This window comes from Pseudophaeobacter sp. EL27 (assembly GCF_900313025.1).
In the GTDB taxonomy this organism is placed as follows: domain Bacteria; phylum Pseudomonadota; class Alphaproteobacteria; order Rhodobacterales; family Rhodobacteraceae; genus Pseudophaeobacter.
Genome location: NZ_OMPQ01000008.1, coordinates 115344 through 171912 on the forward strand (window position 1 = coordinate 115344; position 56569 = coordinate 171912).

Consider the following 56569-nt stretch of genomic DNA (forward strand, 5'->3'; position numbering starts at 1 on the left):
GAAATTTCTTAACAGGTTTGGCCAGGGGCCAAGCGCGCTTACAGGATCTTGATGTCGGCGGCTTTGATGTCGTCGAGGAAGGTGGCCAGACCCTTGTCGGTCAGCGGGTGGTTGGCCAGCGACTTGATCACGGCGGGGGGGGCGGTGATCACATCGGCACCGATCAGGGCGCTGTCGAGGATATGGTTTGCCGAGCGGATCGAGGCGGCCAGGATTTCGGTGTCAAACCCATAGTTGTCATAGATCTGACGGATGTCGTTGATCAGCTCCATGCCGTCGAGGTTGATATCGTCCAGACGGCCAATGAAGGGCGAGATGAAAGTTGCACCGGCCTTTGCGGCGATCAGCGCCTGATTGGCGGAGAAGCAGAGTGTGACATTGACCATATGGCCTTCGGCGGACAGGGTTTTGCAGGCCTTCAGCCCATCCCAGGTCAGCGGCACTTTGACGGCGATGTTTTCGGCGATTTCGACCAGCTTGCGGCCCTCGGCAATCATCGTCTCGGCGTCGGTGGCGGTGACTTCGGCGGAAACCGGGCCAGTGACCATGGCGCAGATCTCTTTGGTGACCTCAATAATGTCGCGACCGGATTTCTTGATCAGCGAGGGGTTGGTGGTCACACCATCGACCATGCCAAGGTCGTTGAGCTCGGCGATGGCGTCGATTTCGGCGGTATCTACAAAGAATTTCATCGGCGGGGATCCTTTTGGGAAAGTTTGGCCTTGATTGCGCTAGCCTTTAGCGCATGGCGCGGGCATTAAAAAGCCCCGAGGTTTGGAGGCGGCACAGGTGAGCGGGCAGGAATTTTTCCATCAAGGCGACAGGGTGGCGGTTTTGACCGCGCAACCTCTTGATCGGCTTTTGGATTATCGCGCTCCCGAGGGTGGCTGTTTTCGCGGCGCCTATGTCGAGGTGCCGCTGGGGCCGCGCAAAGTTCTGGGGGTGATCTGGGGGCCGGGCGGCGGTGATTTTGATTCGGCCAAGCTGCGCTCTGTGATGCGGGTGCTGGATGTGGCACCGATGCGCGACGAGATGCGCCAGTTCCTGAGCAAGGCCGCTGATTACACCCTGACGCCGATGTCCCTGATGCTGCGGCTGGCGACACGGGCGCCGGGGCTGTCGGATCCGCCGTCGATGCGCAAAGTGCTGCAGCTGGGCGATAAAGAACCCGACCGGATGACCCCGGCGCGGGCCAAGGTGCTGGCGGTGATGGAAGAGTTCGGCGGCATGAGCTTCACCCCCAAGGAGCTGGCCGATATGGCCGGGGTGACACCCTCGGTGATCAAGGGGCTGGTGGCGCAGGGGGGCTTGCGCGAAGAAGAGACGCCGCGCGATCTGCCCTATCCGATGTTGGACCCTGAGCGTCCGGGCAAGGAATTGACCGAGGATCAGGCCACCGCAGCAGCGGCGCTGGCGGCGGGAGTTGAGAGTGGTCGCTATGGCACCACTCTGCTGAAAGGGGTCACCGGTTCCGGCAAGACAGAGGTCTATCTGGAAGCTGTCGCGGCTTGTCTGCGCAAGGGACGACAGGCGCTGGTCTTGCTACCGGAAATCGCCCTGACAGCCGAGTTTCTGAAGCGGGTGGAGCAGCGCTTTGGGGCGACGCCTGCGGAGTGGCACTCTGGTGCGACCATGACCGAACGGCGCCGGGTTTGGCGGATGCTGGGGCAGGGCAATGCGCAATTGGTGATTGGGGCGCGTTCGGCACTGATGCTGCCGTTTCGCGATCTTGGTCTGATCATTGTCGATGAAGAACATGACAGCGCCTATAAACAGGAAGAGGGCGTGTTGTACAATGCCCGCGACATGGCGGTGCTGCGCGCGGTGATGTGTTCGGCGCAGGTGGTGCTGGCCTCGGCGACGCCCTCGCTGGAAACCTGGAGCAATGCTGAGGCGGGCAAGTATAAGCGCGTTGATCTGACTTCACGCTTTGGCACCGCGGTGCTGCCAGAGATGCGAGCGGTGGATATGCGCAGCGAAGATCTGGCGCCCTCAACCTGGATTTCCCCAACCCTGAAACAGGCGATGCACCTGCGCATGGAGCGCGGGGAACAGTCGCTTTTGTTTCTCAACCGGCGTGGCTTTGCGCCGGTGACCATCTGTCGGGCCTGCGGTGCCCAGGTGGCCTGCGATAACTGTGATGCCCGCATGGTGGAGCACCGGTTCATGAAGCGGTTGATGTGCCACCAGTGCGGTGAAACTAAACCGGTGCCCGAGGTCTGCCCCTCCTGTCAGGTGGAGGGCAAGATGGCCCCGGTTGGGCCGGGCATTGAGCGTTTGGGAGAGGAAGCGGCGGCGCTGTTTCCCGAGGCGCGCATTGCGGTGCTGAGTTCGGATCTGTTTGGATCGGCCCGGGCACTGAAGGCACGTATCGAGGAGATCGCCGCTGGCGAGGCTGATATCATTCTTGGCACCCAGCTGGTGGCCAAGGGGCATAATTTTCCGCTGTTGACGCTTGTGGGGGTGATTGATGCCGATCTGGGCCTGCAGGGATCAGACCTGCGGGCAGGCGAGCGGACATTTCAGTTGATGCGCCAGGTGGCGGGTCGGGCCGGTCGCGCCGAGCGCCCGGGTGAAGCACTCTTGCAGACCTTTCAACCGGAACATCCGGTTATTCGGGCGATCCTGACCGGCGATGAAGAGGAATTTTGGCGGGCCGAGGCGGCGCAGCGTCGTGAGGCCGGGGTGCCGCCCTTTGGACGCATGGCCGGGATCATCCTGTCGGGATCGGATCTGGCGCAGGTCTTTGATCTGGGCAATGCGCTGGCGCGCAATGACGGGCCGCTGCGGCAGGTGGGAGCGCAGCTTTTTGGGCCTGCTCCGGCGCCAATTGCCCGGGTGCGCGGCCGCCATCGGGTGCGCCTGCTGGTGAAGGCAGAAAAGGGAGTCGCCCTGCAGGAGGCGCTGAGTCGCTGGGTACAGCCCTTTCGCATGAAGGGTGATCTGCGTCTCAGCATTGATATTGATCCGCAGAACTTCTTTTGAGCATTGGGTTTTTGGAGGCAGTCCGAGTGGTTCGCTTGAAACGCGGACCGGACGCGCCCTGCAGTCGTGGTGCAATTGAATATTTGTGGAAAGATGATGACAGGGGCGCCCTGCTTGTCGTTTAGGCGCGCCTTGTCAGGTCGGTATTGGCTTTGAGCTTAGGCTGCGGAAGTCTGGTGTTTCTGGTCTACCAGGAGATCGGTGGCCAGGGCGCCGACCCACATGAAGAACAGCGCCAACCAGGCGGTGCCGGTGAAAATTGACCCGCCGGTTACTCCGGCGCCGATGGCGCAGCCGCCGGCCAGCATACCACCAAAGCCCATCAGCACCGCGCCAATCATCGCCTTGCGCATGGTCGGGGCATCGTCAAAGGCCTGGAGTTTCATCTCCCCTGCGGTCCAAGCGGCCAGCATGGCGCCGATAAAGACGCCGGGGACCAGGCCGATGTCGAATTCCAGAATGGCGTTGCGATCAAGGAAGAACATCAATGTGTGGGCAGAGGGGCCGGTGAAGGTGGCACTTTCGATCTGCACCGGGTCAAAGGCCACTTGGCTGAGCCCATAGGTGAGCACCCAGCCGAGCGCCACGGCAAAGCCCACACCGGAGGCAAAAATCAGCCGCGATGCACCAATCTGGTTGCGCCGGGCCAGTACCAGCGCCAGCAGAGCGATCAGTAGCCCCAGCGCCAATCCGCCCCAATTGGGCAGCCCGGCCTCGACCAGCAGGTCCATATTGCGTCCACCGGAGGTGACCCAGAGACCGGCGATCTTGTCGCGCAGGGGGGACAACATGCCCGAGAGGCTCATCTGTGCCACCACGGCAAAGATCATGCCGGAAACCACGGAGCGCAGATTGCCGGTGGCGGCCAGCACCAGCAGGCGGCCGGAACAGCCACGTGCCAAGACCATGCCGGCGCCAAAAATCAAGCCGCCGATGATGGCACCTGACCAGCTGCCGGGCACGGCCATCATCCGGGCGTCAGCACTGCGCATCAGCCCTAAAAGCTCGGCCCCTTGTACCCAGACCACAGCGGTAGAGAAGGTGAGCAACCAGACCGCCATCCGGTCGCCCATGCCGCCGCGCGCGAACTCTACCGTGGCGGCGCGCAGGCAAAACCGTGAACGCTGTGCCGCAATACCAAAGGTAACACCGGTCAACAGACCAAAGAGCGCCGCCAGAGGCGCCTCGCCCAGGCGTTCGGCCAGGGTTTCGATAAGAGTGAGTAGATCCATTGCCCCGAGCCTCCGCGAGATAGAGTTTTGGTGATTATATACACACATTCGTATTTTTGATTTGATTTAGGTCATCGAGCAGAGCCAAAGACATAGGCTCTTTAAAATTGTGCGACGCCGCAGGGGGGGCAGGTTGAGCCCCGGCGCTTCGACAAGTTGCCAAATATCAACCAGAAGGGGCTTTCTTGTACATTTGATCTCGAATAGGCAGAATTTAATGGCAGGATTTTTTTTGAAACCAGCGCTTGTGATTGCTGCTGGGCTTTTGGTTGGTTGTGTTGCTCCGGTGCCGGAGCGCGGAGAGCAGGTCTCCCTGCGGGTCATGCTGGCGGAAAATCGGGATAAGCCCTTTGCCTGCAACATCTACAAACCAGATACGGAAAGTTGCGGAGGCCTGAGCCAGTATCACCTGAGAGGGAATAAGGGGATCGAAACAGGGCGGCTAGCCTTGAGAGGAATGTCTGAATCCTATGTCGAGGCTATCATTCCGTTTGAAGAACGGGCTGAAGGTATCTGTACGGATGGCGCTAAGGCGCGGTTCTCGATTAAGGGCAATCCGCCTGCCAGCGCAAGATGGGGGCTGAAGATCGTGCGTGATGCTATGCGCAAACAGGGGGTTCTTTGTAACACCTATTACCGGGCTGTGGGTGGCGGCTATACTGTCGTAACCAAAAACAGCCAGGGTAAAATCCCGTATGGTGGAGAGGTCCACCTGAGGTTCTTTAGCACTCCTAAGGCGCTGCGGCCGCTGTAAAGCTAACAAGTGAGGCCCGCTTCTGTGCAAAGATGCGGGCCTGTATGTGCGGAGTGGCTTTGGCCTCGCGTCAGAGCAAAAAGAGGCGTAGAGGGGGGATATGTTCAAACCTCTTCCCCTGGATGCGGCCCGTGATCTGCCGCTATGGCGTCGCCCGATAACCTTGCTGTTTGTGATGGCGATCTGCATGCCGATTGCCTTTAATGCCTGGTCCGCCTTGCTGAACAACTTTGTCATCGAGGTGGCGCAGTTTGATGGTGCCGATATTGGCCTGTTGCATACGGTGCGCGAGATTCCGGGCTTTCTGGCGGTGGGGGTGATTGCCATCATCCTGTTTGTGCGCGAGCAGGTGCTGGGGCTGATCTCTTTGATGATGCTGGGCGTGGCCACCATGCTGACCGCCTGGTTCCCCTCGCTTGGGGGGGTCTTGATGATCACCCTGCTGAGCTCAATCGGGTTTCATTACTATGAGACGGTGAACCAGTCGCTGCAGCTGCAATGGCTGCCCAAGGACCGGGCGCCACAGATGCTGGGCTGGCTGATTGCCACCGGATCTGCGGCGACTTTTGTGGTTTATGGCTTGATCGTTCTGCTCTGGGAGAGTTTTGACCTCACCTTTAATGTGGTCTTTATGGTGGCGGGCGGCGTTACCACGCTGATTGCGGCCCTGTGCCTGTTGGTCTATCCGCAGTTTGACTCGCCAACGCCGCAGAACAAAAAACTGATCCTGCGCCGCCGTTATTGGCTCTATTACCTGTTGCAGTTCATGGCGGGCGCCCGGCGGCAGATCTTTGTGGTCTTTGCCGGTTTCATGATGGTCGAACGCTTTGGCTTTGACGTGCATGAGGTCACCGGGTTGTTCCTGATCAATCTGGTGATCAATATCCTGGTGGCACCGCTGCTGGGGCGGTTTGTGGCCTATTTTGGCGAGCGTCGGACCCTGATCATCGAATATGCCGGGCTTGCTCTGGTCTTTGCGCTCTATGGCGGTATCTACTGGTTCGGCTGGGGCGTCTTGCTGGCCTCGGTGCTCTATGTGGTGGATCATGTGCTTTTTGCCCTGGCGCTGGCGCTGAAGACCTATTTCCAAAAGATCGCCGATCCGGCCGATATCGCGCCCACGGCGGCTGTGGCCTTTACCATCAACCATATTGCCGCAGTCTTTCTGCCCGTGCTGCTGGGGCTGTTGTGGGTAATTTCCCCCTCTCTTGTCTTTGCACTGGCGGCTGCCATGGCGCTGATCTCTTTGGGGCTGTCTTGCCTGATCCCGCGCCATCCCGAGCCGGGCAATGAAACCGTCTTTGCCAAATATCGCAGCGCTGCCACTGCCGAATAGGGGGCGCACCTTGGAAAATCTGGGTCAGAGCGGCCAAAACCGGCTCTGCTCTTGACCTCTGCGTCCCATGGGCCTAGGCGCGGGGCACCGCAGCTGGAGATCCGACATGCCAACCTTTACCGCCCTGACCACCCTGCCTGGCAAACCCCAAGCCGAAGCCCTGGGCGAGGCGATGGAAGCCCTGATGCCGGAACCCACCGGGGTTGGCGTGTTTGAAATGGAAGATGGCTCGGGCCTGTGGGAAGTGGGCGGCTATTTCACCGAAGAACCGGATCAGGCTGGCCTGGCCTTGCTGGCGACGCTGCATGGCGCCAAGGAATTTGCCGTCTCCGAACTGCCGGAAACCGATTGGGTCGCGCATGTGCGCCGCGAACTGGCCCCAGTCGAGGCGGGGCGGTTCTATGTCTATGGCAGTCATGACGCCGACACCGTGCCCGAAGGGCGTATCCCGCTGCTGATTGAGGCGGCGATGGCCTTTGGCACCGGACACCACGGCACCACGCTGGGCTGTCTCAAGGCGCTGGATCATCTGATCTCGGAAGGATTTGTGGGCTCCAAAGTCGCTGACATTGGCTGCGGCACCGCCGTGCTGGCCATGGCGGCTGCGCGGGTCTGGGAGGGCGATTTTGTTGCCAGCGATATCGACGAGGTTGCAGTCGAGGTGGCCGAGGCCAATCTCAAGGCCAATGGTATGGCCGGCGCTGTGACCTGCCTGGAGGCTGCTGGCTTTGATCACCCCGGCCTGAAAGAGGTCGCGCCTTATGATCTGATCTTTGCCAATATCCTCAAAGGCCCACTGGTGGCGCTGTCGCCGGATCTTTGTGCGAACCTGCGCCCCGGTGGCTATGCGATTTTGTCTGGCATTCTCAACGAGCAGGCCGATAGCGTCATTTCGGTTTATGCAGAGAATGGAACCAATCTTGTGAAACGCGATGTGATTGGTGAATGGACCACCCTTCTATTGCAGCGGAAAAGCTGATTTTACGCAGGTTTATGACGATTTTTAGGCAATTGCCTTGGAATCGCATCGTTAAGATTCTATAAAGTTGTATCCGCTGGTGGGGGCCAGTTCGGAGCAATTTTATGAGTGTTCAACATCAAGAATTTCGTGGCCGTGTGGCCCGTTTGCAGAGCAAGCATGCCGGATTTTCACAGGGCTATGCTGCGCGCGTACAATCGGACGGGCTGATTTTAATTGAGCCCCGCAAAATCCGTTCGCGCATTTCTGGTAAGATCTTTGTCCTGATCATTGGGGCATTTCTCTTGTTCAAGGCCTTCCTGATGGCGGCCTTGGGCTTTGACAGCTATGACCACCGGGTGGCAAAGCTGGCTGCGGGGAGTGCAGTTGAACAGCTGGGCGCGGTGGTCATGCAGGCTGATCCGGCCTCTGTTTGGGCCGCGCAACAAATCGGACCTATTCTGCGCTAGAGCGATGAATACCTGCTGTGGGGCTGCGCGTGCGGTTCCTGCAAGCTGCCAGTCTGACAGGGCGGCGCAGATAGGCTGATTTGACAAGTTGAACCTCCGGTAAACCGTCGTGACTATGCACGACGGTTTTTTGCTGCCCAGTCCCGATGGTCATGACTGCGATCGTAGGCTCACTTTCCCGGGGCGACTGCAAAGGGGCAGCCTCTTTCCAAAACAAAACCGCCGCGGCCAAACTGGCGCGCGGCGGTGTTTTGGGTGATCCTCAAGGGGGAGGAAGAAGGATCACCAGGAGCTTTTCAGATCCTTAAAAGACTGGCTTGCCAGCGGAGATGTCTTCGATATCGCCACGGCTCAACCCGATGTCTGCCAATTCGCGGTCCGACAGCGCGTTCAGTGTCTTTTTGGAGTTGCGTGCATCATTCCACGCCACCACGGCGCTGGCCGCGGCGATGAACAAAAGGCCGATACGGCCAAACAGGCCGGTGGAGCCATAGGTGGTGCGGGTTGTGTCAAAAGCAGCCATATCCTCATCCTTCATATCTGAGTGAACATGTTTTGCAGCAACGGGATGTTGATGCGATTTTGCGCATTTAGGTCGGAATATTCGCCTGCGCAAGTGTCGAAAATGCATGTGTCATATGCATTGAGTGCATAGCTTTAGCCCATAAAAATAAGGTCGAAATGCATCTCTTCACACCTCGTTTGGAAATGTCGCGAGAACCCTGGGAAAGGGTCGGTTTTGGAACAGGATTTGGGGATTTCGGCGAAGTCTTGCCAGTGGGCGATCGCCAACCCGCTGGGATATGCCCTGGGAAAGCAATTGGACATGTTCGCCTTTTGTGCTATTTGGTTGAAAAATAATACCAACACTCAGGCAGAGGCCGGGCACAACATGCGCATATTGGGAATTGATCCGGGGCTTCGCAACCTTGGGTGGGGGGTGATCGAATCACAGGGTAGTCGGCTCAGCCATGTGGCCAATGGGGTCTGTACCTCTGATGGCGATGATCTCGGCGAGCGGCTGTTGTCGCTACACAATCAGGTCAGCGAGGTGATCGAGGCCTATGCGCCGACCCAGGCCGCCATTGAACAGACCTTCGTCAACAAGGACGGTGTAGCGACCTTGAAACTGGGGCAGGCGCGCGGTGTTGCGCTGCTCACCCTGGCCAAGGCGGGGTTGCCGACGGGAGAATATGCCCCCAACCGGGTCAAGAAGACAGTTGTCGGCGTTGGTCATGCCAGCAAGGAACAGATCATCCATATGGTAAAGCTGCAGCTGCCCGGTTGTGCACCTAAAAATGCGGATGCGGCGGATGCGCTGGCGATTGCCATTTGTCACGCCTATTACGGGGGCACCCAGCAAAGACAGCTCAGGGAGGTGCGGGCATGATTGGCAAGCTGACAGGACGTCTGGAGTACCGCACGGCGGATCATGTGCTGATTGATGTGCGCGGCGTTGGCTATCTGGTCTATTGCTCTGAACGCACCATGATGACCCTGCCAGGGGTGGGCGAGCCGGTTGCGCTTTATACCGATATGGTGGTGCGCGAAGATCTGATGCAGCTCTTTGGCTTTACCTCTTTGGTGGAAAAGGAATGGCACCGCCTACTGACCTCGGTGCAGGGGGTCGGGGCCAAGGTATCCTTGGCAATTCTGGGCACGCTGGGGCCGGATGGGGTCAGCCGCGCCATTGCTCTGGGGGACTGGGGCAGCGTCAAGGCGGCTAAGGGCGTAGGGCCCAAGACCGCGCAGCGCATTGTGCTGGATCTCAAGGATAAGGCGCCCGGCGTCATGGCCATGGGGGGCAGCCTGCCAGAGGCCATGGAGGGCGCTGATCTGGAGGCGGTGATTGAGCCTGCCGCACCAGCACCCGCCAAAAAAACAACCCGCAAGGCGGCCTCAAAACCCAGCGGTGCAGCGGCGGCCTCCGCCGGGGCGCTTTCGGCGCTTGGAAACCTGGGCTACAGCCCTTCGGATGCGGCCTCAGCCGTGGCAGAGGCGGCGGGAGAAAACCCTGATGCAGACGAGTCCGCCTTGATCCGTGCGGCTCTGCGTCTGCTGGCGCCAAAGGGATGAGGCAGATGCCAAAACAAAATGACATTCTGCCCGGGCCCCTTGGACAAGGCGCGCCCGACCTCCCCTCCGGGAAGGTGCTTTGCCCCCATTTGAGGTCGGGCACTGCGGGAATAGATAGTCGAACACGAGGCCCCAATGATTGACGCTGATCCCTCGCTGCGCCCGGAAACACTGCCCGAGGATGCCTCGGCGGAGGGGGATCGCGCGCTGCGCCCCCAGGGGCTATCGGAATTTATTGGCCAGGCCGAGGCCCGCGCCAATCTGCGGATTTTTATTGAAAGCGCCCGTCGTCGCGGCGAGGCGATGGATCACACCCTGTTTCACGGCCCTCCCGGATTGGGCAAAACCACCCTGGCGCAGATTGTGGCGCGCGAACTGGGGGTGAATTTCCGCATGACCTCTGGCCCGGTGCTGGCCAAGGCTGGCGATCTGGCAGCGATCCTGACCAATCTGGAAGCGCGTGATGTCTTGTTCATTGATGAAATTCATCGGCTGAACCCGGTGGTGGAAGAGATCCTCTATCCGGCCTTGGAGGATTTTGAACTGGATCTGGTCATCGGCGAGGGGCCTGCGGCGCGCACCGTGCGGATTGAGCTGCAGCCCTTTACCCTGGTGGGGGCAACAACCCGGATGGGGCTGCTGACCACACCGCTGCGCGATCGCTTTGGCATTCCCACCCGGTTGCAGTTCTACACGGTGGATGAGCTGTTTGAAATTGTCAGTCGCAACGCGCGCAAGCTGGGCACCCCGGCGGATGAGGAGGGCGCCCGTGAGATTGCGCGGCGCGCACGCGGCACCCCAAGGATCGCCGGGCGGCTCTTGCGCCGCGTGGTGGACTTTGCGGTTGTGGAGGGCGATGGGCGCATCACCCGAGACCTGGCGGATGGGGCGCTGACGCGGCTGGGGGTTGATCGGCTGGGGCTGGACGGCGCCGACCGGCGATATTTGAGGCTCATCGCCGAAAACTACAGCGGTGGCCCTGTGGGGATCGAGACACTTTCGGCGGCGTTGAGTGAGAGCCGCGACTCGCTGGAGGATGTGATTGAGCCCTATCTGCTGCAACAGGGGTTGATCCAGCGCACGCCGCGCGGACGGATGCTGGCGCAAAAGGCCTGGACCCATCTCGGGATCGCGCCGCCACAGCGATCGACGGATCTGTTTGGGTAAAGGTATGGGGCGGCGGCTTCTACAGATGCGGGGGCTACTGCAATGACACAGCAAGACCTGGGGGAGGTGGTCACTCTTGAGCAGCTCAACGATCTGGTGCGCCGGGTGTCGGATCTATATGCGCAGCGGTTTCAGATTGATCGAGACCCAGCCTGGTATCTGGGCAAACTGAGTGAAGAGCTGGGGGAGGTCAACGCGGCCTATCTGAAGTCCGTAGGGCAGGGGCGGGGCACTGGCGCGCCTGGTGATCTGGAAGATGAAGTGGCTGATCTGCTTGGCTTTGTGCTGCTGTTTGCGGATTGGCAGGGGATTGATGTCGCGGCAGCCCTGCAGCGCAAATGGGGCTCCTACCTTTAGCGAGTGTGGATGTGGGGCGGCTTTGCCCCTCAAAGAACCCGCTACAATTGTATGAGGGCAGGCGCTTCAAGGACAAGCCGCTGCGCGGGGCCTTGCGGCCTCCTTGACCCGCAGATCTGGTCGGGCTGCTCACATCAGGGAATGTTGGCTGGGCTTGCCGTTTTGCGCCCTGCCGGGCATAGAGCCGCAAGCCGCCCGTAATTGACCCGCCTGTACAAATGCTGATGGAGTGCTGCCATGTCGCTGGAGCTGACGCCCGAAGAAATCCAAGCCCTGTTCACCCGCAGCGACGGCTCTTACGGGTTTGCCCGTTGGGGACGGCCCATTGCGCCGATTGTTTTTGGGGTGCAGGAGGAAACCCTGCAGGTGGTAAAAGGCGCGATCGAGGCGGTGGCGACGCTGGCGGGTCATCAGATGGCGGAAACCGATCCGGAGCTGGGCTCCAATCTGATGTTCTTTTTCTTTCGCGACTGGGCAGAGCTGCTGGATGTGCCGGACCTGGGCCGACTGATCCCCGATTTGCCGCCCTTGGTGGCGCGATTGCAGGAGGCCGATGCCAGCCAGTACCGGGCCTTTCGGTTTGATGACACCGGCGCCATCCAGGCCAGTTTTGTCTTTCTGCGCATGCAGGGTGCCATGGCGGATATTCCGGCAGAAACCCTGGCGCTGAGCCAGGCGGCGCAGATCATTCTGCTCTGGGCTGATCAGGCCTTTGCGAGCACTTCGCCATTGGCGGTACTACCAGAGACAGGGGCAACCATTCTGCGGCCGGAAATTGCTGCGATCATTGCCGCAGGATATGATCGGATGATGCCACCGTCGGCCAATGACGCTTCTCATGCGTTGCGATTGTTTGCGCGGCTGCAGGCCCCCACACAGGGCTAGGAAATGCGGTGTTTTCTCGGGCTATCCCCGCCGGACGTGGTGCTAGACCTGCTGGAGCGCCTGCAGGATGAAATCCCGGTGGGGCGGCTTGTCCCCAGCGAAAACCTGCATATCACCCTAAGTTTTCTGGACGATCAGCCCGAACACCTGCTGGAGGCCCTGCATCAGGAGCTTGTCATGGTGCAGGCTTCTCCGCTGCAACTTGAACTGCGCGGGCTGGGCGTCATGGGCGGCAAAAGTCCAAAGGTGCTGTGCGCTGGTGTCACCCCAAACGAGGCGCTGACCCAGTTACACCGGCGGCTGCGCTCTGTGATACAGGCCAGCGGTATCGAACTGCCCCGGGCGCGGTTTCGCCCGCATGTCACCTTGGCGCGGTTTGGGCCGCGCCTGCGGCCAGAACAGCTCCAGAAGATTGAGCAGGTGCTGCAGCATTTTGGCGGCTTTGCGTCTCCGGCCTTTACCGTCGATCAGATCACGCTTTTCCAATCGACCTTGCTGCCGGATGGCGCGCGCTATGAGGCGCTGGCGAAGTACCCGCTGCTGGATGCTGAGCCGGGCTGAGAGCGCAACGGAACTTGGCTGCGGTTGGGCTGCGGGGCTTGTCGCCGATTTGTCCGGGTTTTAGGTTGCCGCCAAGAGCACAGGAGCACAGGCCAATGATCCATACCTTTCCCGTCCGCGTCTATTACGAGGACACCGATATGGGCGGCATCGTCTACCACGCCAACTATCTGCGCTTTATTGAGCGCGCCCGCAGCGACTGGGTGCGCGGTCTTGGCAATGACCAGAATGCCATGCGCGAGGCCGGGGTAATCTGGGTGGTGCAGCGGATCGAGGCCGATTACCTCGCCCCGGCGAAATACGATGATGAGCTGGTGATCGAGACGGGGGTTATCAAATTGACCCCGGCGCGGCTGATCATGGATCAGCTGGTCAAACGGGGCGAAACAGAGCTGTTTCGCGCCAAGGTTTCGGCTGTTTGCATGAGCGCAGAGACCGGGCGGCCAACGCGGCTTCCGGCAGAGATTCGCGCATTGCTGAAACAATGATGCGCCTGCGCACTGTTTGATTGGCATTTCCCCCGGACTTCGGCTAGCCTGCCTGCAAATAAGGCCGCAACAGACGGTCATAGACGAGTGACGGCAACGAGCAGTGGCACTGGGATCCTGAAGTGGGGCCTCTGTGCAATTAGGTAAGACCGGAGCGATCCGGCTGAGGATTGAGCAGGCAAATGGAAGCAGAAACTCTGGCGCTGGCGCAGGAGATTGATTTCTCCATGTGGGGTCTTTTCGCGCGGGCCACTTTTACCGTGAAACTGGTGATGCTGATGCTGACCGCGGCCTCGATCTGGTCTTGGGGTATCATCATCCAAAAACTGATCAATTACCGTCAGGCACGCCGCCGGGCGGCCCGGTTTGATCAGGCATTTTGGTCCGGCGAGCCACTGGACGGGTTGTTTGACCAGTTGGGACCAGAGCCCACAGGCCATTCAGAACGGATTTTTGCCGCTGGCATGGCGGAATGGCGGCGCAGCCACCGCAGTGATGGCGGGCTGATCCCGGGCGCCCAGGCGCGGATTGATCGCTCGATGGATGTCGCTATCGCCAAAGAGACCGAAGATCTGCAACGCGGCCTATCGGTGCTGGCAACCGTGGGCTCCACGGCGCCCTTTGTTGGGCTGTTTGGCACGGTCTGGGGCATCATGACCGCCTTTATCGAAATTGCGGAACAACAAAGTACCAATCTGGCGGTTGTCGCCCCTGGTATTGCCGAGGCGCTTTTGGCTACGGGCCTGGGCCTGTTGGCGGCGATCCCGGCGGTGGTGTTCTATAACAAGCTGAGCGCCGACAGTGATCGCATCCTGGGCGGCTATGAGGCCTTTGCCGACGAATTTGCCACCATCCTCAGCCGTCAGTTGGATTCCTGAGCCATGGGCGCGGCGGTTCAAAACTCTTCCTCCAGTGAGCGGCGTCGCGGACGCCGTCGGGGCCGGGCGCGGCCGATGTCCGAAATCAACGTGACGCCTTTTGTTGACGTTATGCTGGTGCTGCTGATCATCTTTATGGTGGCGGCACCGCTGACCACTGTGGGGGTGCCGGTGGATCTGCCAAAGACCGAAGCGGGGGCATTGCCAAGCGAGCAGGAAGAGCCGCTGACCGTGACCATGATCCTTGGCGGTGAGATCCAGATCCAGACCACCCCGGTGGCCCGCGAGGAGCTGGTGGCAAAACTGCGTGCTATTGCAGCAGAGCGCACTTCTGAGCGGGTCTATCTGCGCGCCGATGGCGGTATTTCCTACGCGGAGGTAATGCAGGTGATGGGCGCGCTAAACGCAGGCGGCTTTGCCAATGTCGGGCTGGTGACAGATCTGGCCGGGCCAGAGCCAGAGGCTGACACCGCGGCCACTGGCGCGGATCAATAAGCGGGGGCTTGGGGCATTTTCATGGGCCTGCAAACCGGAACCAAATTCTCCCTTGCGGGGCATGGCCTGTTGGTGGGTTGGGTTGCTTTTGGCGCCTGGCTGCCGTCTGAGCCCTTGCCGCTGCCGGTGCAAGAGGTTGCGGTGATCTCGGCAGAGGAATTTGCGAGGCTGAGCCAGCAGATCCAGGCCCCGGAGATAACAGAAACCCCAAGCAGCCTGACACCGCCCGAAACCTCTCTGGCGCCCCCAGACCTGCCCCTGCGCCCGGAAACCCGTCCCGACACATCCATTCCGGACGCCACCGCTGAGCCTGTGGTGGATGCGCCAGTGCCTGTTTTGCCTGAGCCGGAGCCAGAACCAGAGGTCGCCGATACCCTGCCAGAGCCAGTTACGCCGCCCGAAACACTGCCCGAGAGTCCGGCGATTGTGCCAAGCCAGCCGGTTCCGGAGCTGGTTCGTCCGGCAGAGCGTGTGGCGCCAGTCCCGGTGGAGGCCCCTGAAGAAGAGGTGGCAATTGGCGATCTGGTTCAGCCAGAGGTGAACCCTGATGAAGGGGCGTTGAGCGAGCAGGAGGTGCAGGAGGCCACCGCCCCCGAGGCTGCGAGCGATAGGATTGTGACCGAAGCCAATGAAAGCGACGAGGCAGAGCCTGCACCACCAGTGACCGCGCCGCTCACCTCGGTACGCCCCAAAACACGACCCCGCCGGCCCGCGCCCGCCGAAGTCGCTGAGACGACACCCGCCGCGCCGCAAGAAGATCAATCCTCGGCCATTGAGGATGCACTGGCTGCTGCCATTGCCGGAGGCGGTGAAGTCGCAGCGCCGGAACCCTCTGGTCCGCCATTGACGGTCGGAGAAAAAGACGCGCTGCGGGTCTCTGTGTCGAAATGCTGGAATGTCGGCTCGCTCTCAACGGAGGCGTTGAAAACCACCGTCGAGGTTGCAGTCTCACTGGACCCGGACGGGCGGCCTAAGACCAGCACCATCCGGATGATGTCGAGCACTGGTGGCTCGACCAATGCGGCCAAACAGGCCTATGAGGCAGCGCGGCGCGCGATCATTCGCTGTGGCGCCAAGGGGTTTTCCTTGCCGAGCGAAAAATATGACCATTGGCGCGACATTGTGATGACTTTTAACCCTGAGAAGATGCGGATCAAATGAGACACCAAAAATTGAAAACGCCACACACAGGGTTCGACTATGACTGGGGGAGGCGGGATTTTCCCCCTGCATTGACACCCCGAACGCTTGATACTGCTCTGATATTCACTCCGGAAAGGACGCAACTCTCATGAGGCGCAACCTGACAGCCCTTTTTGCAAGCCTTCTCCTTGCGACCGCACCGCTGCTGACCATTGGCAGCGCAGCTGAGGCCCAGAATGGGCCGCTGCGGATCGAAATCACCGATGGGGTGATCGAACCGCTGCCCTATGCGGTGCCGAGTTTTCTGCCCGAAACCCCGGCGGCGGCAGAGCTGGCCAATCAGATCACCCGGGTGATCGCGGAGGATCTCAGCGGCACCGGGTTGTTTCGCGAAATCCCCGCGACCGCGCATATCTCTACGGTGAGTGATTTTAACGCGCCGGTGCGGTTTGCCGACTGGAAAGCGGTGAATGCGCAGGCTTTGATTACCGGCGCGGTCTCCGTCAATGGCAAGCAGTTGACGGTGCGGTTTCGCGGCTATGACATCTTTGCCGATAACGAGCTGGGCGCCGGTTTGCAGTTCAGTGGCACCACCGATGGCTGGCGTCGCATGGCCCATAAGGTGGCAGATGCCATCTACAGCCGGATCACTGGCGAGAGCGGGTATTTTGACAGCCGGGTGGTTTTTGTTTCCGAGACCGGCCCGAAAAATGACCGTCGCAAACGCCTGGCGATCATGGATTATGACGGCGCCGGGGTGCAGTATCTGACCAATAGCGCCGCTCTGGTGCTGGCGCCGCGTTTTTCGCCCACCGGTGACCGGGTGCTTTACACCAGCTATGAAAGTGGCTTTCCGCAGATCCACGTGCTGGACGTGGGCAAGGTACAGCGGCGGGTCTTGTCGGCGGATAAGGGCATCATGAGCTTTGCGCCGCGGTTCGCGCCGGATGGCAATACGGTAGTCTATTCCCAGGCCGAAGGTGGTAATACCGATCTTTATACCATGGATATCGCCACCGGAGCCCGCAAGCGGTTGACCAGCGCGCCCTCGATCGAGACCGCCCCCTCGTATTCACCAGATGGCAGCCAGATTGTCTTTGAAAGCGACCGCTCCGGCACGCCACAGCTCTATGTGATGGCCGCCAGTGGCGGTGAGGCCCGCCGGGTGAGCTTTGGCAAGGGGCGCTATGGCACGCCTGTTTGGTCGCCGCGCGGTGATCTCATTGCCTTTACCAAGCAAAGCAAAGGCCGTTTCCACATTGGGGTGATGCGGCTGGATGGCAGCGAAGAGCGTCTGCTGACGGCCTCTTTCCTGGATGAGGGCCCAAGCTGGTCGCCCAATGGCAGGGTGATCATGTTCACCCGCGAAACCCAGGGGGCCAATGGTCGTGCACTGCTCTATTCGGTGGATATTCTGGGGCGAAACCTGAAACCTGTGCGTACTCCGGACGGGGCGTCGGACCCGGCCTGGTCACCGTTGCAAAAATAACAAGAAGCCGCAGGCTGAACTGGCCTGAAAATGCAAGACTGGAAGACCTGCATAGAATCGGCCCATGCTCTGTGATAGGCTAGGCCCCAGAAACCAAAGGAAAAGACATAGTCATGAGCGGTTTTAAAAAGGCATTTGTCCTGGTTGCAGCCCTGGGGCTGGCTGGGTGCAGCACCTCCCCATGGGACGACAGCTCCCTTGGCAACTCTGGTGGCACTGGCATCGCAGGTTCCAATCTGGATCCGGCCAGCCCGGCTTACTTCCAAGAGACCATTGGTGATCGGGTGTTGTTCTTGGTGGATCAGTCCGCCCTGAACCCCGCAGCCGAATCCATCCTGCAAGGTCAGGCCCGTTGGTTGACCGCCAATGCGGACTATAGCGTTACCATCGAAGGACATGCGGATGAGCAGGGGACCAGGATCTACAACCTGGCCCTGGGTGAGCGCCGTGCCAATGCCGCCCGCGAATATCTGATTTCGCAGGGGGTCTCTGGGTCGCGGATCCAGGTTGTTACCTATGGCAAAGAACGCCCGCTGGAGATCTGCTCGGCTGAGAGCTGCTATGCCAATAACCGCCGCGCGGTGACCGTCTTGGCCGGTGGATTGACGGGGTAAGATGATGCGGTTTCTGCGAGCGGTCTTTCTGACAACAACTCTTTTGGGGACATCCAGTTTGGTGTCACCAGCTATGGCGCAGGATCAGCAGACCCTGGCGGATATTCGTCAGGAGCTGACAGTTCTTTACGTGGATATACAGCGCCTGAAACGGGAGCTGTCCACCACGGGGGGCGTTTCCTCCAGCGCGACTGTAGGCAGTTCGGTGCTGGACCGGGTCGGGGCGATCGAGACCAGCCTGCAACAGCTGACGGCGCAGACGGAACAGTTGGAATATCGCATCAACCGAATTGTTGCTGATGGCACCAATCGCATTGGTGATCTGGAATTCCGCCTGGTCGAGCTGGAAGGCGGCGATATCGGCGCCCTGGGAGAGACCAGCACCCTGGGCGGTGAAGAGACCCTGGACGGGGCTGGTACCTTGGGCGGGGCTCAGATTGTCACCGATAGTGGCAGCGAGCTGGCTGTTGGCGAACAGGCTGATTTTGATGCAGCACAACAGAATTTGAGCGAGGGCGCCTATCAGCAGGCAGCCGAAAAATTTGCCACTTTCACCCAGTCCTATCCGGGCAGCCCGCTTGCCCCGGAGGCTGATTTCAATCGGGGCAAGGCGCTGGACGGGCTTGGCGATACGCGTGAAGCCGCGCGGGCCTATCTGGCCTCCTTTACTGGCGATGCAAATGGCGAGATGGCACCTCAGGCACTGTTTGAACTGGGGGCAGCATTGGGACGGCTGGGGCAGGTCGATCAGGCCTGTATTACTTTGTCAGAGGTGGGTGTACGCTTCCCCGGAGGCGATATGGTTGCTCAAGCAAAGGTCGAGATGGCCGCATTGGGATGCTCTTGACCGAGATTGAGCCTGGCGAATCCGGCAGAGAGGCTATGATTGACACTCTGCGCCAGCAGTTTGCCACGCCGTTGCCTGCACGCATTGGCATCGCGGTGTCGGGTGGCGGCGATTCCGTCGCGCTGATGCATCTGTTGAATGACTGTTTTAGCAATGATCCGGTGGAGCTGATGGTGGCCACTGTGGATCACGGTTTGCGCGCCGAATCACGTCAGGAGGCCGAAGAGGTCGCGCAGGTGGCGCAACAGCTGGGCCTGCGTCATGAGATTTTGACCTGGGACCAGGGACCAGAGGAAACAGGCAACCTGCAGGATCAGGCCCGGCGTGCCCGTTATGGTCTGCTGACGGGGTGGGCCCGGCAAAATGGGATTCCTGTTCTGGCACTTGGCCATACGGCGGATGATCAGGCCGAAACGGTGATCATGCGTTTGATGCGGGCCTCGGGCGTTAACGGGCTTGCAGGTATTCCGGTGCGGCGCACCCAGGATGGGGTCTCACTGTTGCGGCCTCTTCTGGGCCTGCGCCGAAAGGCCTTGCGCGACTATCTGCGCTCAATCGGGCAGAATTGGATCGAAGATCCATCAAATGACGATGAAAGCTATGATCGGATCAAAACCCGTAAAGCGCTGACGGTTCTGGAGGAGCTGGGGCTGACGGTGCCTGCGCTTGCGACCGTGGCGCAGAATATGGGTAAGGCGCAGACTGCTCTGGGCTGGTATGCCTTCTTGTCGGCGCGCGACATGGCCCAGATTGAGGCAGGCGCCGTGGTGTTTGAGCTGCGAAAGTTCCGCACTTTGCCCGATGAAATCTCTCATCGGTTGATGATGCAGGCGCTTTTGTGGGTTTCAGGCGGCCAATACCCGCCGAGACGCCAGCCGATGATCGAAGCTGTCGCTATTGCGCAACGGGGCGGGGCGACAACCCTGTCCGGATGCCGTATTCTGAGCCACCGGGACAGGATCTGGATCTGCCGTGAGGCGGCCATGGTGCAACAAGAGAGCAGCGATCCGGGCGAAGTTTGGGACCAAAGGTGGCGGGTTTTTGCAGGAAAATTAGAGTCTTGTGAGGTTCGCCCCTTAGGCAGTGAAGGGTTGAAATCCTGCCCGGACTGGCGCGACCAGGACTGTCCTGCGCCGGTTCTGGAGGTTACGCCTTCCCTGTGGCGCAATGGTGCGCTGATGGCTGCTCCGCTGGCAGGATTCGCCAATGAATGCAGCGCAGAACCAATAAATAGTGCAGAAGAGTTCTTCGCATCGCTTTTATCGCATTGAACCTGCCTGAATGTTCCTTATTTTATGCGTAACGAGGGCCTCCTGCGAGGAGGCCCGGATATTAGGAGATATTCCTTGGGTAACGCACGTAACATCGCCTTCTGGGTCGTTCTGTTCGTCTTGATTCTGGCGCTGTTCAATCTGTTCAGTGGTTCAGGCGGTACGATGCAGAGCAACGAACGCTCTTTCTCGGACTTTGTCGCTTCGGTTGAAGGCGGACAGGTCAGCACCGTGGTGCTGGATGGGGAGCAGGTTCGCTTCTCTACCTCCGACGGGCAGAACTATGTGACCATCCGGCCCTCTGATGCCGAAGTCACCGAGCTACTGATCAAGAACAACATTCCGGTGCGCGCTGAAAAGCAGCAGCAGTCTGGGTTCCAGTCGTTCCTGATCACCCTACTGCCCTTTGTGTTGCTGATCGGTGTCTGGATCTACTTCATGAACCGGATGCAGGGCGGCGGCAAAGGTGGCGCCATGGGCTTTGGCAAATCCAAGGCCAAGATGCTCACCGAAAAGCATGGCCGCGTGACCTTTGATGATGTTGCAGGCATTGATGAGGCCAAGGAAGAGCTGGAAGAGATTGTGGAGTTCCTGCGCAACCCGCAGAAATTCTCGCGCCTCGGTGGCAAGATCCCCAAAGGCGCGCTGCTGGTTGGCCCGCCCGGTACTGGTAAAACGCTGTTGGCCCGTGCCATCGCAGGCGAGGCCGGTGTGCCGTTTTTCACCATTTCCGGCTCAGACTTTGTTGAGATGTTTGTCGGCGTAGGTGCCTCCCGTGTGCGCGACATGTTCGAGCAGGCGAAGAAGAACGCGCCCTGTATCGTCTTTATCGATGAGATCGACGCCGTTGGCCGTCATCGTGGTGCCGGTTACGGCGGCGGCAATGATGAGCGTGAGCAAACCCTGAACCAGCTGCTGGTTGAGATGGATGGATTTGAAGCCAATGAGGGCGTCATCATTCTGGCGGCGACCAACCGCAAAGATGTGCTGGACCCTGCCTTGCTGCGTCCGGGTCGCTTTGACCGCAACGTGACTGTTGGCAACCCCGACATCAAGGGCCGCGAAAAGATCCTCGGCGTGCATGCCCGCAAGACACCACTGGGGCCTGACGTGGATCTGCGCATCATCGCCCGTGGTACCCCTGGTTTCTCGGGTGCGGATCTGGCGAATCTAGTCAACGAAGCTGCCCTGATGGCCGCCCGCGTTGGTCGTCGCTTTGTCACCATGGAGGATTTTGAATCCGCCAAGGATAAGGTGATGATGGGGGCCGAGCGCCGCTCTATGGTGCTGACCCAGGACCAGAAAGAAAAGACTGCCTATCACGAAGCGGGCCACGCTGTTGTTGGCTTGAAACTGCCGGAATGTGATCCTGTTTATAAGGCAACGATCATTCCACGTGGTGGTGCATTGGGCATGGTTGTCTCGCTGCCGGAAATGGATCGCCTCAACTGGCACAAGGATGAGTGCAACCAGAAACTGGCCATGACCATGGCGGGCAAGGCGGCTGAGATCATCAAATACGGCGAGGACCATGTCTCCAATGGCCCGGCGGGTGATATTCAGCAGGCCAGCCAATTGTCCCGCGCCATGATCATGCGGTGGGGCATGTCCGACAAAGTTGGTAATATCGACTATGCCGAGGCACATGAAGGCTACAGCGGCAATACCACCGGCTTCTCGGTCTCTGCTCATACCAAGGAGCTGATTGAAGAGGAGGTCCGCACCTTTATCCAGAATGGTTATGATCGCGCCTTTGAGATCCTGACCGAGTATAAGGATGAGTGGGAGCGCCTGGCGCAGGGCTTGTTGGAATATGAGACCCTGACCGGCGATGAGATCAAGCGCGTCATGAAGGGCGAGCCGCCGCATGAAAAGGGCGACGATTCCGATGAGGATGAGGGTAATGCTTCGGTCACGGCCATTCCCAAGGCCAAGACGAAGAAGCCTTCCCCTGAGGGAGAGGGCGATTCCGGGCTGGAACCGGAGCCGACCTCCTAAGCTTTGAGATCAAAGTACAAACTCTTAAGCCCCAGGAACCTGTTTTAGGTTTCTGGGGCTTTCCATTGCTGCTGGTGAATATAGTGTCGCCAAGAACGCGTAGTTTGGAACAGAGACGAGGGGCGAGACATGCCGGTATTGCTGGAAACAGAATTCAAAGGTGAAGTGGTTTGGGCAGGCGAAACTGCCGCAGATACCGGCATTGCAGGTTCAGCCGTGGGGGCACTGACCCTGGGCTTTCACGGGATGAACGGCGAGCGCCATCAGGGGGAAAACCGCGCGTCTTGTGTGCGTATGCGCAATCTCTATCCAGAAGGCACTACGATCCGCAATGTGCGCCAGCTGAGCATCCTTTCAGAGGAAGAATTGGCACTGATCGCCGCTGACATGGGGCTGGAACAGGTCGACCCCGCAGCACTGGGGGCCAATCTGGTGCTGCGCGGCATACCGGACTTTACCTTTGTGCCGCCCTCGTCACGGCTGCAGGGTCCGGATGGGGCCACTCTGACTGTGGACATGGAAAACCGACCCTGCATATTCCCGGGGCGCGAGATTGACAAGGACCATGCGGGCTTTGGGCCCAAGTTCAAACCGGCGGCGCGGGGACGGCGGGGAATCACCGCCTGGGTGGAACGTCCAGGACAGGTGAAAATCGGCGACAGCCTGCAGCTCTTTGTGCCGGATCAGCGAGCCTGGGCGCCCTAGGGGCAACTTATCGGGCACAGAACTTTCGTTTTGGCGACTTTCGTTCCCTCAATCTTTGCCCGGACGCCGCTTCATGGCCGGAAAATGTCGGAAATCACGCGCGCAATTTGCCGCATTCTGACTAAATTCGGGCCAGATCCGGCACCTTGAAGCCGGTGTTTGTTTTCTCACATTCAGGAACCAGGCCATGAGCTACAAGAGTGACATCGAGATCGCCCGCGAGGCGAACAAGCTCCCGATCCAAGAGATCGGTGCAAAGATCGGCATGTCGAACGACGACCTGCTGCCCTATGGCCACGACAAAGCCAAGGTAAGCCAGGAGTTCATCAACTCCGTACAGGGCAAAGAGGACGGCAAGCTGATCCTCGTCACCGCGATCAACCCAACGCCCGCAGGCGAAGGCAAGACCACCACGACCGTTGGTCTGGGCGATGGCCTGAACCGCATTGGCAAAAACGCCATGGTCTGTATCCGCGAAGCGAGCCTGGGTCCAAACTTCGGCATGAAGGGTGGCGCTGCTGGCGGTGGCTACGCTCAGGTCGTGCCCATGGAGGAAATGAACCTCCACTTCACCGGTGACTTCCACGCCATCACTTCGGCCCACTCGCTGCTCTCGGCGATGATCGACAACCACATCTACTGGGGCAACGAGTGCGAAATCGACGTGCGTCGTGTTGCATGGCGTCGTGTTGTCGACATGAACGACCGCGCGCTGCGTCAGATCACGGCCTCCCTCGGTGGCGTGTCCAACGGCTTCCCCCGTGAAACCGGCTTTGACATCACCGTGGCTTCTGAGGTCATGGCGATCCTTTGCCTGGCCACTGACCTGGCCGATCTGGAAAAACGTCTGGGCGACATCATCGTGGCCTACCGCCGCGATAAAACAGCTGTTTACTGCCGCGACATCAAGGCCTCCGGCGCTATGACCGTGCTGTTGAAAGACGCAATGCAGCCAAACCTGGTTCAGACCCTGGAAAACAACCCGGCCTTCGTGCACGGCGGTCCTTTCGCCAATATCGCACATGGCTGTAACTCGGTTATCGCGACCAAAACCGCGCTGAAAGTGGCCGACTATGTTGTCACCGAAGCAGGCTTTGGTGCGGACCTTGGCGCCGAGAAATTCATGAACATCAAGTGCCGTAAGGCCGGTATCGCGCCTTCGGCTGTGGTTCTGGTTGCCACCGTGCGCGCGATGAAGATGAATGGCGGCGTTGCCAAGGCCGATCTGGGTGCCGAAAACGTCGAAGCCGTCAACAATGGCTGTGCCAACCTTGGCCGTCACATCGAGAACATCAAAAGCTTTGGTGTGCCCGTTGTTGTTGCCATCAACCACTTTGTCACCGATACCGATGCCGAAGTTGATGCGGTTAAAGCCTACGCCGAAACCCACGGTGTTGAGGCGGTTCTGTCGCGTCACTGGGAGCTGGGCTCTGAAGGTTCTGCACCGTTGGCCGAAAAAATCGTGGAAATCGTCGATGCAGGTCAGGCCAATTTTGCCCCGATCTACCCCGATGATATGTCACTGTTCGATAAAATCGACACCATCGCCAAGCGGATCTACCGCGCTGACGAAGTGCTGGCCGACAACAAGATCCGCAATCAGTTGAAAGAATGGGAAGCAGCGGGCTACGGCAACCTGCCGGTCTGCATGGCCAAGACCCAGTACTCTTTCTCCACTGATCCGACCCTGCGCGGCGCGCCCACCGGTCACTCGGTTCCGGTGCGTGAAGTGCGCCTCTCGGCGGGTGCTGGTTTCATCGTCGCAGTCTGCGGCGAGATCATGACCATGCCGGGTCTGCCCCGCAAACCTGCGGCAGAGAATATCTGCCTAAATGATGACGGCCAGATCGAAGGCTTGTTCTAAGACGCAAAATGCGCTTTCTGCGGCCCGAGAGATCTTCTCGGGCCGCAAGAGTTTTTAGTGATGACACATCTGATCCCTCCGCAACACTGCGCCGATATGACCGAACTGCGTGGCCAGATCGATGATCTGGACAAAATGCTAGTCGAGTTGCTGGCGACACGCGCTGGCTATATCGACAGGGCGGTTGAGCTGAAGAGGCTCAATGGCTGGCCCGCAAGGATCCCCGCACGGGTGGAAGAGGTCATAGCAAACGCCCGCGCCAAAGCCGGGCAAGCTGGGTTGGATCCCGATCTGATAGAAGGGATGTGGCGCCAGCTGGTAGAATGGTCGATCATGCGAGAAGCCCGCGTGATCCACGAGATTTAGACACGAGACGTAAAGCGGGCCGGTTTGGTCTGCGGCATAAGGAAGAATGCAATGGCAGCAAACATCATTGACGGCAAAGCCTTCGCCGCCACAGTACGCGAAAAAGTGGCCGGCCACGTTGCCCGCCTGAAAGAAGAGCACGGCATCACCCCCGGTCTCGCCGTGGTGCTGGTGGGTGAAGATCCTGCTTCCCAGGTCTATGTGCGTTCCAAGGGCAAGCAGACCGTCGAGACCGGCATGAACTCCTATGAGCACAAGATGGACGCGGATACTTCCGAGGCCGATCTGTTGGCCGTGGTGGAGAAGCTGAACAACGACCCTGCAGTGCATGGTATTCTGGTTCAGCTGCCGCTGCCGGGCCACCTGAACGAAGACCTGATCATCAATTCCATTGCGCCGGAAAAGGATGTGGATGGGTTCCATATTTCCAATGTCGGCCTGTTGGGTACCGGTCAGAAATCCATGGTGCCGTGCACACCGCTGGGCTGCCTGATGATGCTGCGCGACTACCACGGCAGCCTCTCTGGCATGAATGCGGTTGTGATTGGACGCTCCAACATCGTTGGCAAGCCAATGGCACAGCTGCTTCTGGGCGATAGCTGTACCGTCACCATTGCGCATAGCCGCACCAAAGATCTACCCGACGTCGTGCGCCGCGCCGATATCGTGGTTGCTGCAGTGGGACGCCCCGAAATGGTGCCTGGCGACTGGATCAAAGAAGGGGCCACCGTCATCGATGTGGGCATCAACCGCATTCCTGCGCCTGAAAAGGGCGAAGGCAAGATGAAGCTGGTGGGCGATGCAGATTTCGCCAGCTGCTCCGAGCGAGCGGGGGCCATCACACCGGTTCCAGGCGGTGTTGGCCCTATGACCATTGCCTGTCTGCTGGCGAATACAGTCACTGCCTGCTGCCGGGCCAATGGTCTGGCAGAGCCGGAAGGTCTGACTGCCTGAAACAGGTATTTTTGTGCAAGGGAAGGGCTCCGTTTAGGAGCCCTTTTCAGTTTTCATTAGGGGTGCCGAACCTTGCCTCGAAAAATTGTTATTATTATTCACCTGGCCCTTGGCTTGGGCCGTTCTACTTGAGTGGGCCTTGCCCCCTCGCGCCAAGGCGCTCACCCCCAGGATATTTGTGGCCAAATGAATATCCAATCGCCAAGCCCTGTTCATCATTTGGTCCTAAATACCTCGGGGGAGTCGCCAAAGGCGACGGAGGCTAAGCCCCGTGACCCCAAGCCCAACTGAGAATTTTACACAGGCGATTGGCGCGCATCAGAGCGAACAAGGCGAGGGGAAAGGGGATCAGAACAAGGGCGGCAATGGCATGGAGTTGCATGGCCCAGGGCGCGTCCAAAAGAGGCGAGCGGCAAATATGGCCCTTTGAGTTCAGTCCCGGCATCTTGTGGATCGGATTAAGTTGAAACGATCTGGTTCAGAAGTCCGGATTTTGCAGGTTTATTCGTAAGGCGTCAGACTGCTGCGTGTCTTGAGGCGGCGTGCGCAATTGTAGGCGTCAAGGACGCCGCTGAGATGGCTGCGGAGCGGATCGTGGCTGTCCTCGTGATACCGTTTCACGGTCGCACCCTTGATTGTGCGGTTCATCCGCTCGGCTTGGCCGCCACTCGGGAAAACAGTCCCTCGGACTGTTTTCCAATCCTCGCAGCTCCATGGATGGTTTGGCTTGGGTAGGCGATGCTCGATCCCGATTGCCGCGCAGATCATGGCAAACCGCATTGGCCGAGAATAAGGCGTGTTGCGGTTGCGCGGCTGCTCAAAAAACGGAGGCCGTTGTCCGTCAGGATTGTGTGGATTTTGCAAGGTACGGCCTCGAGAACGGCCTCCAGGAATTCCCAGGCTGTCTTGCGGTTTGCTTTGTCTACAAGCCGTGCCACCGCAGACCCGCCGGATCGATCAATGGCTACAAAGAGATAGAGCTAACCTTCATTTGTGCGCAACTCGGCAATGTCGATATGGAAATAGCTAATAGGGTAGCGTTTGAACCTTTGCCGTTTGGGCTTGTTGCCGTCCAACTCTGGAAGTCGCGATATCCCATGCCGTTGCAAGCACCGGTCTAGGGAAGATCGCGTCAGGTGCGGGATGGTTGGCTGCAAGGCATACAAACAATCATCCAGCGGCAGTAGCGTGCGACTATCATCGCCTCTTCATCTTCGCCCAGAACCGTGGAACTGGGCGCTGTTGGACTCGGTTTACGATCTTCAATCATCTCGCGCTTGCGCCATTTGGCGAGCGTTTCGACAGTGATACCGAGTTCCCGGCTCAGCGCCGCGGTTGTCGCTTGCGCTTCTTGGGATCATGCTAGGCATAACCCTGTCAGCCAATGGATCGCTGTATTGTTGCTCTGGAAGCGTGCGTGCTCTCTCGGCAGATTTGCTTTGCAAATCGCCTGCCGAGTAACAGTAGGTGGCGCAGCCGTGACGTGCCCGGCCCATAATGCTTCCTTCCAGTCCAAAGAACAGATCGCACCATCAAACCGTGGGATCAAACACCTGGGGGTGATCTCCGCTCCAAGCCACAGCAATTTCATCATGGTATCCGCAATAAAGTTTACACTAGTCGTGCTTAGGTTTCATGAAATGCAGGTAATTTGGTGGTGATTTCTCGTACGATACGTGAAAGATCGATGCTCATGCGGCTGAATTTTTCTGGGCGCGAGTAACCATGGGCGTTGTTTTGATGATCGAAGCTGCAGCGTTTCTGGGCTGTAGCTAGTTCCAATCTAACACCACAGCATCTGCAAGGCCGAGCACCGAATACCTAGCTCTGCCAGGGTCTTAGGTGCAAATCTGCCTTTGGCCAAGCACGGTACCCCGATCCCGCTGGAGGCGCAGGATTGTTACCCGATGGTGATCCCGACCGGGGCAGTGAGACGCTCTGTTGATGCGATTGGGCGATGCTGCCCCCGAGTTTGCGGAGGCGGGCGGGCGCGTGCATCGGTTCCATTGGGCGAGCCAGACCCAGACCAAAGGGCAGGGCTACAGCCGCCAAAGGGGGGGCGATTTTCTGCAGATGGCCGATGGGCCGCAGGGTCCGGTCAGTCGCAGCTACAGGCGGAACAGGCGGCTGGAGTGCTGTACCCTTTGGGGCAGGCAATGCCCCTCCTTAAGGCGAGACCGGGATCATGGTTCCTTGGAGCACCGCGATCAGCTTTTCCGCGTCCCTGGTGATGGCATGTACCTCGGCGCTGACCACCACAAGGCGGCGACCAGGTTTGATCACGCGCCCGGTGGCCCGCAGATAATCCCCTGCGCCAGGGGCGAGCAGGTTCACCTTGATCTCTGCCGTCATCACCTCTTGATCCGCGGCCAACAGGGTGAGCGCTGAATAGCCTGCCGCGCTGTCGCCAATGGCAAAGGTTAGCGCCGCATGGGCAAAGCCCTGCTGTTGGCGGCTGGTTGCCAGAATGGGCGCGGTGATTATCACCTCTCCGGGCTGGACGCTGCTGATACTGGCACCAAGGGTTTCCATCATGCTTTGCTGGGCAAAGCTATCACGTATGCGCTGTTCCAAAGGGGCGGATCCTATTCTTCCTGAGTGTTTTGGATGTAACCTAAAGCAGGAAGAGGGGCCTGCGCAGGTGACGCTGCGCCACATCTTGCTGGTGGCCCTAACAAGCCGTGTTTCAAGAGCCGAAAAACAAAATTCAAGCGACGGAAAACCTGTTCTGCTGCGTTCAGTCATAAAGCAAGGCATATACAGGAGTTTGGAAAATGTCTGCGTTACGCAATTGGGCCACGCCACTTACCACTGCATCCTTCCTGGTCATGGGAGTGACCGGAATTTTGATGTTTTTTCATCTGGATAGTGGTTTGAATTCCTTTCTGCATGAATGGGGAGGCTGGCTGATGGTTCTGGGGGTGGTGGCGCATCTGCTGCTGAACTGGCGCCCCTTTACCACCTATCTGAAGCGTCCGATGGCGCGTGTTATCATGGGGGGCGGGGTCATTTTGCTGGCGCTGTCCTTCTGGCCGGCCTCGGGTGACGGAGGACACCCGGCGCAGATGGTGATGCAGGCCATGGCGCGTTCGGATGTTGCCACAGTGATTGCGCTGAGCGGTCATGAGCTGCAGGCGGGACTGGATACCCTGGGGGCCGCCGGGATGACAGCGGAAGGCACCACCACCATTGCCGAGTTGACGGGCAGGTCGCGTGACCAGCAAAAGCAGGTGATTGACCTGTTGTTTGCCCCCTAAACGGCTGGTGCAATGACAAAAGGGAGCCATGATGCATGTCATGGCTCCTTTCGTTGGTTCTGCTGGACGTCTCAGGCGAACAGAGCTTGGCTATTTGACGATCTGCTCGTCTTTCACAAACATATTGGCCCAGGCGCGGTCGATCAGATCCGGGCTCATCTGATAGGGGATGCCCTCGAACTCACAGATCGCAATCATCTGGTCAATCAGGAAGATTGGTTGATAATTGGCATAGGTATTATCGATGGTCGGGTATTTCACCTTGAGCAGATGCACCAGAGCGGTCTCGTCCAGTGGCATGCCGCGTTTGCGCGCCACCATGGCAAAGATCTTGAGGAAGTTTTCCTGGTTTGGCCCATCAATCTTGATCTTGAAAAAGATCCGCCGCAGCGCCGCCTGATCAAAGATCTCGTTGGGGTGGAAGTTGGTGGAAAAGATCACCAGCGTGTCAAAGGGTACCTCGAACTTCTCACCCGATTGCAGGGCAAGGATATCCTTGTTTTCTTCCAGTGGTACAATCCAGCGGTTGACCAGAGTCTGCGGCGGCTCCGCCTGACGGCCAAGGTCATCGACGATAAAGATGCCACCAGCCGATTTCAGCTGCAATGGCGCCTGATAGGTGCGGGCGGTGGGGTTATAGACCAAATCCAGCATATCCAGCGTCAGCTCACCACCGGTGATCACCGTGGGGCGTTCACATTTCACGTAGCGGCTGTCAAACCGCTTGGGGCGGCGAATGGCGTTTGGATCCTCTGGTGCCTCGTCAATCAAGGTATGAACGATGGGGTCATAGACGGTAATCACCTGGCCGGCATATTCAATGGCACGCGGCACATAGACGTGATCGCCGAGGGCGTCACGAATACCGTTGGAGATCGAGGATTTACCATTGCCGGGTGGGCCATACATCAGGATCGAACGGCCAGCACTGACCGCAGGCCCCAGATGATCCAGTAGACTGTTGGGCAGCACCAAATGCCCCATGGCGCTGACCAATTGGTCGCGCGTCACCAAGATATTGCGGATCGACTGGCGCTTGATCTGTTCGCGGTAGACATCCAGCGGCACCGGCATGGCGCCAAAATATTCCGATTGGCTCAGCGCGTCTTGTGCTCGCGCCTTGCCCGCATCTGTCAGCTGATAACCCATCTCATTGCCGCTATTGGCGTTGAGCGTGCCAGTGGCTTCCAGCAGCTTCTGCTCGCGGGCCATGTCGATCAGCTCTTGCGTTACCGAGACCGGCAGGCAGATTGCTTCGGCCACCTCGCTGACAATATCGACGTTTTTGCGAAAGATCGTCTTGAGCAGGATATCCCGCATCATCACGATCGGAAGCTGCATCTGCTCCAATCCCTTGGGGGTGGGCGGGGCAGTGACGGGGCTGTTTTGCATGTTCATCTGGTGGCCTGCTCATGGGATCGCAAAGATGTTGTACCTGCCCAGCGGGCAGGGGGCTTTGGACAACAGTCTATTCACCACTGCGGCAAGACTGAGGCAAAGCCGTAGCAATTTGGCGGTCGCTTTGAGCGGATTTTAATGGATCCAGCTGCGGAGCAATCGCAGCTGAATTGTTCGACAGGGCTCCGCTGTCAGAGCGGGTAGGTGCCAGTCATTTTAAAGTAGGCATCGAGCACCGGGCGGGCGCTACGTTTGGCGGAAAAGGCGCAGCCTATGCGCTGCCCGCGTCGCCAACGCACATAGACATCGAAGGTGCCGATATCGGGAATGGTAATTGTGTCCGGGAGGTAGCTTTCCTCTTCACTGGCGCCCGCGGGTAATTCGACGCCAATGCCGCTATAGCTGATGTTGAAGGTAAAGACCTCAAAGGCCTGGTCCGGACAGTGGATCGTGCAGGGCAGGCGCAATTGCAATCGGGACTCTGTATCAACGGGATCTCGAAGAAAGGTGTGGTTCTGCTTCATCGGGGGGCTCTCAATGTCTCTCGTTACTAAACATGTGCAGTATAGACACGAGAGGTTAAGCGAGTGTCGCCGACCCAAAGACAGGTTGTCGCAGGTTGCGCAATGGCACGAGATTTGCACAAGGGCGCCGGGAGTGGGGCATTCCTTTTGATGTGGGCAGCTGTACAAGCCCAGTTTGCAGGGCGGCGCTTCAGGTCTGAAATTGCCACTCTGCCTGTCAAGGTTTGCCCCAACAGATTGAGGGGCTTTGGGTGTTTCACTGGCTCGCCAATAAACGTTAAGCGAACTTTGCTGACCACCGCTACAGTTGCGTCAATGTCCGCTTAACAAGAAGTAAGTCGTTCATATTGATAGGCCTTTGGCCTTAATGATGGCCCGCTAGGGCGGAAAAAATCCCGAATGCCCCGACGAGGATCAGGCTCAACGCCCATACCAGATCGAGGTTGAACCAACTCTTCGAGATGAATTTCAGACCAAACCACGCATAGACAAACACAGCGATTACGGCGCCAGCGAAGGTCATTGCGAAGGTGTGGGTGGCCGCGACCAGAAAAGCGGTCATGACATTGTTTGTCATCAATTCTTGTGCAGCGGCCTGGCCGGTGCCCAACACGCTTTCGCCGGGACGCAAAAGCCCGCAAATACCAAGGTAGATCGGGACCAACATCAGACCCGCACCATGTGCCGTCGCCGCCAGAAACGACCATAATCCCAGCTTGGCAGGATGCACGCGCGCCAGTATTTTTGGGTGCCGGCGGTTGATCAGCAGATAGAGCCCCATCGCAATCACCAACACGCCGGCACAGATGCGGATTTCGCGTTCGTTGTCGATCAGGAAAACCATCATCGAGAACGGCAGCAGGATCACGATCATCGCCAAAAAATGGCCTGTCGCCAACATCGCAAGCGCTTTGATCATCGCGCTTTTCTTGCGCTCAAACAGCGCGGCGGACACCGCCAGCGGCCAGCCCATACCGGGATTTACACCGTGGTAAACACCGGACAAAACGACGGCCCACCAAAGGGCCGTCAAAGTCATATCCTCCATCTACTAGACCGAAGGGTAGCAGAAGCTGTCGGTTGAGCAATCGCCCCCCTCCAGACGGATCTGGTGCGCGCGGGTGTTTTCGGGGAAGTCGATGTAGAAGTCAGGATCAAGGGCAAAACTGCCATCATCAGCGACATTTGCCATCACCATCTGCCCGCCTTCTTGATGCGGGTAGAACTGGTTGTCCCATGTGGAATACAGCGAGTTCGTCCAGTAAACGCGCTTTCCGTCACGGCTGATCTCGACCATTTGAGGGCCATAGATGAAATCTTTGCCGTTGGGGTGCTTGTGCTCAGTGGCGATGCCGCCCAGTTCCACTTTGCCGTTCAGCACAGGATTCATTGGATCAGAAACATCGTATTGATGCATTTCGCCCAAACCCCAGCACGCCACATAGAGGTATTTGTCATCAAGGCTCAGATCGATGTCAGTCACCAACGGCGGCACCGCACCAAAGCCCTTCAGCAAGTCTGGCAGATTATCGGGATCTTCGGGGCGTGGATCAATGGTGATGGTTTTCTTGGACTGCCAGACCCCGTCATCATCACGCCACCAGGTAAAGATCGCACCTTGCAGATTGGTCGTATCCACAACAACACCACAGAAGCCATAGGACTTGGTGGGATCATGGGCAGGGCGAATTTCCAGTGCCATCTGATAGTTTTCACCAAAATCCATGGTCTGGATGTTCTTGCGTGCGCGCAGGTCCCAGAAATGGATGGAGTGACCATATTTATTTGACAATAAATCCTCAGCCACGACGCCGTTTTCATACTGTGGCGGCAGCCCCCATTCAGAGCTGACCATGTAGTCTTGAGGCAGGTTCCACCAGAAATCATAGTGCTTGTCCTGGGCGCCGCGATCCATCTCATACTGGCCGATGATTTCGAAGGTTTCGCAATCCATGATGAAGATGCCCGGAGGACCGTCGGTGCCCTCGGGGCCACCCCCGCCAAGGGTCGAGACATAGATACCTTCGGGTCCGCAGTGAATCGTATGGGGGCGTGAATAACCCGTTTTTTCAAACAGTTCTTCGGGTTCAATGATCTTGTGAATATGTGCCTTCAGTGGATCTTTGACGTCAAAGATAAAGATCCGCGAAGACCGGATGCCGGGCACGATCAGATAGCGACGTTCCAGGAAGGCGTGGCCCGATAAGGGCGACAGCGAAGATGAGCAAGCATTCCAGCCAAAGTGGTGGAATTCGTCACCCGTGGTTTCGGTCATCACGGTATGCACAATCTCGCCGTAGGTGTCTGAACCGGCGCGCAGGTCAATCACCGCGATCCCGTCATGTTGATCCTGGTCCTTGCCCAGCATCACCGTAAAGGCGAAATTTTCTGGTGGAGCCTCCATCGCCAGTTTCGCAGAAGCATGAAACGTTGGATCCGGCTTCATCGGTTTATTCATCGTTCTTCCTCCCTAAAGTTATCCCCACCTCCATGGGGGTCGAAACAGCGTGGCTCCGGTCTCTCCTCAGACCTCGGCCACGTTGCATAGCTGAATGGCTCCGCTGATCTTTGTGGCAAGTTCGGGCAGTTGGCGCCCAATGTTATGTCTGTACTGCGTTCCAAACCGGCGCACGGGGCCCACGGCGCCGACGCTAAAGGTGGCCCCGATATTCCCAATGGTGACAGGCGCCGCGACGCTTGAAATACCGATGTCGATCTCCTGGTCGCAATCGGCAAAACCCTGGCGTCGGATCACATCGAATTCTGCAAGCAGGTCTTGTCGGGTGGTCTTTGTGTGGTCGGTATAGGCCTGAAGGCTGCCTTGCATAATTGTGTCCTGGAAGGTTTCTTCCGCAAAGGCGGCGATGGCCTTGGAACAGGAGCAGGCATGCATCGGGCGCTCCCCGATACCGGGGTGGATGAAGGCGCGCGCTGGGTCTTCAGGTGTTTCCACATGGATGATTTCGACTTTGCTGTCTCGAAAACGCGCTAGAAATACTGTTTCATTAAACGCCGCCGCCGCACCTTTGAGCAATGGGGCAGCAACGCGACGCACATCCACGTCCGACTTTCCCAATAGGGCGATGCGGATCAAGCGCTCTCCGATCACGTAGCGACCGTCATCGCCTGGGTCATCGATCAACCCCTGTTCCTGTAAGGTTTGTACCAGACGATAACAGGTGGGCTTTGGCAGCCCGCTGGCGACCTGTACTTCAGTCGCACTGACGGGACGGCCAACCACCGCAATGATTTCGAGTAGATTGATGAGGCGTTCGAGATGCATTTGGAATGTTTGCTATTATTTTGTGAGATATGTTCTTACAGAGTGAGAGAGAATCCGCGTAAAGATCAAGCAATTTCTCGGCGCACAAGATGTGAACAGGTGTCACCTCAACTTTAAAGGCAGAAAATCCGCTGAGGAATATGGATGTAACTGGACGGTTCTCGCGCCGGAAAGGCGCTGGAAGAGATCAAGGCCACTGGTGATTGCCAGATGGATGAATTGACCCGTTCAGATGATGATCCCGGAGATCTCTTTGCGGCGATCCTTGGCCAGGAAGGAACAGGCACCGAGCTCGAGATGGACGGCAGTCAATTCGACCGAGTGTTCGCAGACGGGGATGTCTTTGCCTTCGGCGATCTGGATGTTGCCGTGATGCCCCTGGACAAACGCGCCCCTGCGCGACCTATGTGACTGGCGATGCGGCGTTTATTGGTGACACGTTGCTTATGCCCGCGTCAGATACCGGCGGACATGCGCTGCGAGACAGGAAATCAGTAAATCGGGCTCTAAGCAGTGGTTGGCTTTGATACCCATCCGGCAGAAGTAAATAGCGCAGACGTCACGGGTTCTGGGCGACAGGGCAGTCTGGTCCTGCGAAGCTACTGGCCGAAACAGGCTACCAGAATTAAATAGATCGCCAGGGTACCGCCAAGGCTAAAGCCCATGGGAAACTTCTTTCCCACATTCCAGCTTTGCCATCCCGGCGCCAGACGGCTGAGCGGGGTGAATTTGGCCAGTCTATGGGTGGCAAAGGCGGCCAGCAGGTTGGCGCTATAGATCATGATCAGCGCAGGCAGATCAGCCAGCATCACCAAGGGCGCGGCGGCACCGATGAATTTGGCATCGCCCGCGCCCATGACACCTGCGGAATAGAATAAAAACCCGATGGCGATTCCAATGGGCAGATGCAGCAATTGCCAGCCGTAGTCAGCCCAGGTTGGCATGATGAACAGCCCCAGGATCACATAGACCGCGCCGAGGCAGTCATTGATCCAATTGGGAATGCGCATGGTGGACAGGTCGGTATAGGCGGCCGCAAAGCACAGCGGCAGCACAAAGGGTAAAAACCAGCGGGCAATCTCGGCCGAGCCGGCAAGCATCGCCATGGTCAGCCGTTCTCCAAAGCGCTCAAAGCTTTGGCTGCGGCTTCAAAATGCTGCGGATGGGTGGCAACCGCCTGACGCAGCAGGCCTTCGCCAATCTTGACATCGCCCTGTTTGACCGCAGAAAGCGCCAGCGTGTGCAACAGTTTGGCCTGTTCCGTCTGGGTCATGCTGATCACTGGCAGGTCATAGTTACGCTGGGCACCACGGGCCAGAACCAGGTTGTTCTTGGCGGTGAACAGGCTTTGGTCCTGGTGGATCGCTTCGCCAAACAGGCGCTCTGCTTCGCTATAATCGCCGCGGGTCAGTTTGGAATAGCCCCAGTTGTTCATGATCTTGGCCGGTCTGGTGGTCAGCCCAACCGCTGTTTCATAAAAACTATCGGCGCGTTTCCAGTCCTGATTGGCATCAGCCACCATGGCTTCCAGACGGTAGCGCTGGTAGGTCTCATGGGTGGGGGGAATGGCGTTCAGGGCCTCTTTTGCCTGATCCCAGTCGCCGGTGCGGATCAGGGAATCCGCCAGCCCGAGCCGGTCCTCACTGGTGGCACCTGTCTCGGCAACAACCTTTTTCCAGGCCACGACAGCCTCGGTGTTACGCTTGGCACGGATCAAGGAGGTCGCCAAGCCGCGCTGCAGGTCGATCCTGTCAGGGTTTTCTCGTGTCGCATCGCGGAAGTAATTCACCGCCTGATTGGGGTCCGCGACTGTCAACATGACATCGTTGAGGTTGGTCTCATCGATGACATTCACGTCCTGAAAGGCGCGTTCGACGGTTTCTTCACCATCTTGCTTGACGCATGCCGACAGCGCCAAGGCGCCTGCCAGACAGGCAGATACTAGAAATACATGGCGCATTTTTCTGCGTCCTTTTACTGCTCAGCCTCTAGAGGTTCGGGGATTTGCGAATCGCATAGCTACCCCCGCCCTGTTGCACCAACTTGTAAGTGTTGTTTTCTGTGCTTTGCCCGCCACTATGAGGGGTATTTTCAAATTTTTCGAGGGCCAGGCGCAAATTATCCCGGATTGCGTCACTTTCGCCATTGTTGAGCGCATAAGCCCGCTTGAGGATCTGAACCGCCTCGGCTGTTTTACCACGCTCCAGGAGCACAATACCGAGGTTGTTGTGAGGTTCAGCCCAGTCAGGCGCCTTCTTGGCCGCCTGCCGTAACAGCTCCTCTGCCTGCCCCAGCCGACCCAGCCCCAGATTGGCAGAGCCCAAGCTGGACAGGATTTCCGAGGTCAGCCCGTGATTCAATGTGGCGCGAGTGAAGGCTTCCAGGGCAAGTTCGTATTCCTGCGCCGCCATCAACCGGTGGCCGATAATCAGCGGGTCTACGCTGTCTTTTCGGCTATCAACGCCAGGCGCCCAGAGATTGGTGGAGTTTTGAGACTGGCCCGCCGGAGAACAGCCGACCGCCACCAATGCAAAAGCAAAGGCGGCGGTGCGGGGTCCAAATCGGCGAACGGGCGAAACCCGTTCAATATCTGTCATTAGTGAGTGCCCGTATTGCCCATGTTGGTGATGTTCTTAATCGAGGGGCCGACCAGGATGATCAGCAGCGGTGGAACCGTCAACATCATTGTGGCAAGGGTCATCTTAACTGGCAACTTATTTGCGGCCTCTTCGGCGCGCATCACCCGTTTATCTCGCATTTCTGACGCATAGACCCGCAGGGCCTCGGCGATAGAGGTACCAAAGGCGGCAGACTGGATCATTACGGTGACAAAGGAAGAGATATCCTGAACGCCGCAGCGGGTGCCCATATCCCGCAGAACCTTGTCCTTGTCCTTGCCTGCTTTCATCTCATGCGCGACAATGTTGAATTCATAAGCCAGTTGCGGGTAAGAGGCCTGAAGTTCAGAGGCCACCCGGACGATCGATTGGTCCAGCGACTGACCAGCTTCAACGCAAACCAGCATCATATCCAGCGAGTCCGGAAAACCTGCCTCGATTTGCTCTGTGCGTTCGGCAATGCGACGTGTGACCCAGTATTTTGGCAACATGTATCCGGCGGCACCGGGGCCAATGATGCGGATCATCAATGCCTGGGTGTCAAACTCAAAATCTGCGTTCATCACATAGACATAGAACAGACCTGCCGCCAGCCCGATCAGAGCAAAGGCCATTTGGGCAAAGTGAAAGACCCGCACCGCATCCTTTGATTGATAGCCAGCCTGGCTCAGCTTCAACTCCATCGCCGAGAGCTCTTCGGCGTTCTGGGGCTCAAGGAAGTTAGCGAATTTCTGCAATTGTTCATTGCGGTTTTTTTGACGCAGGCGCTCTTTTTGCGGCTTTGTTTGAGCGTCGGGAGCCTGATTTCGCTGTAGTTTCTTCAGTGGATCTTCGGGTTGATTCAACAGAAGCAGCGCTGCGATCACCACCATGACAAGGCCCAGAAGACCCAAAACCAGCAGCGGGCCAAAGGCACCAAACTGGTCTGTCAGGAAGGTTTCGATATTGGAGAAGATGTTCATTTTCCAGTCCTCAAACCTTGATGTTGGTTAGAACGCGCATCACGAACAGGTTTATCGATAGCATGATGCCAACAAAGAAACAGGCGGGAATGAACCAGGGGTGATCCAAGACTCCATCGTAGTAGTTCGGATCCTTCAGCAGAGTGCCAATGAGCGCCAACAAGGGGAATGCCGACAGAAATTTGCCCGACCACTGCGCCTCAGCGGTGATGGCTTTGACCCGGCGAAACAGTCGAAAACGCGCCCGGATCACCTTGGCCAGACCCGCGAGCACCTCGGCCAGGTTACCCCCGGATTGCTGCTGAATGGTCACCGCGACGGACAGGAAGCGCAGATCCTGAATGTCCAGCCGTTCAGCCATTTCTTTCAGGGCCTCTCCGATATCCCGGCCATAGGCGCTCTCGTCGGCAATGATGCCAAATTCAGTGGCCAGCGGGTCTTCGATTTCATGCGCAACGATCTGCACCGTTGAGTTGAACGGATGGCCAACGCGCAGGCTGCGCACCATCAGTTCCACCGCGTCGGGCAACTGTTCTTCGATCAAGGCCATGCGTGTGGCGGCCTTTTTGTTAACCCAGAAAAACACACCTCCAACGCCCATCACGATCGCGGCAAGGATTCGTGCGGGCAGGGGGGTACTTGTGCCGATGCTCAAGCCAAAGAAGGCCAGGGTGGCGACCCCGGCCATAATCATCATCAGCTGTTTGGGACTAAAGGCAATTGCGGCCTTTTGTGCCTTTTCAGCCAGAATTGAATAGAGCGGGATGGTCTTGGATTTGCCATGCTGCCCCAGCTCTTTGCGCAGCTGCTCCAGAACCTGCTCGCGGCTGCTGCCCTTCTCCATCATTTCCAGACGGCGATTGACCTGATTGTTCAATCGGATGGATTTGCCAAAGGCGACCAGATAGATGCCCTCGACGAGCACGATCACTCCGACAAAGATCAGGATATAGATGACCGGTTCTGCACTCAGTTGCATCTTCAGACCTCCACTTGGCTGGGTTCATAAATCGACGGCGGCAGATCATAGCCCCACAGGCGGAAGCGCTCGGAGTAGTGACTGCGCACGCCGCTGGCGGTGAAGTGACCGATGATCTTGTTGTCCGGGGTCAGGCCAACGCGCTGAAAGCGGAACAGCTCCTGCATCGAGATCACATCGCCCTCCATGCCGGTGATTTCGGTGATCGAGGTCATCCGGCGCGAGCCATCCTGCAGACGCGAGGCCTGCACGATCACATTCACCGCCGAAGAAATCTGACTGCGCACCGCCTTGATCGGCATTTCCATGCCGGCCATGGCGATCATATTCTCCAAACGAGAGATCCCGTCACGTGCCGAGTTGGCGTGAATTGTGGTCATCGATCCATCGTGGCCGGTGTTCATCGCCTGCAACATGTCGATGACCTCTTCGCCACGGGTCTCCCCCACGATGATCCGGTCCGGACGCATCCGCAGGGCGTTTTTCAGACAGTCACGCGGAGAAACTTCGCCTTTGCCCTCAACATTGGGCGGGCGGCTTTCCATCCGACCCACGTGGGTCTGCTGCAGCTGAAGTTCCGCCGTATCCTCGATTGTCAGGATGCGTTCGGAGTTATCAATGAACGAAGACAGCGCATTGAGCGTGGTGGTTTTACCAGAGCCGGTACCACCAGATACAATCACGTTCAGCCGGGTTGAAACCGCAGCCTGAAGATAGGCCGCCATTTCTTCGGTGAAGGCGCCAAATTCAACCAGATCGTCAATGCCCAGCTTGTCTTTTTTGAACTTACGGATCGACACCAGCGAGCCATCCACCGCAACTGGCGGCACCATGGCGTTAAAGCGCGAGCCATCGGCAAGACGGGCATCCACGTAGGGGTTGCTTTCATCGACGCGTCGACCAACAGCTGAAACGATCTTGTCGATGATCCGCATCAGGTGCTTTTCATCTTTGAAGGCGATATTGCTCAGCTGTAGTTTACCGCTGCGTTCGATAAAGATCTGATGGGGGCCATTGACCAGAATATCGCTGACGGTATCATCCTGCAAAAGCGTCTCAAGCGGGCCGAGCCCTGTGACCTCATCATAAAGCTCCTTGTTGAGCGTCATGCGGTCGCCGCGGTTGAGAACGATGCCCTTTTCTTCGAGAATTTCCGCCGCAATGGCCGAGATCTCGCCCCGCAGCTCTGCCTCGGGGGCGGTTTCCAGCGCGGCCAGGTTCAGGTTTTCCAACAAATCGCGGTGCAGCTGCACCTTGATCTCGCTCAGGCGCTCCTGGCGTTTGCGGTCCTTGTCCTGGGCAGTAGCTTCTGCAGCCAGGCGGGCCACCGGCCGACGCAGGCTGGTTTTAGCTTTGGGGCTGGGCGTGGCAGCGACAGCGGCCTCTACCACTGGGGCCTCAGCTTTTGGCTTGGATGATGATTTCTTGTACTTGGAAAACATGAGAGACCCCCCGGTTACTCACTAAATTGGGACAGTAGAGACTAGGCGGCTGCCTCGGCCTCGTTGGCCCCCAGATCGTGCAGGGAGCGCGCCAGTTTGGCGATTTCCTTGCGCAGGGGGTTTTTGGCATTTGATGTGGCCAGAGGCAGCCCATGATCACAGCTCTGGGTGATCGGCTTGCCGCCATCGGGAAGTTGCAGATCAATCGAGATCCCGAGGCTTTCTGCCATCCTCTTGACCCGGCTTTTGCCGCTGAGGTCGGTGAATTTTGGCGCCCGGTTCAGGGCAAAGCGCAGCTTGTCAAAGGGCAGCCCTTCAGATTGCAGCGCGCGTTTCATCCGCAGGGCGTTCTGGGCCGAGCGCATGTCCAACTCGATCAGGGCAAAATAGACATGGGCCATCTGCAATATAGTCTCGGACCATTGCACCAAGGTATGTGGCATGTCGATGATGACAAAATCAAAATGACTGCGGGCCATTTCAATCACGCGTTCGACGTCCTCGACCGAGATGAAATCCAGCGGGATCATGTCGCTAGGCGCGGTTAGAACCTGCAGTTTTTCCTCAAAGGGCAACAGCGCCTGAGCAAAGATATCGGCATCCATTTCTTCGGTTTCGCTCAGCATCTCCATCACCGCCTCGCGACGGGGCAGATCAAGATAGGTCGAAACCGACCCCTGCTGCATGTCAAAATCGAGCAGACATACCGAGGGTGTTTTCTGGGTACTCATCTCAGCCAGTTCCCAGGCGAGATTGACCGCCAATGTGGTCGAACCGGTTCCACCTGCCAGCCCATGACAGACGATTACCGCGCCATCGCGGCCGGCATCACCCTGCAGGGGATGCAGATTGCTGGGCGCAACAGGTTCTGGTGCGGGCGTGCTGAGCCGGTCAATGGCAGCCTGCAGTTCACCTTCCGGCAGCGGGTAGGGGATAAACTCATCAGCGCCCTGGCGTAGCAAGGTGTGCAGCGCGGCAGGGCTGACTTCCTCAGCGATCAAGATCACTTTGATGTCGTGGGTTTTGGCCTGGGTGATGATTTCACCCATCTGTGCCAGATTGGCCTCATCCTCGCTATCCATTGCGAGGGCAACAAATTCTAAGGTCTCGGCTTCGGATTGAGAAAAGAAGGCCAGGGTTTCATTGAATCCCAGATCTCCCCAGGCCTCACCAAGCGCGGTTTCCATGTCTTCAATTAAGAGGTCGAAATTCTGCACGTCGCGGCTGATGGTACAGGCGACAATGGCAGGTGTTTCAGTTTGTGGCATTTCACTGCTCATCGACATTATCCTCTTGGTTTCAAAGCGGCCAGACAAACACGGGTTGTCTGGCTGCCTCTGAGGTTCAATGTCGACGAAGATCTGGGCAAGATTGGGGCCAAAAAGCCCCAATTATTGGGAATTGTTAAGAGGTCTTAAACGGGTGTGATCGGACGGACTAGTCTTCTGCCAGAGTAACGGATTCAGAAAGGGTCAGGCCGGTTTCAGGCTTGGCACTGGCAACATAGTCTCGATAGACGATCTGGGCGTACTTCCCATCCAATAAGGAAGGATGGCGTTTCATAAAGCCGCTGACTTCTGTAACGGTGCGGCGATTGCGGCGTTCCCGCCCATCGGTAAGAACCAGCGGCTGGCTTTCACCAAAAGACACCATGGCCTCCAGTCGGCGGCGATCAATGCCGCGGCTAACCAGGTAGTTCACGGCGGCACGGGCGCGTCGCTGGCCCAATCGTTTGTTGTAGGCAGTACTGCCAACCGAATCGGTGTGACCATAGACGCGGAAGCGGACTTCAGGGAATTGTTTGATCCAATGGGCCTGACGGTCCAGTACTTCGCGGGCCTCTCCATCCAGACGAGAATCGTTAAAAGTGAAGTTGATTGTTGTTGGCACTTCATTGGCAAAGCGCTGCGCCAGTTGGATGGCAAAATCGCGCTCGCCGCTCATCACGGCGGCATTGTTGAGGGCCGCTGCCCCCAGAAGACTGCCGTCTAATGGTGTACCTGCCTGTCGATGGGAACAGGCCGATGCACTCAGAACTAGTCCAAGGATCGCTACATGTTTGATCATCTACCCGGTTTCCTTTTGCTCTAGTCCAATACGTAGCCGTAGGAGCCATTGAAGTCCTGTTTGGCAACTTCGCCTGCCGGGCCTTCCTTGGTGTGGAAGGTGCGCCCGAGCAGGAACAGCTCGGATTCGCTGGGCGGGGTGATGCGGTCCGTCGGCAGGCTGAGGGCCTCGCCGCGGGTCGGGGTCACCAGATGGGCGCTTACGATGATCACCAGCTCGGATTGTTCACGCTGATATTCGGCACTGCGAAACAGCGCGCCAACGATCGGGACATCGCCGAGCCAGGGCACCTGGCCGTTGCTGTCGCGGAACTCATCTTCAACCAGACCGGCAATGGCAAAGCTCTCACCGTCGCGCAGTTCAACTGTGGTCGAGGCTTCGCGACGTGAGAACGCGGGAACCGTAATGCTGTTGGTGGTGATGGAGTTTGCCGAATCGATTGCGGAAACAGCGGTTCTGATATCCAGATTGATCAGGTCGCCATCCACAACGCGAGGGATGAAATTCATCTCAACGCCAAAGGGCTTGAATTCAAGGCCGATGCCGCCGTCGCCATCTGGCACGGGAATCGGAAACTCACCACCGGCCAGGAATTTGGCCTCTTGGCCGGAAAGAGCCGAGAGGTTGGGTTCCGCCAGTGTCCGAACCACGCCCTTTTGTTCGAGCGCTTCCAGCAGAAGGCTCACCTGAAGTGAACTTACGCCAAAGTTGAAAGCAATTGCGCCCTGGCTGCCGTCCCGGGTTGTGATGTTTGGATTGTTGATGCCATTGCTACCGCTCAACCAGCTGCCGGTTTCGCCAAAGACGTGACCGGCACCGCTTGAATTGGTCAGGCCAACCGAAGAGGAAAGCGCTTTGGAGACCGAACGCTGCATCTCAGCAAAGCGCACCTTGAGCATGACCTGCTGCACGCCTCCGACGCTCATCAGATTGCTGACCCGCTCGGGGGCATAGCGCTCGGCCAAGTCTAGGGCGCGTTGCAGACGCGCCGCGCTGGAGACGGTGCCTGATAGCACGATGCCGTCATTGGCGGTGCGGACTTCGATTTTCTCTCCGGGAAGAATCTGGCGCAGCCGCTCTTTGAATTCCGAGACATCTGCCGCCACCCTCACATTTACATTGGTGATCAGCTGACCCGAGGCATCAAGCAGGGTCAGTGTCGTCAGCCCCGGGGATTTGCCCAGCACATAGATGGTGCGATCCGACAGCGAAGAGATATCGGCGATATTGGGGTTGGCAATGCTTAGCTCGGCAAAGGCATCATCGCTTTCAACCACCACCGCGCGGTTCATCGGCACATCTAAGGTGACAGAGGTGCCACGTTTGACCACGCGCAGCCCATTGGCCAGCGATACATCTGGCACAGCCATACAGAGAAGCGATAGCCCAGTTAGAGCTGCCGCCATAAATCCACGAATTCTCATGTGACCTGCCTTTCCGATCACGCCTCATTTTCGGGTCTTTTTGCCCGTTGATTAGCACCACTGTGCTGCAATTTGTGAATTATTGCAAGAATCAAAGGCTTCCGGCGGGGAGTTACAGTCATTCCTCTGTGGGACCGCGGCAACAGACGCCGCCGGACCATCCCAAGAGATGGCCCGGCAACGGAGGTTAAAATGTTGAGAACACAGTCCTTCCAACCCGATCAGGACGCAGGGTTTGGGATTGACGCTGCGCCTTAGTTTGTACAGGGGATCGGGATCTCGACCACCTCGGCGCCACGGCGGGTGCGAATGGTGCAGACCCGCTTTTGCTCGACTGGAGCGGGGGCCAGTTGTTCACCAAGACCCAAAAGGCTGCGCTGGTTCACTTCGATAACCGAAGCAACGGTATTGTCTCCGGCGCCCACCAGCGACAAGGAAAGCCTGCCGGTCGATTGTGCCTGAGCCAGCGAAGCCACTTGTTCCGGCCGAACAGCGACGGTCACAGTCCGGGCAATTCGTGCCCCGTTCACATCGGTATTGGCACTTTGGTCAACGGCGATCAGTTCGATGCTGGTGTCGATGAGCCGGGTAATCTCTTGTTTGCCTCGGTCGTCCCCGCCGCGCACGGAACCCGTCCAGTAGACGTCCACGTTATCGCCAGGGCGCAAGAAGCCAGAGACGCCAGAGTGCACATCAACTTTGATGGCAAAGGCACGCATGCCGGGCTGCAGCTGCGATGTGATCCCCGCGTCTTGGCCAGGAGCGGTCAACTTAACCGCCAAAAGGGCCTCATTTTTTTCCATGGTCCGCAGGACCACCCGCAGGTCACCAGGATTGGCAGAAGGAAAGAGTGCCTCAAGGGTGGTAAAGGCGCCTTCGGGCACCGACTCGCTGGGCCAACGCACCTTGCGAACCAATTCTTTAGTCAGGCGCTCGCCGTATTTCAGTTGCGCATTGGCCACAAAAACTTCGGTGGTTGGGATTGCTTCGGTTCGATTGGCGCGCTCTTGGGCAAGGGCGGTCTGGTGAGCGGAAATATAGTTTTTGGCCATCATCACGGCGCCACCTGCGAGGGCAACCCCGACAATCAGGACCAATCCGAAAACTGCACGCATGGTGAGACCTCTCAATTGGAGCTGAAGCCATCCAGGAAACTGGTACGGCCAAAGCGGTTATGTCGAAACAAATGATGATCTGCCTTCTGCAGATATTGGGCGGTGAACCTCTTCTAGAAGAAGGTCAAGCCTTCCAAGTAGGTTTGGGTATTCGCAGCCACATTTTTAACTGCGGTGGGCATTATGGAAGCAACAGCTGCAATCAGGGTTACCACTGCCGCTGTCAGCATCACCCAATCAACCGTTACCGCTCCATCATCGCTTGCTATAAAGAACCAGATCTTTTTCACGGCAGCCTCGCATGTAGTCAGCTTAGGAAAAGAGGCCGCGTCCTCGGGAAAGGGCGCGGCCTCGAAACTCAAGTACGCTTAAGCGTAAAGCTTAGGTGCCGTCGCCAACAGTGTCTGCACCGTGAGTGGTAATGTAGCTGGCGGTGTTGCCAGTCACGGTGGTGTTAGCGCCTTCGATGGCGGTGTAGGCAGCACCGGCCAGAGCGGCAACAGCGGCGGTCAGAACAACCCAGTCAACGGTCACGGCGCCAGAGTCGTCTTTGCGGAAGTTTTTGATGAATTTGATCATTGTGTTGTCCCTCCAGGGATATCTAAGGTTTGTTACATTACCCGGCGACGTTGTTTCAGGGTCTGTCTCTCTCTCTCACCGACCCTGTGTCGCTTGGATGAGTACATATAGCCGGGTGAGCGTGGCAGGAATTGGGCCGGATTCCGAAAATCACTGCCCAAATTTAACTTTCTGGCAATAATTTTGCTAAGGCACTGTATTTGAACAATTTATAAGTTTACTTTTCGTCAATCATCGGGGCTTTGTAGGGGCGAAGGGCCGCAAATAAGGCGAAACCGCCAGATTTGAGGCTGTAGAACTGGCTTTTTTCGTCGCAATAGGTGAGTCTGTCGGGAAAAAGACCCAAGTGTTGAGCGGTAAAATGACCAAGAAATCTCGATTGGGGCTGAACTTTATTTTGGCCTCGCTTGTTTTGGCCTTTGGAGCTGGGGATTCTGTTGCCCAACAGCTAGATGACGCCGTACCGAAGCCAACGCCACGGGCGTTTCCCAAATTTGAGGCCAGGCGAGTGACCGCCCCCAAGCCCGGAACGCCGCCAAAAATCACCATTCAGATTGCCGAGCCTCAGAGCGCACCTTTGTCCGGGGCAGCAAGTGCCGCGCAGTCCGACGACAGCACGACATCTGGAGAGATCGGCCGCTATGGCTGGTTCTGGCAGCGGGTTCCAACAGGGATAGAGGAGGAGAGGGCACATGCGCGCCTGGTGCAGGCGCTAACGGCGCTCAAAACCGCGTCGCCCCCTGTTTCTGCACCTGGTCTGCAGCTGATGCAACAGATCATCCAGGAACAGGCTGTGCCGATCCTGATCTCCTCAGCGGACAGTCGGGTGTCTCCGGCACTGGTGCTGGCGGTGATCGCCGTGGAATCTGCGGGCAAGGCAGAGGCGGTGAGCAGCGCCGGGGCAACGGGGCTGATGCAATTGATGCCGGATACTGCGGCGCGTTTTGGTGTCACCGATGCGCTGGTTGCAGAGCAAAACATCAGAGGCGGCATCAGGTATCTGGATTGGCTGCTGGAAGAGTTCGGGGGTGACGCGGTTTTGGCGCTGGCAGGATATAACGCTGGTGAGGGGGCCGTCCGCACCCATCAAGGTGTGCCGCCTTTTGCGGAGACGCGTGACTATGTGCCAAAGGTGCTTGCGGCCTATCAGGTGGCGCGCGCGCTTTGCATGACGCCACCAGAGCTGATCAGTGACGGCTGTGTCTTTCGCTAGATCAAATAGCTCGGCCATCAGGCTGCTATTCTGCGTTGCGGCCATTTCAAAGGGCTCTATCCAAAAAAACGGGGCCGCAGGGGCCCCGGTTTTGTCTGTGTGGGTTTTTGGCGCCGTCAGCCGTAGAGCGCACGGGCCTGGGAGAAAGACAACAGGCGTTTGCTGTTCTCATCCCACAGGTGTAGCCGGGCACAATGCAGGCTCTCGCGGATGGTCAGCCGGTTCATCATCGCCAGTTCCGAATGATCCTTGATCACTTCGGTCAGCCGGTAAAAGGGGATACGGCTGTAAAGGTGGTGCACCTGATGGATGCCGATATTGGCAGAGAACCACTGCAGAACCGCAGGCAGAACATAGTAGGAGCTGCCATTGAGCGCCGCATCATGCAGCTGCCAGTCATCAGCATGTTCCCAATGTGTGGTTTCAAACTGGTGCTGCACATAGAACAGCCAGACCCCAGCGGTGGCTGCCAGAATGGTCGAAGGCAGAAAGATCAGGAGCAGCGGCAGCAAACCGCCAAAGTACCAGATGGCGCCCAGGGCTGCGAGGATTGCCAGATTGGTGCCCATGGCACTGGTCCAGTAGCGCAGGCTGTTCATCAGTCCCAACGGAATGCGGTTTTGCAGCAGAAACAGATAGCTTGGCCCCAGTCCAAACAGGGTGACGGGGCTGCGGTAGACCCGGTAATGCAGTTTGCCAAGGGTGGAGAGGGCCTGATACTCGGCCACGGTCAGCGTATGCACATCGCCCATGCCACGTTTGTCCAGATTGCCTGCAGCGCTGTGGTGCTCGGAATGGGTCCGCCGCCAGACATCATAAGGCGTCAGGGTCAAAACGCCTAAGATCCGACCAACCCAGTCGCTCAGCCGGCGGTTTTTGAAAAACGCTCCATGGCCACAGTCGTGCTGGATGGTGAACAGGCGCAGCAAAAACGCGGCATTCACCAGCGAGATCGCAAAAGCCAGCCAGTAGCTGTAGGACAGAGCCCACCAGGCCAGAGCCCAAAGCAGGAAAAAGGGAATAGCGCTGACCCCCAGTTCAAAGCCGCTGCGCAGCTCGTTGGGCTCGCGATATTTCGCTAGAATCTTCACCCAATCGCGCGAAGACCGCTCAGTAGGCTGCGGTTTGGGAAGGTCATTGGAGTTTGTCATGCGCCTGCCGTTTTTATTGACTATGAGCCTTCGGATAAACTACCTGCGCCGCTTGGCAAGCTATTTGTGACACCATTGTGTTGACAGCGGCTTTATGCCGTCAAAAAGGCGCAGCAAAAGTGGGTTTTCCGGGCGGTGCTCTGCCTAGGCGGGAGTAGAGCTTGCCTTACGTTAAGGTTAGGTTCCTGACGCTGCCTCAAAACAGGCTCCGTGACAAAAAATGGCTCATCTCAGGGTGAGATGAGCCATTGCCGTGAATTATGGTGGGCAGCTGTGTAGCCGAGACCTCAATGTAGGTGCTTAACCGACGATGGTTGCCAGTGTAGAGGCGCGCAGCTCCTCTTCTGTCACACCATCCGCACATTCAACGATCTTTAGTCCGCCCTCGACCACATCCAGCACACCGAGGTTGGTGATGATGCGATCCACAACTTTCTGACCGGTCAGCGGCAGAGTGCATTCTTTCAGCACCTTGCTGTCGCCATGCTTATTGGTGTGATCCATGACCACAACAACACGGCCAACGCCCGCCACCAGATCCATGGCGCCGCCCATGCCCTTGACCAGCTTGCCCGGGATCATCCAGTTGGCCAGGTCGCCGTTTTCGGCCACTTCCATCGCCCCCAGGATCGCCATGGCGATTTTGCCGCCACGGATCATCGCAAAGCTCTGCGCGGAATCAAAATAGGCGGTCTGTGGCAGTTCGGTGATGGTCTGCTTGCCTGCATTGATCAGATCTGCGTCCTCTTCGCCCTCAACGGGGAAGGGGCCCATGCCCAGCATGCCGTTTTCCGACTGCAGCGTTACTTCGACGCCTTCGGGGATGTAGTTGGAAACCAGCGTCGGAATACCGATACCGAGATTCACATACCAGCCGTCCTGCAGTTCCTGCGCGGCCCGGGCGGCCATTTGATTGCGGTCCCATGCCATGGATCAGGCCTCCTTCTGGCGCACAGTGCGCTGTTCGATGCGTTTCTCGTGATCACCTTTGATGATGCGATGCACATAGATGCCGGGCAGGTGGATGCTATCAGGCTCCAGGCTGCCTGTGGGCACGATCTCTTCGACCTCGACAATACAGATCTTGCCACAGGTGGCGGCAGGGGCATTGAAGTTGCGCGCGGTCTTGCGGAACACCAGATTGCCAGTCTCATCGGCTTTCCAGGCTTTCACAATGGCAAGATCGGCAAAGATGCCTTCTTCCATGATATAATCTTCCATGGCGCCATCAGCACCAGTTGGAAACTGCTTTTCCATCTTGCCTTCGGCAATCACGGTGCCAACGCCGGTCTTGGTAAAGAAACCGGGGATTCCGGCGCCACCGGCGCGCATACGCTCGGCCAGGGTGCCCTGCGGGTTGAATTCCAGCTCCAGCTCGCCAGAGAGGTACTGACGCATGAATTCCGCGTTTTCCCCCACATAGGACGAGATCATTTTCTTGACCTGTTTGGTCTGCAACAAAATGCCGATGCCAAAATCGTCAACGCCCGCGTTGTTGGAGGCAAAGGTCAGATCCTTGGTGCCGATCTCCTTGATTGCATCGAGCAGCAGCTCGGGAATGCCGCAGAGACCAAAGCCCCCCGCCGCAATAAACATGCCGTCATGAAGCACCCCATCAAGGGCTTCAGAGGCGCTGGAATAGATCTTCTTCATTGAGTTCTCCCATCAACAGCCAGTTGCCAATGGTTCTGGCCCTGAGCTGTCGCGGAGTCAATAATACCGAGCCAAACGGGTATTACTACGGAGCCCCAAAAACCAACTGGCCTATTTCACCTTTCCAGAAATATTCCGGGGGAGGCCCAGAGGGCCGGGGGCAGAGCCTCCATCGTCCCCTCAAATCCACAAAGGCTGATTTAGTGCTGGTACCACGGACACTCAGCTGCTGGCGGCAGGTTTCTTTGGCGCCGCTTTTTTTGCGGCGGGCTTTTTGGCGGCTGCCTTCTTTGCAGGCGCTTTCTTCTTCGCAGGGGCCTTTTTCTTGGCCCCCGTCTTACCCGCCTTTTCAGTGATCAGCTGTACGGCCAATTCCATGGTCACATCCTTGGCTTCGACGTCCTTGGGCAGGGTCGCATTGACCTTCTCCCATTTGACGTAAGCACCATAGCGCCCATCCATGATACTGACCGCGCCGCCGCCATCGGGGTGGTCGCCCAGTTCCCGCAGTGCCTTGGCCGCTGCACGGCGGCCGCGTCCGGGATTGTTGCGCTTCTCGGTGATCATCTCCATCGCCCGGTTCATACCAATTTCAAAGACATCCAGGGTCTCTTTCAGATTGGCATAGACGGGTTTTTCCTCATCCGGCAGCTGGTGCATGATATAGGGGCCGAACCGCCCCAGGTTGGAGGCAATCACGCCGCCCTCGGGGTGGGCACCAATTTCACGCGGCAGGGTCAACAGGGTGACCGCCTGCTCCAGCGTCACCTCATTGGGCCCCCAGCCGGGCAGAAACTCCTTGCCCTGTTTTGGCAGCGAAGACCGTGGCGGTTTTTTGTTTTCGGGCGTGGCTTCGCCGCGCTGCACATAGGGGCCAAAACGGCCGGACTTCAGATGGATCTCGTCGCCATCATCTTCGCCCAGAACCTTTTCATAGCCCTCAGCACCTTCCCCGGAAATCGGTCGAGTATAGTTACATTCGGGGTAGTTGCCACAGCCGACAAAACCGCCGGTGCGCGAGGTTTTGAGGTGCAGCTGGCCCGCGCCGCATTTTGGGCAGATGCGTGGGTCCGTACCGTCTTCGCGCGGCGGATAGAGCTGCGGCGCCAGGGTTTCGTCCAGCACGTCCAGCACTTCGGAAATCCGCAGATCCGAGGTTTCCGAGATCGCCGCCGAAAAATCGCGCCAGAACTTGCTCAGGATATCCTTGTAGTCGCGCCCGCCTGCACTGACATCATCCAGCTCCCCTTCCAGATTGGCTGTGAACTCGTAGCCCACATAGGTGCGGAAGAAATTCAGCAGGAAGATGGTAACGATGCGGCCCTTGTCTTCGGGGAACAAGCGGTTCTTGTCCTTGCGGACATATTCGCGGTCCTGGATCGTGGTGATCACGGAGGCATAGGTCGAGGGGCGGCCAATGCCCAGCTCTTCCATGCGTTTGACCAATGTTGCCTCGGTAAAACGGGGGGGCGGCTGGGTGTGGTGCTGCAGGCCCAGTACCGCCTTGTTGTCGGACAGGATCGCGGCATCCGTGCCGGCTTTGTCGGCCTGCGCCCCCAACGAGGAGGCAAACTTCAGCGCTTCGCCCTGCATGATCTGGGGCAGACGTTTGTCATCTTCATCGACCACATCATCGCGGCCTTCCTCGTAAACCCGCAGGAAGCCGTCAAACAGCATCACCTGACCGGTAGCGCGCAGCACAACCTGGCCATCATCCGAACCCAGATCAACCGTGGTGCGCTCGAGCCGGGCGCCCGCCATCTGGCAGGCCAGGGTGCGCTTCCAGATCAGATCGTACAGCTTGCGTTGATCATCCTCGGAGACCTTCAGGCTCTTGGCATCGCGCCCCATCTCGGTGGGGCGGATACATTCGTGGGCTTCCTGGGCGTTCTTGGCTTTGTTCTTATAGATCCTAGGCGAGCTGGGCACATATTCAGCACCATAGCGGGTCGCGATCTCAGCCCGGGCCTCCTGCACAGCCTCGGGTGCCATGTCGATGCCATCGGTTCGCATATAGGTGATGAGTCCGGCCTCATAAAGACGCTGAGCGGCATTCATGCACTGTTTGGCCCCCATGCCGAATTTACGGCTGGCTTCCTGCTGTAGGGTCGAGGTCATAAACGGCGCAGATGGGTTGCGGGAGGCGGGTTTGGCCTCAACCGATTTTGCCACCATATTGCGGCTGGAGACGGCCTGCACCGCCAGCTCAGCAGCGGTGGAATTGGCAAGGCTGTACTTGTCCAGCTTGTCGCCGCCCAGAACCGTCAGGCGGGCCTCAAACTCCTGGCCGCGCGGGGTCGTCATATTGGCTTTGACGGACCAGTATTCCTGTGGATTAAAGGCCTCGATCTCCATCTCACGCTCAACGATCAGGCGCAGGCAGACAGATTGCACCCGACCCGCGGAGCGCGCGCCAGGCAGTTTGCGCCACAGAACCGGCGAGAGGTTAAAGCCCACCAGATAGTCCAGCGCCCGGCGGGCCAGATAGGCCTCGACCAGGGGCATATCGACCTGACGCGGATTGCGCATCGCTTCGGTGACTGCCTCTTTGGTGATCGCGTTAAAGGTCACCCGGCTGACCGGCGTGTCCTTTTTGATCGAACGGCGTTTGGTCAGCGCCTGTTGCAGGTGCCAGCTGATTGCCTCGCCTTCGCGATCGGGGTCAGTCGCGAGAATCAGTTCGTTGTCTTCTTTCAGCGCATCAGCGATGGCTTTGACATGTTTGCGGCTGTCGTTGCCGACTTCCCAAATCATCTCAAATTCGTTGTCGGTATCAACCGAACCGTTCTTTGCCGGCAGATCGCGCACATGGCCGTAGGAGGCCAGAACAGTATAGTCTGACCCCAGGTACTTATTGATCGTTTTGGCTTTGGCCGGGGATTCGACAACAACAACTGGCATGTAATTCTTTGGCCTCTTAAGTGCACTAACGGGCGTTCTATGGCTGCGCAAGTTCAGCGACGCAAGGGGAGAATGTCAATGAGAGAGCATTGGACGCAGGAGGAGCGGTTGAAGGTGTGAGTGATTATTGACCCAATTTTGGCTTTGCTCATGCCTGCCCCTTCATTGAGTTTCCGGGACGAAAACGTTTGCCTCCTTTAAGCTCAATGGCAGGCACAGTGACTGCCACTGCCCCAGATTTCAGCCGTCCTTCTTGTCGCTGCGTCGGGTGAGCAGGCCGCCCGGGATGCGGCTGATCTTGCCTTCCAGCTCCAGTTCAGTCAGGGCCGGAGAGAAGGCTTGGGGCGACAGGTTCAGGTCTCGCATCAACTGATCAGAGGCCGTTGGGCTGGGACCGAGACCGGCCAGGATCAATTGGTGCAGGGCCGCGGTTTCTTTCAGGCTGCGTTTTTCGGGGGGCGGCGTCGGGACCCCGGCCAACGCCTGGTTGAGCGCCGAGAGCTGCGCCAGTTTTTCTGGGATTTTGTTATCCCGACCAGAAACTTTGGGGGTATTGGCCTTAGGCTGACGGGTGGGGGAGGTGGCGTTCAGTTGATGGGCGGCAATTTGACTCTTTGCTGGTGGTGCACTGGGCGTGGTTTTGGCGGCAATGGGGGCGGCACTCTGGGTTGCAACAGGGGCGGAAGGCGGAGGCAGAGCCGCGATGACGTCTTCGGCATTGCGCACCAGCACCGCGCCGTCGCGGATCAGCGCATTGCAGCCAAAGGCGCGGGCATCAAAGGGATGACCGGGGACCGCCAGCACCTCGCGCCCCAGATCCAGAGCGTCGCGGGCGGTGATCAGACTGCCGGACCGGCCTGCGGCCTCAACCACGATGACAGCCTGCGCAAGCCCGGCAATGATCCGATTGCGTTTGGGGAAGTCGCGCGCCTGCGGTGTGCACCGCATGGGTTGTTCCGACAGGATCAGCCCCTTGGTGGCGATGTTCTGCGCCAGGGTCGTGTTCTGCGAGGGGTAAATTACATCGCAGCCCCCCGCCATGACCGCGATGGTTCCGGTTTTTAGGCTGGCGAGATGGGCCGCAGTATCTATGCCGCGCGCCAGGCCTGACACCACGGTGTATCCGGCTGCACCAAGATCGCTGGCCAGGCTGCGCGCCATACGGGTCCCCAATGAGGAGGCATTGCGGGCCCCGACCAGGGCAATCATCGGCCGTGTCAGATGCTGAATATTGCCAATCGCCCAGAGCAGCGGCGGCGCTGAACTCAGTTGTGACAGGGCAGGGGGATATAAGGGGTCATCAAAGCACAAAAGCCGCGCTTTGGCGGCTTTTGCGGCAGTTATTTCTGCGGTGACCGCACTTGCAGGGCATGTTTCATACCCTGACATTCCGGCGGCACGTGCCATTTTTGGCAACGCTTCCAGCGCGTTCTGCGCTGAACCGTGCTCTGCGAGGAGGCGGTGAAACGTCACTGGGCCTACACGTCGAGAGCGCAAAAGACGAAGCCTGGAAAACCAGCTATCTTCCGTGGTGGGTGGGAGTGGGGGGTGAGTGGAAGAATGTGCTTCCTTGGTCATCCGTAGCTCCGCCTATTTGCAGTTAAAGGAATACCCCTGAAACGGTTAACAGGTGGTGAATGTTTGAAAATTATCCAAAGTTTTTCGACAATCGGGTCATAGTTTGTAGAGACCTGTAAAAATCCCTGACAGGGCATTGAAAACTAAGAGTAAAGTTTCAGTCCGCAATGGATAGTTTGCCCGTTCTTGCTAGGAAAAGCCCGCAAAAAACGCAAAAAAACGCGACCAGATTGGCCGCGTTTTTGGTAAAGACACACCTTAACGCCGCAATTTGCGATAAATAGGCTTCGCTTTTCAAGGCCGGGAGTGGGCTCTGGTTAAGAGGGGTGGGAGGGCAAAATCACGTGGCCGAGCCGCCCACCGTCAAGCCATCCATCAGCACACTGGGTTGCCCTACACCAACCGGAACCCATTGACCGGCCTTGCCGCAGTTGCCCATGCCGGGGTCCAGTTCCATATCATTGCCAAGGGCGCGGATCTGTTTCAACGCGGTGGCACCGTCGCCAATCAGCGTCGCACCCTTGACCGGGGCGCCAACCTTGCCGTTCTCCACCCGGTAGGCCTCGGTGCAGGAGAAGACAAATTTACCGTTGGTGATATCGACCTGACCGCCACCAAAGCCCACGGCCCAGATGCCGTCTTTGACACCGGCAACCAGATCGGCGGGATCTGTCTCGCCACCGAGCATATAGGTATTGGTCATCCGGGGCATGGGAGCATGGGCGTAGCTTTGGCGCCGCCCGTTGCCGGTGGGCTCTACCCCCATCAGGCGGGCGTTCTGGCGGTCCTGCATAAAGCCGACCAGAATCCCGTCTTCGATCAGAGTGTTCTTTTGCGAAGGTGTGCCCTCGTCGTCGATGGTGATCGAGCCGCGCCGATCGGCAATGGTGCCGTCATCCAGCACGGTGACGCCGGGAGCGGCGATGCGCTGGCCCATCAAGCCTGCAAAGGCCGAACTTCCTTTGCGGTTGAAATCACCCTCCAACCCGTGGCCGATGGCTTCATGCAGTAAAATGCCGGGCCAGCCAGGGCCAAGAACCACCTCCATGGGACCGGCCGGGGCAGGGACGGCCTCGAGGTTGACCAATGCCACCCGCAGTGCCTCGCGCGCCTTTTCGGCCCAGGCGGCGGGATCAATCAGCCCGTCCAGCCCGACACGGCCGCCGCCCCCGGCAGAGCCGCTTTCGCGACGCCCGTCCTGTTCGACAATCACCGAGACGTTGAGACGGGTCATCGGGCGGGTGTCGCGGACCCGAGTTCCATCGGCGCGCAGGATTTCGATCTCTTGCAAAGAGGCGGCAATCGAGGCCGAGACCTGCACCACTCTTTGATCTAGATCACGCGCAAAGGCATCAATCTCGCGAAGCGTCTCAACTTTGACCGGGAAGGGCAGATCGCCAATCGGGTCTGCATCTGTATAGAGCCGTTTATTGGTCGCCTGGGGGGCATCCGCATAGGTGCCGCCGCCATCGCCGACCGCCAGTCGGGCGGTTTGCGCGGCGCGTTTCAGGGCCGGGATAGAGACATCAGTGGAGTGGGCATAGCCCGCTACTTCACCATTAACCGCCCTGAGGCCAAAGCCTTCGGAGGCATCATAGCTGGCGCTGCGCAACCGGCCATCATCAAACATCAGGGCTTCGGACTTGTGGCGTTCGGCAAAAATCTCGCCATCTTCGGCCCCCGCAAGGGTTTCGCGCAGGATCGGCAGAGCCTCATCCTCCGGAAGGAGGGTTTCAAAGGGTCGAAAGGCTGGGTTTTCCATGTCACGGACCTCAGGTTTTTTGATCTAAATCAAGAAAGCGACGCTTTGACGCTCGCCTGCCTCTTTATCTGTACGTCTGAATATGATTTTAAGCAGCGTCAAAGACAACGGGTTCGAGCGCGTTTTGTGGAATCAACTCTCCATAAGCCGCAATCGACTGCAAGAATAAATCGATCACTAACGATCAGGACATGATATGAAGAATGCTTTGAAGCTTTCGGGCCTTTTTGCTGGCCTTTCCAGTCTTCCAGCCGCCGCGCAAGAAGGATTGGAAACCATTGGTAAGCCGGTAGACGGCGGCCTGAACTTCCAGCCGGCGGCGACTGAACTGGCCGAAGGTATCCACTCGCTTGACTGGATGATTCTGGTCATCATCACCGCGGTTTGTATTTTTGTTGGTGGGTTGATGCTCTATGCTATCGTCCGCTTCAACCGTCGCGCCAATCCAACACCCGCCGCCTTTACCCACCACACCCCCATCGAGATCGCCTGGACGCTGATCCCGATCCTGGTGCTGGTTTTCATCGGGTCTTTCTCGCTGCCAGAGCTGTTCCGCCAGCAGGAAATCCCCGAAGGTGACATCACCATCAAGGTGACGGGCTACCAGTGGTACTGGGGCTATGAGTATGTCGACCACGAGTTTGGCTTTGAAAGCTTCATGCTGCCACGCGAAGAGCTGGCAGAAAACGGTTACGCCGAAGATGAATATCTGCTGGCCACCGATACCGCCGTTGTGGTGCCTGTTGGCAAGACCGTGGTGATGCAGGTGA

Annotated in this window: 55 protein-coding genes and 1 pseudogene (1 of these 56 running past the window's edge); 28 read left to right on the forward strand and 28 right to left on the reverse strand. The window is 58.1% G+C overall.

The genetic code is table 11. The features are described from left to right. Nucleotides 1–38 precede the first annotated feature (38 nt). Nucleotides 39–692 (reverse strand): fructose-6-phosphate aldolase, encoded by a 654-nt coding sequence (gene fsa / locus ED661_RS05065; protein WP_122072855.1) that lies wholly within the window; start codon nucleotides 690–692, stop codon nucleotides 39–41. Between the two features lie 97 nt (nucleotides 693–789). Here fsa and ED661_RS05070 point away from each other — a divergent pair, with 97 nt between their 5' ends. Continuing rightward, nucleotides 790–2985: a primosomal protein N' gene (locus ED661_RS05070; protein ID WP_122073335.1), complete on the forward strand. Its 2196-nt coding sequence runs from the start codon at nucleotides 790–792 to the stop codon at nucleotides 2983–2985. A 158-nt stretch (nucleotides 2986–3143) separates the two neighbouring features. On the opposite strand, the gene ED661_RS05075 is transcribed toward ED661_RS05070, so the two are convergent. Further along, the gene (locus tag ED661_RS05075; protein ID WP_122072856.1) at nucleotides 3144–4217 is read right to left on the reverse strand and encodes a YeeE/YedE family protein; all 1074 of its coding nucleotides are present in this window, start codon (nucleotides 4215–4217) and stop codon (nucleotides 3144–3146) included. Between the two features lie 217 nt (nucleotides 4218–4434). On the opposite strand from ED661_RS05075, the gene ED661_RS05080 reads away from it, so the two are divergent. From ED661_RS05080 to ED661_RS05095, 4 genes are all read left to right on the forward strand, one after another. Next, the gene (locus ED661_RS05080) at nucleotides 4435–4971 is read left to right on the forward strand and encodes a hypothetical protein (protein WP_122072857.1); all 537 of its coding nucleotides are present in this window, start codon (nucleotides 4435–4437) and stop codon (nucleotides 4969–4971) included. A gap of 100 nt (nucleotides 4972–5071) precedes the next feature. Further along, complete coding sequence (locus ED661_RS05085; RefSeq protein ID WP_122072858.1) at nucleotides 5072–6307, forward strand: MFS transporter; 1236 nt, start codon at nucleotides 5072–5074, stop codon at nucleotides 6305–6307. A 106-nt stretch (nucleotides 6308–6413) separates the two neighbouring features. After that, entirely contained in the window at nucleotides 6414–7286 is an 873-nt protein-coding gene (locus ED661_RS05090) for a 50S ribosomal protein L11 methyltransferase (RefSeq protein ID WP_122072859.1), read from the forward strand. Between the two features lie 104 nt (nucleotides 7287–7390). Continuing rightward, nucleotides 7391–7735 (forward strand): hypothetical protein, encoded by a 345-nt coding sequence (locus ED661_RS05095; RefSeq protein ID WP_122072860.1) that lies wholly within the window; start codon nucleotides 7391–7393, stop codon nucleotides 7733–7735. Between the two features lie 304 nt (nucleotides 7736–8039). On the opposite strand, the gene ED661_RS05100 is transcribed toward ED661_RS05095, so the two are convergent. Beyond that, entirely contained in the window at nucleotides 8040–8258 is a 219-nt protein-coding gene (locus tag ED661_RS05100) for a DUF1127 domain-containing protein (RefSeq protein WP_122073336.1), read from the reverse strand. A gap of 369 nt (nucleotides 8259–8627) precedes the next feature. Here ED661_RS05100 and ruvC point away from each other — a divergent pair, with 369 nt between their 5' ends. The 19 genes from ruvC (at nucleotide 8628) to folD (ending at nucleotide 25893) form a co-directional block, all read left to right on the forward strand. Further along, nucleotides 8628–9125, forward strand: coding sequence for a crossover junction endodeoxyribonuclease RuvC (gene ruvC / locus ED661_RS05105; RefSeq protein ID WP_122073337.1), 498 nt, complete (start codon nucleotides 8628–8630; stop codon nucleotides 9123–9125). Continuing rightward, nucleotides 9122–9811, forward strand: a complete 690-nt coding sequence (ruvA, locus tag ED661_RS05110; RefSeq protein ID WP_122072861.1) for a Holliday junction branch migration protein RuvA — start codon at nucleotides 9122–9124, stop codon at nucleotides 9809–9811. The genes ruvC and ruvA overlap by 4 nt, the downstream gene beginning before the upstream one ends. A gap of 135 nt (nucleotides 9812–9946) precedes the next feature. Beyond that, entirely contained in the window at nucleotides 9947–10978 is a 1032-nt protein-coding gene (ruvB, locus tag ED661_RS05115) for a Holliday junction branch migration DNA helicase RuvB (RefSeq protein ID WP_122072862.1), read from the forward strand. Between the two features lie 42 nt (nucleotides 10979–11020). Then, entirely contained in the window at nucleotides 11021–11335 is a 315-nt protein-coding gene (locus tag ED661_RS05120) for a hypothetical protein (RefSeq protein WP_122072863.1), read from the forward strand. Between the two features lie 237 nt (nucleotides 11336–11572). After that, on the forward strand, nucleotides 11573–12220 hold the full coding sequence (locus ED661_RS05125; RefSeq protein WP_122072864.1) for a hypothetical protein: 648 nt from the start codon (nucleotides 11573–11575) through the stop codon (nucleotides 12218–12220). Between the two features lie 3 nt (nucleotides 12221–12223). Further along, nucleotides 12224–12781, forward strand: a complete 558-nt coding sequence (gene thpR, locus ED661_RS05130) for an RNA 2',3'-cyclic phosphodiesterase (RefSeq protein WP_122072865.1) — start codon at nucleotides 12224–12226, stop codon at nucleotides 12779–12781. Between the two features lie 95 nt (nucleotides 12782–12876). Next, nucleotides 12877–13269 (forward strand): tol-pal system-associated acyl-CoA thioesterase, encoded by a 393-nt coding sequence (gene ybgC / locus ED661_RS05135; protein ID WP_122072866.1) that lies wholly within the window; start codon nucleotides 12877–12879, stop codon nucleotides 13267–13269. 182 nt (nucleotides 13270–13451) lie between these two features. Then, complete coding sequence (gene tolQ, locus ED661_RS05140; RefSeq protein WP_122072867.1) at nucleotides 13452–14147, forward strand: protein TolQ; 696 nt, start codon at nucleotides 13452–13454, stop codon at nucleotides 14145–14147. Nucleotides 14148–14150: 3 nt separating this feature from the next. After that, complete coding sequence (gene tolR, locus ED661_RS05145) at nucleotides 14151–14642, forward strand: protein TolR (RefSeq protein WP_122072868.1); 492 nt, start codon at nucleotides 14151–14153, stop codon at nucleotides 14640–14642. Nucleotides 14643–14669: 27 nt separating this feature from the next. After that, on the forward strand, nucleotides 14670–15803 hold the full coding sequence (locus tag ED661_RS05150) for an energy transducer TonB (protein WP_122073338.1): 1134 nt from the start codon (nucleotides 14670–14672) through the stop codon (nucleotides 15801–15803). 130 nt (nucleotides 15804–15933) lie between these two features. After that, a complete protein-coding gene (tolB, locus tag ED661_RS05155; protein WP_122072869.1) occupies nucleotides 15934–17274 on the forward strand; it encodes a Tol-Pal system beta propeller repeat protein TolB in 1341 nt (446 codons plus the stop codon). 113 nt (nucleotides 17275–17387) lie between these two features. After that, the gene (gene pal, locus ED661_RS05160; RefSeq protein WP_122072870.1) at nucleotides 17388–17888 is read left to right on the forward strand and encodes a peptidoglycan-associated lipoprotein Pal; all 501 of its coding nucleotides are present in this window, start codon (nucleotides 17388–17390) and stop codon (nucleotides 17886–17888) included. A 4-nt stretch (nucleotides 17889–17892) separates the two neighbouring features. Then, nucleotides 17893–18735 carry a tol-pal system protein YbgF gene (ybgF, locus tag ED661_RS05165; protein WP_122073339.1) on the forward strand — a complete coding sequence of 281 codons (843 nt, stop codon included), beginning with the start codon at nucleotides 17893–17895 and terminating at the stop codon, nucleotides 18733–18735. Nucleotides 18736–18770: 35 nt separating this feature from the next. Then, nucleotides 18771–20006 carry a tRNA lysidine(34) synthetase TilS gene (gene tilS / locus ED661_RS05170; protein WP_122073340.1) on the forward strand — a complete coding sequence of 412 codons (1236 nt, stop codon included), beginning with the start codon at nucleotides 18771–18773 and terminating at the stop codon, nucleotides 20004–20006. Nucleotides 20007–20081: 75 nt separating this feature from the next. Continuing rightward, nucleotides 20082–22004 (forward strand): ATP-dependent zinc metalloprotease FtsH, encoded by a 1923-nt coding sequence (ftsH, locus tag ED661_RS05175; RefSeq protein ID WP_122072871.1) that lies wholly within the window; start codon nucleotides 20082–20084, stop codon nucleotides 22002–22004. 129 nt (nucleotides 22005–22133) lie between these two features. Then, on the forward strand, nucleotides 22134–22709 hold the full coding sequence (locus ED661_RS05180; RefSeq protein WP_122072872.1) for an MOSC domain-containing protein: 576 nt from the start codon (nucleotides 22134–22136) through the stop codon (nucleotides 22707–22709). A gap of 187 nt (nucleotides 22710–22896) precedes the next feature. Then, on the forward strand, nucleotides 22897–24573 hold the full coding sequence (locus ED661_RS05185; RefSeq protein ID WP_122072873.1) for a formate--tetrahydrofolate ligase: 1677 nt from the start codon (nucleotides 22897–22899) through the stop codon (nucleotides 24571–24573). Between the two features lie 60 nt (nucleotides 24574–24633). Next, nucleotides 24634–24939: a chorismate mutase gene (locus tag ED661_RS05190; RefSeq protein ID WP_122072874.1), complete on the forward strand. Its 306-nt coding sequence runs from the start codon at nucleotides 24634–24636 to the stop codon at nucleotides 24937–24939. 51 nt (nucleotides 24940–24990) lie between these two features. Then, nucleotides 24991–25893, forward strand: coding sequence for a bifunctional methylenetetrahydrofolate dehydrogenase/methenyltetrahydrofolate cyclohydrolase FolD (folD, locus tag ED661_RS05195; protein WP_122072875.1), 903 nt, complete (start codon nucleotides 24991–24993; stop codon nucleotides 25891–25893). A gap of 427 nt (nucleotides 25894–26320) precedes the next feature. Here the strand turns inward: folD and ED661_RS05200 are convergent. Further along, nucleotides 26321–27220 (reverse strand): annotated as a pseudogene (locus ED661_RS05200) (DDE-type integrase/transposase/recombinase); the annotation flags it as partial. A gap of 839 nt (nucleotides 27221–28059) precedes the next feature. Further along, nucleotides 28060–28467 carry a PaaI family thioesterase gene (locus tag ED661_RS05205; protein ID WP_122072876.1) on the reverse strand — a complete coding sequence of 136 codons (408 nt, stop codon included), beginning with the start codon at nucleotides 28465–28467 and terminating at the stop codon, nucleotides 28060–28062. A 200-nt stretch (nucleotides 28468–28667) separates the two neighbouring features. Between ED661_RS05205 and ED661_RS05210 the strand changes: the two genes are divergently transcribed. After that, entirely contained in the window at nucleotides 28668–29150 is a 483-nt protein-coding gene (locus ED661_RS05210; RefSeq protein WP_122072877.1) for a DUF4405 domain-containing protein, read from the forward strand. Nucleotides 29151–29240: 90 nt separating this feature from the next. On the opposite strand, the gene ED661_RS05215 is transcribed toward ED661_RS05210, so the two are convergent. From ED661_RS05215 to ED661_RS05235, 5 genes are all read right to left on the reverse strand, one after another. Continuing rightward, complete coding sequence (locus ED661_RS05215) at nucleotides 29241–30548, reverse strand: ATPase (protein ID WP_122072878.1); 1308 nt, start codon at nucleotides 30546–30548, stop codon at nucleotides 29241–29243. Nucleotides 30549–30739: 191 nt separating this feature from the next. Next, nucleotides 30740–31072: a PilZ domain-containing protein gene (locus tag ED661_RS05220; RefSeq protein WP_122072879.1), complete on the reverse strand. Its 333-nt coding sequence runs from the start codon at nucleotides 31070–31072 to the stop codon at nucleotides 30740–30742. A gap of 364 nt (nucleotides 31073–31436) precedes the next feature. After that, nucleotides 31437–32111 carry a hypothetical protein gene (locus ED661_RS05225; protein WP_254054773.1) on the reverse strand — a complete coding sequence of 225 codons (675 nt, stop codon included), beginning with the start codon at nucleotides 32109–32111 and terminating at the stop codon, nucleotides 31437–31439. A 12-nt stretch (nucleotides 32112–32123) separates the two neighbouring features. Beyond that, nucleotides 32124–33530 carry a selenium-binding protein SBP56-related protein gene (locus tag ED661_RS05230; protein ID WP_122072881.1) on the reverse strand — a complete coding sequence of 469 codons (1407 nt, stop codon included), beginning with the start codon at nucleotides 33528–33530 and terminating at the stop codon, nucleotides 32124–32126. Nucleotides 33531–33596: 66 nt separating this feature from the next. Beyond that, the gene (locus tag ED661_RS05235; protein ID WP_122072882.1) at nucleotides 33597–34355 is read right to left on the reverse strand and encodes an IclR family transcriptional regulator; all 759 of its coding nucleotides are present in this window, start codon (nucleotides 34353–34355) and stop codon (nucleotides 33597–33599) included. Nucleotides 34356–34565: 210 nt separating this feature from the next. On the opposite strand from ED661_RS05235, the gene ED661_RS22385 reads away from it, so the two are divergent. Next, on the forward strand, nucleotides 34566–34766 hold the full coding sequence (locus ED661_RS22385) for a hypothetical protein (RefSeq protein WP_122072883.1): 201 nt from the start codon (nucleotides 34566–34568) through the stop codon (nucleotides 34764–34766). Nucleotides 34767–34954: 188 nt separating this feature from the next. Here the strand turns inward: ED661_RS22385 and ED661_RS05245 are convergent, their stop codons facing one another. The 12 genes from ED661_RS05245 to ED661_RS05300 form a co-directional block, all read right to left on the reverse strand. Continuing rightward, a complete protein-coding gene (locus ED661_RS05245; RefSeq protein ID WP_122072884.1) occupies nucleotides 34955–35461 on the reverse strand; it encodes a prepilin peptidase in 507 nt (168 codons plus the stop codon). Nucleotides 35462–35463: 2 nt separating this feature from the next. Next, the gene (locus ED661_RS05250; protein WP_122072885.1) at nucleotides 35464–36315 is read right to left on the reverse strand and encodes a lipopolysaccharide assembly protein LapB; all 852 of its coding nucleotides are present in this window, start codon (nucleotides 36313–36315) and stop codon (nucleotides 35464–35466) included. A 28-nt stretch (nucleotides 36316–36343) separates the two neighbouring features. Continuing rightward, nucleotides 36344–36952 (reverse strand): tetratricopeptide repeat protein, encoded by a 609-nt coding sequence (locus ED661_RS05255; RefSeq protein WP_122072886.1) that lies wholly within the window; start codon nucleotides 36950–36952, stop codon nucleotides 36344–36346. Next, entirely contained in the window at nucleotides 36952–37935 is a 984-nt protein-coding gene (locus tag ED661_RS05260) for a type II secretion system F family protein (protein WP_122072887.1), read from the reverse strand. Before ED661_RS05260 ends, ED661_RS05255 begins: the two co-directional genes overlap by 1 nt. 10 nt (nucleotides 37936–37945) lie before the next feature. Continuing rightward, nucleotides 37946–38914, reverse strand: coding sequence for a type II secretion system F family protein (locus ED661_RS05265; protein ID WP_122072888.1), 969 nt, complete (start codon nucleotides 38912–38914; stop codon nucleotides 37946–37948). Between the two features lie 2 nt (nucleotides 38915–38916). Next, nucleotides 38917–40356: a CpaF family protein gene (locus tag ED661_RS05270; RefSeq protein ID WP_122072889.1), complete on the reverse strand. Its 1440-nt coding sequence runs from the start codon at nucleotides 40354–40356 to the stop codon at nucleotides 38917–38919. Between the two features lie 41 nt (nucleotides 40357–40397). Further along, entirely contained in the window at nucleotides 40398–41636 is a 1239-nt protein-coding gene (locus ED661_RS05275) for an AAA family ATPase (RefSeq protein ID WP_122073341.1), read from the reverse strand. A gap of 157 nt (nucleotides 41637–41793) precedes the next feature. Then, nucleotides 41794–42423 carry an OmpA family protein gene (locus ED661_RS05280; RefSeq protein ID WP_122072890.1) on the reverse strand — a complete coding sequence of 210 codons (630 nt, stop codon included), beginning with the start codon at nucleotides 42421–42423 and terminating at the stop codon, nucleotides 41794–41796. 20 nt (nucleotides 42424–42443) lie between these two features. Continuing rightward, complete coding sequence (locus tag ED661_RS05285; protein ID WP_122072891.1) at nucleotides 42444–43847, reverse strand: type II and III secretion system protein family protein; 1404 nt, start codon at nucleotides 43845–43847, stop codon at nucleotides 42444–42446. Nucleotides 43848–44101: 254 nt separating this feature from the next. Beyond that, on the reverse strand, nucleotides 44102–44962 hold the full coding sequence (cpaB, locus tag ED661_RS05290; protein WP_122072892.1) for a Flp pilus assembly protein CpaB: 861 nt from the start codon (nucleotides 44960–44962) through the stop codon (nucleotides 44102–44104). Between the two features lie 113 nt (nucleotides 44963–45075). Continuing rightward, entirely contained in the window at nucleotides 45076–45252 is a 177-nt protein-coding gene (locus ED661_RS05295) for a hypothetical protein (protein WP_162930043.1), read from the reverse strand. Between the two features lie 91 nt (nucleotides 45253–45343). Then, nucleotides 45344–45541 (reverse strand): hypothetical protein, encoded by a 198-nt coding sequence (locus ED661_RS05300; RefSeq protein ID WP_122072894.1) that lies wholly within the window; start codon nucleotides 45539–45541, stop codon nucleotides 45344–45346. Nucleotides 45542–45902: 361 nt separating this feature from the next. On the opposite strand from ED661_RS05300, the gene ED661_RS05305 reads away from it, so the two are divergent. Beyond that, nucleotides 45903–46754 carry a lytic transglycosylase domain-containing protein gene (locus ED661_RS05305; protein WP_122072895.1) on the forward strand — a complete coding sequence of 284 codons (852 nt, stop codon included), beginning with the start codon at nucleotides 45903–45905 and terminating at the stop codon, nucleotides 46752–46754. 116 nt (nucleotides 46755–46870) lie between these two features. Here the strand turns inward: ED661_RS05305 and ED661_RS05310 are convergent, their stop codons facing one another. From ED661_RS05310 to tldD, 6 genes are all read right to left on the reverse strand, one after another. Continuing rightward, entirely contained in the window at nucleotides 46871–47905 is a 1035-nt protein-coding gene (locus ED661_RS05310; protein ID WP_122072896.1) for a fatty acid desaturase, read from the reverse strand. 300 nt (nucleotides 47906–48205) lie between these two features. Further along, complete coding sequence (locus ED661_RS05315) at nucleotides 48206–48835, reverse strand: 3-oxoacid CoA-transferase subunit B (protein WP_122072897.1); 630 nt, start codon at nucleotides 48833–48835, stop codon at nucleotides 48206–48208. A 3-nt stretch (nucleotides 48836–48838) separates the two neighbouring features. Further along, nucleotides 48839–49558: a CoA transferase subunit A gene (locus tag ED661_RS05320; protein ID WP_122072898.1), complete on the reverse strand. Its 720-nt coding sequence runs from the start codon at nucleotides 49556–49558 to the stop codon at nucleotides 48839–48841. Between the two features lie 222 nt (nucleotides 49559–49780). After that, the gene (gene topA / locus ED661_RS05325) at nucleotides 49781–52459 is read right to left on the reverse strand and encodes a type I DNA topoisomerase (protein WP_122072899.1); all 2679 of its coding nucleotides are present in this window, start codon (nucleotides 52457–52459) and stop codon (nucleotides 49781–49783) included. A 240-nt stretch (nucleotides 52460–52699) separates the two neighbouring features. Next, complete coding sequence (gene dprA / locus ED661_RS05330) at nucleotides 52700–54037, reverse strand: DNA-processing protein DprA (protein WP_122072900.1); 1338 nt, start codon at nucleotides 54035–54037, stop codon at nucleotides 52700–52702. Between the two features lie 340 nt (nucleotides 54038–54377). Further along, nucleotides 54378–55799: a metalloprotease TldD gene (tldD, locus tag ED661_RS05335; RefSeq protein WP_122072901.1), complete on the reverse strand. Its 1422-nt coding sequence runs from the start codon at nucleotides 55797–55799 to the stop codon at nucleotides 54378–54380. Between the two features lie 196 nt (nucleotides 55800–55995). Between tldD and coxB the strand changes: the two genes are divergently transcribed. Continuing rightward, nucleotides 55996–56569, forward strand: partial view of a cytochrome c oxidase subunit II gene (gene coxB / locus ED661_RS05340; protein ID WP_122072902.1) — the 5' portion only. Its footprint extends 266 nt past the window's final position; 574 of the gene's 840 nt are visible here — the first part of the coding sequence; its start codon is at nucleotides 55996–55998; the stop codon falls past the right edge of the window.

What these genes read in the sequence shown, in the direction of transcription:
- cpaB (WP_122072892.1), bottom strand. Translation starts at nt 44,962, where the DNA reads ATGCGTGCAGTTTTCGGATTGGTCCTGATTGTCGGGGTTGCCCTCGCA.
- ED661_RS05320 (WP_122072898.1), bottom strand. Translation starts at nt 49,558, where the DNA reads ATGAAGAAGATCTATTCCAGCGCCTCTGAAGCCCTTGATGGGGTGCTT.
- ybgF (WP_122073339.1), top strand. Translation starts at nt 17,893, where the DNA reads ATGCGGTTTCTGCGAGCGGTCTTTCTGACAACAACTCTTTTGGGGACA.
- ED661_RS05275 (WP_122073341.1), bottom strand. Translation starts at nt 41,636, where the DNA reads ATGAGCAGTGAAATGCCACAAACTGAAACACCTGCCATTGTCGCCTGT.
- ED661_RS05245 (WP_122072884.1), bottom strand. Translation starts at nt 35,461, where the DNA reads ATGGCGATGCTTGCCGGCTCGGCCGAGATTGCCCGCTGGTTTTTACCC.
- ED661_RS05270 (WP_122072889.1), bottom strand. Translation starts at nt 40,356, where the DNA reads ATGTTTTCCAAGTACAAGAAATCATCATCCAAGCCAAAAGCTGAGGCC.
- ED661_RS05185 (WP_122072873.1), top strand. Translation starts at nt 22,897, where the DNA reads ATGAGCTACAAGAGTGACATCGAGATCGCCCGCGAGGCGAACAAGCTC.
- ED661_RS05225 (WP_254054773.1), bottom strand. Translation starts at nt 32,111, where the DNA reads ATGACTTTGACGGCCCTTTGGTGGGCCGTCGTTTTGTCCGGTGTTTAC.
- ruvB (WP_122072862.1), top strand. Translation starts at nt 9,947, where the DNA reads ATGATTGACGCTGATCCCTCGCTGCGCCCGGAAACACTGCCCGAGGAT.
- ruvC (WP_122073337.1), top strand. Translation starts at nt 8,628, where the DNA reads ATGCGCATATTGGGAATTGATCCGGGGCTTCGCAACCTTGGGTGGGGG.
- ED661_RS05090 (WP_122072859.1), top strand. Translation starts at nt 6,414, where the DNA reads ATGCCAACCTTTACCGCCCTGACCACCCTGCCTGGCAAACCCCAAGCC.
- ED661_RS05220 (WP_122072879.1), bottom strand. Translation starts at nt 31,072, where the DNA reads ATGAAGCAGAACCACACCTTTCTTCGAGATCCCGTTGATACAGAGTCC.
- pal (WP_122072870.1), top strand. Translation starts at nt 17,388, where the DNA reads ATGAGCGGTTTTAAAAAGGCATTTGTCCTGGTTGCAGCCCTGGGGCTG.
- ED661_RS22385 (WP_122072883.1), top strand. Translation starts at nt 34,566, where the DNA reads ATGGATGAATTGACCCGTTCAGATGATGATCCCGGAGATCTCTTTGCG.
- thpR (WP_122072865.1), top strand. Translation starts at nt 12,224, where the DNA reads ATGCGGTGTTTTCTCGGGCTATCCCCGCCGGACGTGGTGCTAGACCTG.
- ED661_RS05285 (WP_122072891.1), bottom strand. Translation starts at nt 43,847, where the DNA reads ATGAGAATTCGTGGATTTATGGCGGCAGCTCTAACTGGGCTATCGCTT.
- tolB (WP_122072869.1), top strand. Translation starts at nt 15,934, where the DNA reads ATGAGGCGCAACCTGACAGCCCTTTTTGCAAGCCTTCTCCTTGCGACC.
- ED661_RS05310 (WP_122072896.1), bottom strand. Translation starts at nt 47,905, where the DNA reads ATGACAAACTCCAATGACCTTCCCAAACCGCAGCCTACTGAGCGGTCT.
- ED661_RS05085 (WP_122072858.1), top strand. Translation starts at nt 5,072, where the DNA reads ATGTTCAAACCTCTTCCCCTGGATGCGGCCCGTGATCTGCCGCTATGG.
- fsa (WP_122072855.1), bottom strand. Translation starts at nt 692, where the DNA reads ATGAAATTCTTTGTAGATACCGCCGAAATCGACGCCATCGCCGAGCTC.
- ED661_RS05075 (WP_122072856.1), bottom strand. Translation starts at nt 4,217, where the DNA reads ATGGATCTACTCACTCTTATCGAAACCCTGGCCGAACGCCTGGGCGAG.
- folD (WP_122072875.1), top strand. Translation starts at nt 24,991, where the DNA reads ATGGCAGCAAACATCATTGACGGCAAAGCCTTCGCCGCCACAGTACGC.
- tolR (WP_122072868.1), top strand. Translation starts at nt 14,151, where the DNA reads ATGGGCGCGGCGGTTCAAAACTCTTCCTCCAGTGAGCGGCGTCGCGGA.
- ED661_RS05230 (WP_122072881.1), bottom strand. Translation starts at nt 33,530, where the DNA reads ATGAATAAACCGATGAAGCCGGATCCAACGTTTCATGCTTCTGCGAAA.
- ED661_RS05080 (WP_122072857.1), top strand. Translation starts at nt 4,435, where the DNA reads ATGGCAGGATTTTTTTTGAAACCAGCGCTTGTGATTGCTGCTGGGCTT.
- ED661_RS05235 (WP_122072882.1), bottom strand. Translation starts at nt 34,355, where the DNA reads ATGCATCTCGAACGCCTCATCAATCTACTCGAAATCATTGCGGTGGTT.
- ED661_RS05190 (WP_122072874.1), top strand. Translation starts at nt 24,634, where the DNA reads ATGACACATCTGATCCCTCCGCAACACTGCGCCGATATGACCGAACTG.
- tldD (WP_122072901.1), bottom strand. Translation starts at nt 55,799, where the DNA reads ATGGAAAACCCAGCCTTTCGACCCTTTGAAACCCTCCTTCCGGAGGAT.
- dprA (WP_122072900.1), bottom strand. Translation starts at nt 54,037, where the DNA reads ATGACCAAGGAAGCACATTCTTCCACTCACCCCCCACTCCCACCCACC.
- ED661_RS05315 (WP_122072897.1), bottom strand. Translation starts at nt 48,835, where the DNA reads ATGGCATGGGACCGCAATCAAATGGCCGCCCGGGCCGCGCAGGAACTG.
- ED661_RS05265 (WP_122072888.1), bottom strand. Translation starts at nt 38,914, where the DNA reads ATGCAACTGAGTGCAGAACCGGTCATCTATATCCTGATCTTTGTCGGA.
- tolQ (WP_122072867.1), top strand. Translation starts at nt 13,452, where the DNA reads ATGGAAGCAGAAACTCTGGCGCTGGCGCAGGAGATTGATTTCTCCATG.
- ED661_RS05255 (WP_122072886.1), bottom strand. Translation starts at nt 36,952, where the DNA reads ATGACAGATATTGAACGGGTTTCGCCCGTTCGCCGATTTGGACCCCGC.
- ED661_RS05215 (WP_122072878.1), bottom strand. Translation starts at nt 30,548, where the DNA reads ATGAACATGCAAAACAGCCCCGTCACTGCCCCGCCCACCCCCAAGGGA.
- ED661_RS05120 (WP_122072863.1), top strand. Translation starts at nt 11,021, where the DNA reads ATGACACAGCAAGACCTGGGGGAGGTGGTCACTCTTGAGCAGCTCAAC.
- ybgC (WP_122072866.1), top strand. Translation starts at nt 12,877, where the DNA reads ATGATCCATACCTTTCCCGTCCGCGTCTATTACGAGGACACCGATATG.
- ED661_RS05095 (WP_122072860.1), top strand. Translation starts at nt 7,391, where the DNA reads ATGAGTGTTCAACATCAAGAATTTCGTGGCCGTGTGGCCCGTTTGCAG.
- ED661_RS05250 (WP_122072885.1), bottom strand. Translation starts at nt 36,315, where the DNA reads ATGCGCCATGTATTTCTAGTATCTGCCTGTCTGGCAGGCGCCTTGGCG.
- topA (WP_122072899.1), bottom strand. Translation starts at nt 52,459, where the DNA reads ATGCCAGTTGTTGTTGTCGAATCCCCGGCCAAAGCCAAAACGATCAAT.
- tilS (WP_122073340.1), top strand. Translation starts at nt 18,771, where the DNA reads ATGATTGACACTCTGCGCCAGCAGTTTGCCACGCCGTTGCCTGCACGC.
- ED661_RS05100 (WP_122073336.1), bottom strand. Translation starts at nt 8,258, where the DNA reads ATGGCTGCTTTTGACACAACCCGCACCACCTATGGCTCCACCGGCCTG.
- ED661_RS05180 (WP_122072872.1), top strand. Translation starts at nt 22,134, where the DNA reads ATGCCGGTATTGCTGGAAACAGAATTCAAAGGTGAAGTGGTTTGGGCA.
- ED661_RS05260 (WP_122072887.1), bottom strand. Translation starts at nt 37,935, where the DNA reads ATGAACATCTTCTCCAATATCGAAACCTTCCTGACAGACCAGTTTGGT.
- ED661_RS05300 (WP_122072894.1), bottom strand. Translation starts at nt 45,541, where the DNA reads ATGATCAAATTCATCAAAAACTTCCGCAAAGACGACTCTGGCGCCGTG.
- ED661_RS05305 (WP_122072895.1), top strand. Translation starts at nt 45,903, where the DNA reads ATGACCAAGAAATCTCGATTGGGGCTGAACTTTATTTTGGCCTCGCTT.
- ED661_RS05125 (WP_122072864.1), top strand. Translation starts at nt 11,573, where the DNA reads ATGTCGCTGGAGCTGACGCCCGAAGAAATCCAAGCCCTGTTCACCCGC.
- ruvA (WP_122072861.1), top strand. Translation starts at nt 9,122, where the DNA reads ATGATTGGCAAGCTGACAGGACGTCTGGAGTACCGCACGGCGGATCAT.
- ED661_RS05210 (WP_122072877.1), top strand. Translation starts at nt 28,668, where the DNA reads ATGTCTGCGTTACGCAATTGGGCCACGCCACTTACCACTGCATCCTTC.
- ED661_RS05280 (WP_122072890.1), bottom strand. Translation starts at nt 42,423, where the DNA reads ATGATCAAACATGTAGCGATCCTTGGACTAGTTCTGAGTGCATCGGCC.